At 65.6% G+C, this 56324-nt stretch carries 51 protein-coding genes, 1 tRNA gene, 1 pseudogene and 1 riboswitch (1 of these 54 running past the window's edge); of the genes and pseudogenes, 46 read left to right on the top strand and 7 right to left on the bottom strand.

Translation table 11 applies throughout. The features are described 5' to 3' along the window. The 4 genes in view from rluD to ACYVGK_RS05130 are tightly spaced (each overlapping or abutting the next) and all read left to right on the top strand, a layout consistent with a single transcriptional unit that may run on beyond the window. Positions 1 to 689 carry the 3' portion of a 23S rRNA pseudouridine(1911/1915/1917) synthase RluD gene (rluD, locus tag ACYVGK_RS05115; protein ID WP_460732154.1) on the top strand. The gene continues 289 nt to the left of window position 1, outside the view, so only the last 689 of its 978 coding nucleotides appear in the window; its start codon lies off the left edge, out of view; the stop codon is at positions 687 to 689. Continuing rightward, on the top strand, positions 689 to 1504 hold the full coding sequence (pgeF, locus tag ACYVGK_RS05120; RefSeq protein WP_460732155.1) for a peptidoglycan editing factor PgeF: 816 nt from the start codon (positions 689 to 691) through the stop codon (positions 1502 to 1504). The genes rluD and pgeF overlap by 1 nt, the downstream gene beginning before the upstream one ends. Then, positions 1483 to 2037: a DUF4166 domain-containing protein gene (locus tag ACYVGK_RS05125; protein WP_460732156.1), complete on the top strand. Its 555-nt coding sequence runs from the start codon at positions 1483 to 1485 to the stop codon at positions 2035 to 2037. The genes pgeF and ACYVGK_RS05125 overlap by 22 nt, the downstream gene beginning before the upstream one ends. Then, positions 2027 to 2440 carry a thiol-disulfide oxidoreductase DCC family protein gene (locus ACYVGK_RS05130; protein WP_460732157.1) on the top strand — a complete coding sequence of 138 codons (414 nt, stop codon included), beginning with the start codon at positions 2027 to 2029 and terminating at the stop codon, positions 2438 to 2440. The genes ACYVGK_RS05125 and ACYVGK_RS05130 overlap by 11 nt, the downstream gene beginning before the upstream one ends. On the opposite strand, the gene otsA is transcribed toward ACYVGK_RS05130, so the two are convergent. From otsA to otsB, 3 genes are read right to left on the bottom strand one after another with little or no spacing between them, the layout of a single operon-like run. Next, positions 2441 to 3805 (bottom strand): alpha,alpha-trehalose-phosphate synthase (UDP-forming), encoded by a 1365-nt coding sequence (gene otsA, locus ACYVGK_RS05135; protein WP_460732158.1) that lies wholly within the window; start codon positions 3803 to 3805, stop codon positions 2441 to 2443. A gap of 13 nt (positions 3806 to 3818) precedes the next feature. After that, positions 3819 to 5594: a glycoside hydrolase family 15 protein gene (locus tag ACYVGK_RS05140; protein ID WP_460732159.1), complete on the bottom strand. Its 1776-nt coding sequence runs from the start codon at positions 5592 to 5594 to the stop codon at positions 3819 to 3821. 10 nt (positions 5595 to 5604) lie between these two features. Beyond that, on the bottom strand, positions 5605 to 6384 hold the full coding sequence (gene otsB / locus ACYVGK_RS05145; RefSeq protein ID WP_460732160.1) for a trehalose-phosphatase: 780 nt from the start codon (positions 6382 to 6384) through the stop codon (positions 5605 to 5607). A 207-nt stretch (positions 6385 to 6591) separates the two neighbouring features. On the opposite strand from otsB, the gene clpB reads away from it, so the two are divergent. The 13 genes and pseudogenes from clpB to ACYVGK_RS05210 all read left to right on the top strand — a co-directional run bounded on the left by clpB (position 6592) and on the right by ACYVGK_RS05210 (position 23035). Continuing rightward, complete coding sequence (gene clpB, locus ACYVGK_RS05150; RefSeq protein ID WP_460732161.1) at positions 6592 to 9177, top strand: ATP-dependent chaperone ClpB; 2586 nt, start codon at positions 6592 to 6594, stop codon at positions 9175 to 9177. A gap of 80 nt (positions 9178 to 9257) precedes the next feature. Further along, positions 9258 to 11561, top strand: coding sequence for an EAL domain-containing protein (locus ACYVGK_RS05155; protein ID WP_460732162.1), 2304 nt, complete (start codon positions 9258 to 9260; stop codon positions 11559 to 11561). Between the two features lie 48 nt (positions 11562 to 11609). Continuing rightward, positions 11610 to 11853, top strand: a riboswitch (cobalamin riboswitch). Between the two features lie 114 nt (positions 11854 to 11967). Further along, positions 11968 to 13851: a TonB-dependent vitamin B12 receptor gene (gene btuB, locus ACYVGK_RS05160; protein WP_460732163.1), complete on the top strand. Its 1884-nt coding sequence runs from the start codon at positions 11968 to 11970 to the stop codon at positions 13849 to 13851. Positions 13852 to 13948: 97 nt separating this feature from the next. Further along, entirely contained in the window at positions 13949 to 14524 is a 576-nt protein-coding gene (locus ACYVGK_RS05165; RefSeq protein WP_460732164.1) for a hypothetical protein, read from the top strand. A 23-nt stretch (positions 14525 to 14547) separates the two neighbouring features. Next, positions 14548 to 15147, top strand: coding sequence for a cob(I)yrinic acid a,c-diamide adenosyltransferase (gene cobO, locus ACYVGK_RS05170; RefSeq protein WP_460732450.1), 600 nt, complete (start codon positions 14548 to 14550; stop codon positions 15145 to 15147). Between the two features lie 89 nt (positions 15148 to 15236). Beyond that, the gene (locus ACYVGK_RS05175; protein ID WP_460732165.1) at positions 15237 to 16532 is read left to right on the top strand and encodes a cobyrinate a,c-diamide synthase; all 1296 of its coding nucleotides are present in this window, start codon (positions 15237 to 15239) and stop codon (positions 16530 to 16532) included. 14 nt (positions 16533 to 16546) lie between these two features. Continuing rightward, positions 16547 to 17458, top strand: a complete 912-nt coding sequence (gene cbiB / locus ACYVGK_RS05180; RefSeq protein ID WP_460732451.1) for an adenosylcobinamide-phosphate synthase CbiB — start codon at positions 16547 to 16549, stop codon at positions 17456 to 17458. After that, positions 17451 to 18425, top strand: a pseudogene (cobD, locus tag ACYVGK_RS05185) (threonine-phosphate decarboxylase CobD); the annotation flags it as partial. The gene cbiB and the pseudogene cobD, both read left to right, overlap by 8 nt. 252 nt (positions 18426 to 18677) lie before the next feature. After that, on the top strand, positions 18678 to 20135 hold the full coding sequence (locus tag ACYVGK_RS05190; protein WP_460732452.1) for a cobyric acid synthase: 1458 nt from the start codon (positions 18678 to 18680) through the stop codon (positions 20133 to 20135). Beyond that, the gene (gene cobU / locus ACYVGK_RS05195) at positions 20123 to 20644 is read left to right on the top strand and encodes a bifunctional adenosylcobinamide kinase/adenosylcobinamide-phosphate guanylyltransferase (RefSeq protein WP_460732166.1); all 522 of its coding nucleotides are present in this window, start codon (positions 20123 to 20125) and stop codon (positions 20642 to 20644) included. Before ACYVGK_RS05190 ends, cobU begins: the two co-directional genes overlap by 13 nt. Then, entirely contained in the window at positions 20641 to 21702 is a 1062-nt protein-coding gene (gene cobT / locus ACYVGK_RS05200) for a nicotinate-nucleotide--dimethylbenzimidazole phosphoribosyltransferase (protein WP_460732167.1), read from the top strand. The genes cobU and cobT overlap by 4 nt, the downstream gene beginning before the upstream one ends. A gap of 23 nt (positions 21703 to 21725) precedes the next feature. Further along, a complete protein-coding gene (locus tag ACYVGK_RS05205) occupies positions 21726 to 22292 on the top strand; it encodes a histidine phosphatase family protein (RefSeq protein ID WP_460732168.1) in 567 nt (188 codons plus the stop codon). Next, the gene (locus tag ACYVGK_RS05210; protein ID WP_460732169.1) at positions 22289 to 23035 is read left to right on the top strand and encodes an adenosylcobinamide-GDP ribazoletransferase; all 747 of its coding nucleotides are present in this window, start codon (positions 22289 to 22291) and stop codon (positions 23033 to 23035) included. Before ACYVGK_RS05205 ends, ACYVGK_RS05210 begins: the two co-directional genes overlap by 4 nt. A gap of 3 nt (positions 23036 to 23038) precedes the next feature. On the opposite strand, the gene ybaL is transcribed toward ACYVGK_RS05210, so the two are convergent. Further along, positions 23039 to 24718, bottom strand: a complete 1680-nt coding sequence (gene ybaL / locus ACYVGK_RS05215) for a YbaL family putative K(+) efflux transporter (RefSeq protein WP_460732171.1) — start codon at positions 24716 to 24718, stop codon at positions 23039 to 23041. A gap of 159 nt (positions 24719 to 24877) precedes the next feature. Here ybaL and ACYVGK_RS05220 point away from each other — a divergent pair, with 159 nt between their 5' ends. The 4 genes from ACYVGK_RS05220 (at position 24878) to ACYVGK_RS05235 (ending at position 29746) form a co-directional block, all read left to right on the top strand. Beyond that, positions 24878 to 26731, top strand: coding sequence for an ABC-F family ATP-binding cassette domain-containing protein (locus ACYVGK_RS05220; RefSeq protein ID WP_460732173.1), 1854 nt, complete (start codon positions 24878 to 24880; stop codon positions 26729 to 26731). A 254-nt stretch (positions 26732 to 26985) separates the two neighbouring features. Further along, on the top strand, positions 26986 to 27159 hold the full coding sequence (locus ACYVGK_RS05225; protein WP_460732175.1) for a hypothetical protein: 174 nt from the start codon (positions 26986 to 26988) through the stop codon (positions 27157 to 27159). Positions 27160 to 27338: 179 nt separating this feature from the next. Then, positions 27339 to 29342 (top strand): hypothetical protein, encoded by a 2004-nt coding sequence (locus ACYVGK_RS05230; protein WP_460732176.1) that lies wholly within the window; start codon positions 27339 to 27341, stop codon positions 29340 to 29342. A gap of 98 nt (positions 29343 to 29440) precedes the next feature. Further along, the gene (locus ACYVGK_RS05235; RefSeq protein WP_460732178.1) at positions 29441 to 29746 is read left to right on the top strand and encodes an FmdB family zinc ribbon protein; all 306 of its coding nucleotides are present in this window, start codon (positions 29441 to 29443) and stop codon (positions 29744 to 29746) included. A gap of 77 nt (positions 29747 to 29823) precedes the next feature. Here the strand turns inward: ACYVGK_RS05235 and ACYVGK_RS05240 are convergent, their stop codons facing one another. Then, positions 29824 to 30720: a DUF3011 domain-containing protein gene (locus ACYVGK_RS05240; RefSeq protein ID WP_460732180.1), complete on the bottom strand. Its 897-nt coding sequence runs from the start codon at positions 30718 to 30720 to the stop codon at positions 29824 to 29826. A gap of 230 nt (positions 30721 to 30950) precedes the next feature. On the opposite strand from ACYVGK_RS05240, the gene aspS reads away from it, so the two are divergent. The 25 genes from aspS (at position 30951) to ACYVGK_RS05365 (ending at position 53292) form a co-directional block, all read left to right on the top strand. After that, complete coding sequence (aspS, locus tag ACYVGK_RS05245; RefSeq protein ID WP_460732181.1) at positions 30951 to 32726, top strand: aspartate--tRNA ligase; 1776 nt, start codon at positions 30951 to 30953, stop codon at positions 32724 to 32726. A gap of 5 nt (positions 32727 to 32731) precedes the next feature. Continuing rightward, positions 32732 to 33007 carry a DNA primase gene (locus ACYVGK_RS05250; protein WP_460732182.1) on the top strand — a complete coding sequence of 92 codons (276 nt, stop codon included), beginning with the start codon at positions 32732 to 32734 and terminating at the stop codon, positions 33005 to 33007. A 2-nt stretch (positions 33008 to 33009) separates the two neighbouring features. Beyond that, positions 33010 to 33525, top strand: a complete 516-nt coding sequence (locus ACYVGK_RS05255) for a GNAT family N-acetyltransferase (protein ID WP_460732183.1) — start codon at positions 33010 to 33012, stop codon at positions 33523 to 33525. 41 nt (positions 33526 to 33566) lie between these two features. Then, positions 33567 to 34175: an alpha/beta fold hydrolase gene (locus tag ACYVGK_RS05260; RefSeq protein ID WP_460732184.1), complete on the top strand. Its 609-nt coding sequence runs from the start codon at positions 33567 to 33569 to the stop codon at positions 34173 to 34175. 87 nt (positions 34176 to 34262) lie between these two features. Next, complete coding sequence (locus tag ACYVGK_RS05265; protein WP_460732185.1) at positions 34263 to 34994, top strand: YebC/PmpR family DNA-binding transcriptional regulator; 732 nt, start codon at positions 34263 to 34265, stop codon at positions 34992 to 34994. A 110-nt stretch (positions 34995 to 35104) separates the two neighbouring features. Beyond that, positions 35105 to 35626: a crossover junction endodeoxyribonuclease RuvC gene (gene ruvC, locus ACYVGK_RS05270; RefSeq protein ID WP_460732186.1), complete on the top strand. Its 522-nt coding sequence runs from the start codon at positions 35105 to 35107 to the stop codon at positions 35624 to 35626. Between the two features lie 100 nt (positions 35627 to 35726). Then, positions 35727 to 36263, top strand: a complete 537-nt coding sequence (locus ACYVGK_RS05275; RefSeq protein WP_460732187.1) for a phospholipid scramblase-related protein — start codon at positions 35727 to 35729, stop codon at positions 36261 to 36263. A gap of 133 nt (positions 36264 to 36396) precedes the next feature. Next, complete coding sequence (gene ruvA, locus ACYVGK_RS05280; RefSeq protein ID WP_460732188.1) at positions 36397 to 36987, top strand: Holliday junction branch migration protein RuvA; 591 nt, start codon at positions 36397 to 36399, stop codon at positions 36985 to 36987. A 38-nt stretch (positions 36988 to 37025) separates the two neighbouring features. After that, on the top strand, positions 37026 to 38945 hold the full coding sequence (locus tag ACYVGK_RS05285) for a potassium transporter Kup (RefSeq protein WP_460732189.1): 1920 nt from the start codon (positions 37026 to 37028) through the stop codon (positions 38943 to 38945). Positions 38946 to 39132: 187 nt separating this feature from the next. Next, positions 39133 to 40452, top strand: a complete 1320-nt coding sequence (locus ACYVGK_RS05290) for an ABC transporter ATP-binding protein (RefSeq protein ID WP_460732453.1) — start codon at positions 39133 to 39135, stop codon at positions 40450 to 40452. Continuing rightward, a complete protein-coding gene (locus tag ACYVGK_RS05295; protein ID WP_460732190.1) occupies positions 40449 to 41234 on the top strand; it encodes a hypothetical protein in 786 nt (261 codons plus the stop codon). Before ACYVGK_RS05290 ends, ACYVGK_RS05295 begins: the two co-directional genes overlap by 4 nt. A 3-nt stretch (positions 41235 to 41237) precedes the next feature. After that, positions 41238 to 42647: a glycosyltransferase gene (locus ACYVGK_RS05300; protein ID WP_460732191.1), complete on the top strand. Its 1410-nt coding sequence runs from the start codon at positions 41238 to 41240 to the stop codon at positions 42645 to 42647. Further along, the gene (locus tag ACYVGK_RS05305; RefSeq protein ID WP_460732192.1) at positions 42644 to 43570 is read left to right on the top strand and encodes a Gfo/Idh/MocA family protein; all 927 of its coding nucleotides are present in this window, start codon (positions 42644 to 42646) and stop codon (positions 43568 to 43570) included. The genes ACYVGK_RS05300 and ACYVGK_RS05305 overlap by 4 nt, the downstream gene beginning before the upstream one ends. Then, a complete protein-coding gene (locus ACYVGK_RS05310; RefSeq protein WP_460732193.1) occupies positions 43560 to 44687 on the top strand; it encodes a DegT/DnrJ/EryC1/StrS family aminotransferase in 1128 nt (375 codons plus the stop codon). The genes ACYVGK_RS05305 and ACYVGK_RS05310 overlap by 11 nt, the downstream gene beginning before the upstream one ends. A 67-nt stretch (positions 44688 to 44754) precedes the next feature. After that, positions 44755 to 45798, top strand: a complete 1044-nt coding sequence (gene ruvB, locus ACYVGK_RS05315) for a Holliday junction branch migration DNA helicase RuvB (protein WP_460732194.1) — start codon at positions 44755 to 44757, stop codon at positions 45796 to 45798. A gap of 149 nt (positions 45799 to 45947) precedes the next feature. Continuing rightward, positions 45948 to 46355 carry a tol-pal system-associated acyl-CoA thioesterase gene (gene ybgC / locus ACYVGK_RS05320; protein WP_460732196.1) on the top strand — a complete coding sequence of 136 codons (408 nt, stop codon included), beginning with the start codon at positions 45948 to 45950 and terminating at the stop codon, positions 46353 to 46355. Then, positions 46352 to 47146 carry a protein TolQ gene (gene tolQ / locus ACYVGK_RS05325; protein ID WP_460732198.1) on the top strand — a complete coding sequence of 265 codons (795 nt, stop codon included), beginning with the start codon at positions 46352 to 46354 and terminating at the stop codon, positions 47144 to 47146. The genes ybgC and tolQ overlap by 4 nt, the downstream gene beginning before the upstream one ends. 67 nt (positions 47147 to 47213) lie before the next feature. Beyond that, positions 47214 to 47654, top strand: a complete 441-nt coding sequence (tolR, locus tag ACYVGK_RS05330) for a protein TolR (protein ID WP_460732200.1) — start codon at positions 47214 to 47216, stop codon at positions 47652 to 47654. Next, positions 47651 to 48559, top strand: a complete 909-nt coding sequence (locus ACYVGK_RS05335; protein WP_460732201.1) for a cell envelope integrity protein TolA — start codon at positions 47651 to 47653, stop codon at positions 48557 to 48559. The genes tolR and ACYVGK_RS05335 overlap by 4 nt, the downstream gene beginning before the upstream one ends. Before the next feature lie 142 nt (positions 48560 to 48701). After that, on the top strand, positions 48702 to 50021 hold the full coding sequence (gene tolB / locus ACYVGK_RS05340; protein ID WP_460732203.1) for a Tol-Pal system beta propeller repeat protein TolB: 1320 nt from the start codon (positions 48702 to 48704) through the stop codon (positions 50019 to 50021). 164 nt (positions 50022 to 50185) lie between these two features. Further along, positions 50186 to 50701, top strand: coding sequence for a peptidoglycan-associated lipoprotein Pal (gene pal, locus ACYVGK_RS05345; RefSeq protein ID WP_460732205.1), 516 nt, complete (start codon positions 50186 to 50188; stop codon positions 50699 to 50701). An 85-nt stretch (positions 50702 to 50786) separates the two neighbouring features. Then, positions 50787 to 51635: a tol-pal system protein YbgF gene (gene ybgF, locus ACYVGK_RS05350; RefSeq protein ID WP_460732206.1), complete on the top strand. Its 849-nt coding sequence runs from the start codon at positions 50787 to 50789 to the stop codon at positions 51633 to 51635. Positions 51636 to 51695: 60 nt separating this feature from the next. Next, complete coding sequence (queE, locus tag ACYVGK_RS05355; RefSeq protein WP_460732207.1) at positions 51696 to 52370, top strand: 7-carboxy-7-deazaguanine synthase QueE; 675 nt, start codon at positions 51696 to 51698, stop codon at positions 52368 to 52370. Positions 52371 to 52418: 48 nt separating this feature from the next. Further along, entirely contained in the window at positions 52419 to 53117 is a 699-nt protein-coding gene (queC, locus tag ACYVGK_RS05360; RefSeq protein ID WP_460732208.1) for a 7-cyano-7-deazaguanine synthase QueC, read from the top strand. A 99-nt stretch (positions 53118 to 53216) separates the two neighbouring features. After that, a tRNA-Lys gene (locus ACYVGK_RS05365) sits at positions 53217 to 53292 on the top strand. Between the two features lie 431 nt (positions 53293 to 53723). Here ACYVGK_RS05365 and recQ read toward each other — a convergent pair. Then, complete coding sequence (gene recQ / locus ACYVGK_RS05370; protein WP_460732209.1) at positions 53724 to 55526, bottom strand: DNA helicase RecQ; 1803 nt, start codon at positions 55524 to 55526, stop codon at positions 53724 to 53726. Positions 55527 to 55724: 198 nt separating this feature from the next. Continuing rightward, complete coding sequence (locus ACYVGK_RS05375) at positions 55725 to 56273, bottom strand: Dps family protein (protein ID WP_460732210.1); 549 nt, start codon at positions 56271 to 56273, stop codon at positions 55725 to 55727. Between the last annotated feature and the right edge of the window lie 51 nt (positions 56274 to 56324).

A 56324-nucleotide genomic window follows, 5' to 3' on the forward strand; every position in this document is an offset into this window, starting at 1 on the left:
ACAAGCCGGCCGGTCTGGTCGTGCACCCGGGCGCGGGCAATCCGGCCGGCACGCTGGTCAACGCGCTGCTGCATCGCGACCCGGCCCTCAACGCGTTGCCGCGCGCCGGCATCGTCCATCGCCTCGACAAGGACACCTCCGGCGTGATGGTGATTGCACGCACGCTGCCGGCGCACACTGCGCTGATCGAGCAGCTGTCCTCGCGCGAAGTGCATCGCCAGTACCTGGCCGTCGTGGTGGGCGCGCTGGTTTCCGGCGGTACCGCGAATGCACCGATCGATCGCCATCCGCGCGACCGCATCCGCATGGCTGTGCGCGATGACGGCAAGGATGCGGTCACGCACTTCCGCCTGCGCGAACGCTTCCGCGCCCACACGCTGCTCGAGTGCCGCCTGGAAACCGGTCGCACGCACCAGATCCGCGTGCATATGGCCCATCTCAAGCACCCCATCATCGGCGATCCGCTCTACGGCGGCCCGCTCAAGTTGCCCAAGGGCGCAACGCCGGAGCTGATCGAGGGCCTGCGCGGCTTCCGTCGCCAGGCGCTGCATGCCGAAGTGCTCGAGTTCGCGCACCCGGTGACGGGCGAGCCAGTGCGCTGCAGCGCACCGATGCCTGACGACATGCGCGCGCTGGTCAAGGCGCTGCACGATGACACCGCGGCTGCGAAGGCCGCGGGTCGACAGTAATGACGAAGCCGGCTTCGACCAGCTCGCTCCTGTTCGCGAACTGGCCTGCACCTGGAACGGTGCATGCATTCACGACCTTGCGGCAGGGCGAGGGCGCCTCGCAGCCGCCGTTCGACCGCTTCAATCTGGGCACAAATTCCGGCGACGACCCGGATGCGGTCCAGCACAACCGGACCTTGCTGATCCAGAACGCGGGTCTGCCCGCCGCGCCGCATTGGCTGCGGCAGGTGCATGGCACGGGCGTGTGGCGTTTCGACGAAAGCACCGCGCGCCAGGTCAGCGGAACCGAATCAGGGGATGACGAAGGACGCGCCGCGATTCCCTGCGGCGATGCCTCGGTTACATCGACGCCGGGCGTGGTGCTCGCCATCCTGACCGCCGATTGCCTGCCGGTACTGCTGTGCGCGAAGGACGGCAGCGAAATCGGCGCCGCGCACGCGGGTTGGCGCGGACTGGCCGCGGGCGTGCTCGAGCACACCGTCGCGGCGATGGACTCGGCGCCAGGCGAACTGATCGCTTGGCTGGGACCGGCCGCCGGGCCGCAGCAGTACGAAATCGGGGCGGAGGTTTACGAGGCCTTCGTGGTGCCCGACCGGCGCGCGGATGCGGCTTTCGTGCCGACGCGTCCTGGTCACTGGCGTGTCGATCTGTACGCGCTCGCGCGAATGCGCCTGCAGACGGCGGGCGTCGCGGCGGCGGACATTCATGGCGGCGATCTCTGCACGATCTCCGATCCGCAGCGCTTCTATTCGCATCGCCGCGATCAGCGCACCGGACGCATGGCGTCGTTGATATGGATGGACCCAGCGCGTTGAACGCCCCGCAGCAACGCCTGCTATTTCCGGCGCTGCTCGGTGCAGCCTTCGAAACGTTGCCGCCACGGGTACGCGCGCTGCATCTGCACGCCGGTCCGCAGCGGTGGCTGGGCGAAGTGAGCGTCGAACGCGGGCGCGGTTGGCTCTCGCGCCTGTGCGCCTGGGCGACGCATTTGCCGCCCGCGGGCAGCGGGCCGATTGCGGTGGACATCGATGCCAGCCCTACCGCGGAGCGATGGATCCGCCATGTCGCGGGGCATGCCATGCCGTCGCACTTGTGGGCCCGCGATGACCTGTTGTGCGAGCGCCTGGGGCTGGTGACGTTCGGCTTCCGTCTGCAGGTGGCGGACGAAGCCATAGTTTGGAACGTGGCGCACGTGCGCGTTTTCGGTATCGCCTTGCCGGCGCGCTGGTTCCGCGAGGTCGGTGCGCGCGAATTCCAGCAGGCGGACCGCTACTGTTTCGACGTCGTCGCGGCATTGCCGATCGCTGGACTGCTGGTGCGCTATCGAGGATGGCTCGATGTCTGCTGACCAGGATTCGCGTGCGGTCATCGTCTTCGATGGTGTATGCGTGCTGTGCAACGGCTGGGTGCAGTTTCTGCTGCGACACGATCGACAAGGCCGCTATCGCTTCGCCGCCATGCAGAAGATCAATGGTCGTGCATTGCTGGTCCGTCACGGCCTGAACCCGGACGATCCCGTCTCGTTCCTGCTGGTGGAGAACGGCAAGGCCTGGAGCGATACCGAGGCGATCGTTCGGGTCGTCAGTGGGCTGGGCGGTCTGTGGCGAGTGGCGATGCTGCTGCACGCGATGCCACAGTCGTTGCGCGATCGCGTCTATCGCTGGTTGGCACGCAACCGCTATCGCTGGTTCGGTCGCAACGAGACCTGCCTGCTGCCACCGGCCGGCCTCGCCGACCGTTTCCTCGACTGATCAGGCGGCACGCAACGTGGCGAGGAAGTGCTGTCGCCACGCAGTAATGTCGTGCTGCCGCAGCCGACCTATCATCGCCTGCCAGCGTTCGCGTCGCTCTTCCAGCGGCATGGCGACGGCACGCGCGACTGCATCGGCGACGCCATCGAGATCGTAGGGATTCACCAGCAGCGCATGCGTCAGTTCGCGAGCGGCGCCGGCGAAACTCGACAGCACCAGCACGCCAGGGTCCTCGCTGTCCTGGGCGGCGACGAATTCCTTCGCGACCAGGTTCATGCCGTCGCGCAGCGGCGTGACCAGTCCTACCCGAGCGAGGCGATAGAAGCCGGTGAGCGAGGCGTGTGGGTAGTTGCGGTTGACGTAGCGCACCGGTGTCCAGTCCGCATCGGCGTGGGTGCCGTTGATGTGGCCGGCGAGTTGTTCCAGTTCCTGGCGCAGCGTGCGGTATTCGGGCACTTCGCCGCGCGAGACCGGCGCGATCTGCAAGTAGGTCATGCGGCCGCGCTGCTCAGGATGGCGTAGCAGGTAGCGCTCGAAGGCGCGGAAGCGCTCCGGCAATCCCTTGGAATAATCCAGTCGGTCCACGCCGATTGCGAGCGCGCGACCCGACAGGCTCGCGGCGAGCCGCTTCACGCTGGCCTTGCCGACGGCTTTGGCCGCCAGCGTGCTGATGCGTGCGGTGTCGATGCTGATCGGAAAGGCGCCGGCGCGCAGCGGGCGACCTTCGGCGGTCTCGAGCATGCCGTGTTCGACCACACGGCCGCGGCCGAACAGACGCACGTAATCCTGGAAGCGCTCGAGGTCGCGTTCGGTCTGGAAGCCGACCAGATCATAGGCCGACAGACTCTCGAAGAGCCTGCGATGGTCGGGCAGAGCCGCCAACAGATCCGATGAGGGCATGGGTACGTGCAGGAAAAACCCAAGCCGGCACCGCGCGCCGCGTTCGCGCAGCAATTGTGCGAGCGGAATCAGGTGGTAATCGTGCACCCACACCACGTCGTCGTCCTGCAGCAATGGCGCGAGGCGTTCGGCGAACAGCGCATTGACGCGCTGGTAGCCCGCATAGGTCTCGCGGCTGTAGTCGACCAAGTCCATGCGGAAATGCAGCAGCGGCCACAAGGTGCGATTGGCGAAGCCGTTGTAGTAGTCGTCGCGGTCCTGTTCGGAGAGATCGATCGTGATGTAACGGATATTGCCGACGTCCTGCGCATGCATGCGGCCGGATTCCGCGGCGACGTGGCCGCTCCAGCCGAACCAGAGCCCTCCCGATTCCTCGATCGCGGCTTTCAACGCTATTGCGAGGCCGCCCGCACGCGCTTCGCCCGGGAGCGCGATCCGGTTGGACACCATGACCAGCCGGCTCATCGCCGTTTCCCGTTCACACCGAATCCCGCCACGGGCGCGACAGCCGCATTGCCGCAATGATCAAGCCGACGTGCGAATAAGTCTGCGGGAAGTTGCCCCAGGCTTCGCCGTCGAAGGCAAGGTCCTCCGACAACAGGCCGAGCGGATTGCGTCGCGCCAGCAACCGTTCGAACATGCCGCGCGCTTCTTCCTTGCGCCCAATCGCGGCCAGCGCATCGATGTACCAGAACGTGCAGATGGTGAAGCTCGTTTCCGGCACGCCGAAGTCGTCGGGCGCGGTGTAGCGGTAGAGCGCATCGCCATGCTTGAGTTCGCGTCCGATCGCTTCGACGGTGGCGATGAAGCGCGGGTCGTCCGGCGCGATGAAGCCGAGGTCGGCCAGCAGCAGTAGCGAGGCATCCAATCGATGTCCGCCGAACACGTCGACGAAGTGTCCGCGCTCGTGATCCAACGCCGCATCCATGATGCGTGCGTGCATTTGATCGGCACGCGCGCGCCAGTGTGCGGCGCGCTCGGGCAGATGCAGGTGCAACGCGATCTTCGCCAGTCGGTCACAGGCGGCCCAGCACATCGCCGACGAATAGGTGTGGGTTTCGGCGCGACCGCGGAATTCCCACAAGCCCGCGTCGGGTTGCTCGTACAACTCGTATGCGCGCTCGCCGACCGGTTCGAGCCGCGCGAAAGTCATGGCGTCACCCGGCGTATTCAATCGCTGATCGAAGAACAACTGGGTGGCCGCGAGCACCACGCTGCCGTATACGTCGTGCTGCTTCTGCAGCCAGGCCAGATTGCCGCGCCGGACCGGGCCCATGCCGCGATAGCCCGCCAGCGACGGCACTTCCTCTTCGGTGAGTTCGGTCTCGAAGCCGATGCCGTACAGCGGCTGCAGCGCACCGGATTCGAATGTGGCGAGGTTGGACAGGTAGCCCAGATAGTTTTCCATCGTCCGGGTCGCGCCGAGCCGGTTGAGCGCACGGACCACGAACGCGGCGTCGCGCAGCCAGCAGTAGCGATAATCCCAGTTGCGCACCGTGTGGGCCGCCTCCGGGATCGACGTAGTCACCGCGGCGATGATCGCGCCGGTGTCCTCGTACTGGCACAGCTTGAGCGTGATCGCGCTGCGGATCACCGCGTCCTGCCATTCGAGCGGAATCGACAGATAACGCGACCATTCGCGCCAATAGTTGAGGGTGCGTTCTTCCGCCAGGCGCACGTACGGGCCCACGGCTTCGCTCAGTATTTCGTCCGGGCCGAGCACCAGGTGCATGTCGCGATCCAGCACGAACGGCAGCGCGTCGCGGATCATCCGCACGGGCACGTCGCTGGTCAGGCGCAGGGTGAAGCCGGGCAGCAGGTAGCGCACGTGGTTGCTGCCCCAGGTGATCTCCGGAATGCGCGCGCCGTAATCCGCCAGTGGCCGCAGCAGTATCCGGATGCGTGGGCTGCCCGACAGCCGGCGCAGGCGACGAATCAGCATCACCGGACGGAAGAAGCGTTCGTAATGACGCCAACGTGGTGCGAAGTCCGTGATCTCCACGGCGCCGCCATTGTTGTCGTGCAGTACCGTACGCAGCACAGCGGTGTTGGTGACGTAGTGCTGCTCGGACCCCGCGTAATCCTGCAGCTCGATGGTGTAGTCGCCACCTGCGCCGATTTTCGGCGAGAGCAGGCTGCAGAACACCGGATCGCCATCGAAGGATGGTATGCATCCCCAAACGATGCGGGCGCGATCATCGAGCAGGGCCGCGATGCTGCCGTTGCCGATGATGCCCAGGTCGAGGGTGGACAAGGGTGATCCTTCAATGCGAATCGATCGTGGATGACGCCATATCGGCGGCAAGCTGCGATGCCGCGGAGTGCAGCCAGGCGCGCACGGCAGTCGGGTCGTGCAGGCCGTGGGTCGCCGCAGTGTTCCCACGCGTGCCTACGAGCACGCTGATGCCATGACGCGAATTCACCAGATCGAAGCCGTGTTCGTCGGTGAGGTCGTCGCCGATGAACACCGGGACACGCTTATGGAACGCAGTCGTTTCCATCAATGTGCCGATGGCATCGCCCTTGTCATGCCCGTCGGGGCGCAGCTCGAGCACGTCGCGCCCCGGTTGCAGGCGATAGCCCGGCAGGTCGATCAATGCCGAACTCGCGAACTCGTGCAGCGGCTCTTCGGCTGCGGCCGCATTGCGCCAGTGCAGGGCTATGGTGACGCCCTTGTCCTCGATCAGGGCCCCTGGGTACTTCGCCGCCAGATCGCGCGCAGCGGCGAGAACGGAGGCGAATTGCTGCGGGGGCGCGTGTGTGTAACCGCCGTCGGGCCGCTGCAATCCATGCAGGCCGATTGCGGGCAGTTCCAACGGATCGAACAGGGCACCGAGCGCTTCTACACGGCGCCCGCTGACCAGTGCGAGTGCGCCGCCGAGCGCCGCGTGCAGACGCCGCAGGTCGTCGATGAGTTCGGCAGGCACGCGCACGCCATCGGGCGATGGTGCGATGTCCAGCAGCGTGCCATCGACATCGAGGAAGAGGGCCCAGTCGTGCGTGGGCGTCGGGGGAGTGGGCAAGCGGGTGGGGTCTGCGCTCATGCCCGCGATTGTGATGAGTCAGATGTAAGCGTCAGGTGGATGCAGGGAGTCCGGTCCCGCCGCCGGAGCGTCATCCCCGCACTCCGGGGGCCGCAGGAAGCTTGAACCGACTGGGCCCGTGCCTGGGCAGACGCTTGAAACAGCCCGCCGCGCCCGCATTTCCGGAGCATTGCGGCGTGGCCGCCACCGACTTCCGAGGTTCCCGTCATGCGAATGGACAAGCTCACTTCGCGTTTCCAGCAGGCTCTGAGCGACGCGCAGTCGCTGGCCGTGGGACGCGACAACAGCGTCATCGAACCGACGCACCTGATGACTGCGTTGCTCGAGCAGAGTGGTGGCAGCACGCGCCCGTTGCTGGCACAGGCCGGCGTCAACGTCCCGCTATTGCGCGAACGTCTGGGCGAAGCGCTGGAGAAGCTGCCCAAGGTAACCGGCCAGGCCGGCAGCGTCAGTGTTGGAAATGATCTGTCGCGCCTGCTCAACGTCACCGACAAATTCGCGCAGCAGCGTGGCGACGCGTTCATCGCCACCGAGTTGTTCGTGCTCGCAGCGCTCGACGACAGCGGCGAACTCGGTCGTTCGCTGAAGGCCGCCGGCGCGAGCAAGCAGAGGCTCGAAGCCGCGATCGACAAGATTCGCGGCGGCGAGACCGTGCAATCGGAGAATGCCGAAGATCAGCGCCAGGCGCTGGACAAGTACACCATCGATCTTACGGCGCGCGCAGAGAGTGGCAAGCTCGATCCGGTAGTCGGTCGCGACGAGGAAATCCGCCGCACTATCCAGGTGTTGCAGCGCCGCACCAAGAACAACCCGGTGCTGATCGGTGAGCCCGGCGTGGGCAAGACCGCGATTGTCGAAGGCCTGGCGCAGCGCATCATCAACGGCGAGGTGCCCGAGGGCCTGCGTGGCAAGCGCGTGCTCTCGCTCGACATGGGCGCGCTGATCGCGGGCGCAAAATTCCGCGGCGAATTCGAGGAGCGCCTGAAGGCGGTGCTCAACGACCTGGCCAAGAACGAAGGTCAGGTGATCCTGTTCATCGACGAACTGCACACCATGGTCGGCGCCGGCAAGGCCGAAGGCGCGATGGATGCGGGCAACATGCTCAAGCCGGCGCTCGCGCGCGGCGAGCTGCATTGCATCGGTGCGACCACGCTGGACGAATACCGCAAGTACGTCGAGAAGGATGCCGCGCTGGAGCGCCGCTTCCAGAAGGTCTTCGTCGGCGAACCGAGCGTGGAAGACACGATCGCGATCCTGCGCGGCCTGAAGGAGAAGTACGCCGTGCACCACGGCGTTGAGATCACCGATCCGGCGATCGTCGCCGCGGCCACGCTCTCGCACCGCTACATCGCCGACCGCCAGCTGCCCGACAAGGCCATCGACCTGATGGACGAGGCGGCTTCGCGCATCCGCATGGAGATCGATTCCAAACCGGAAGAACTCGATCGAAAGGAGCGTCGCCTGATCCAGCTCAAGATCCAGCGCGAGGCGCTGAAGAAGGAGAAGGACGAGGCCTCGAAGCAGCGCCTCGCCGATCTCGAGGACGAGATCGCGCGACTCGAGCGCGAGTTCAACGATCTGGAAGAAGTGTGGAAGGCCGAGAAGGCCACGCTGCAGGGCGCGACGAAGATCAAGGAGCAGATCGAAGCCGCCAAGCTCGAGCTGGAAGCCGCGCAGCGCAAGCAGGACTTCGCGACGATGAGCGAGATCCAGTACGGCAAGCTGCCGGAACTGGAGAAGCAGCTGAAGGCCGCGCAGGAAGCCGAAACCAAGGGCTTCACCCTGTTGCAGGACAAGGTCACCGCGGAGGAAATCGCCGAGGTCGTCTCGCGCTGGACCGGCATCCCGGTCAGCAAGATGCTCGAAGGCGAGCGCGAGAAGCTGCTGAAGATGGAAGACGTCCTGCACGGGCGCGTGGTCGGTCAGGACGAGGCGATCAAGGTCGTCTCCGATGCGGTGCGCCGTTCACGCGCGGGCCTCAGCGACCCTCACCGTCCGTCGGGCTCGTTCCTGTTCCTCGGTCCGACCGGTGTCGGCAAGACGGAGCTCTCCAAGGCACTGGCCGAATTCCTGTTCGACAGCGGCGATGCAATGGTTCGCATCGACATGAGCGAGTTCATGGAGAAGCATTCGGTGAGCCGCCTGGTCGGCGCGCCTCCGGGCTATGTCGGTTACGAGGAGGGCGGTTATCTGACCGAAGCCGTGCGTCGTCGCCCTTACAGCGTGATCCTGCTCGATGAAGTCGAGAAGGCGCACCCGGATGTTTTCAACATTCTGCTGCAGGTGCTCGACGACGGCCGTCTCACCGATGGTCAGGGCCGCACGGTCGACTTCCGCAATACCGTGATCATCATGACCTCGAACCTGGGCAGCCAAATGATCCAGGAGCTTGGCGGCGACGACAGTCCCGAGAGTTATACCCAGATGAAGGCCGCCGTGATGGGCGTGGTGCAGGCACACTTCCGTCCCGAGTTCATCAACCGACTCGACGACATCGTCGTATTCCATCCGCTCGACAAGGCGCAGATTCGCGAGATCGCGAAGATCCAGCTGCGCGGCCTCGAAAAGCGGCTGGCCGAACGTGGCCTGAAACTTGCTTTGTCTGACAACGCGTTGTCCCTCCTGGGCAACGTCGGCTTCGACCCCGTGTACGGCGCGCGACCGCTCAAGCGCGCGGTCCAGCAGCAGCTGGAAAACCCGCTGGCCCAGCGCATCCTGGCCGGCGAGTTCGCCAGCGGCGACACCGTGAACGTCGACGCGGCGGGTGGCCAGCTGGTGTTCCACAAGGGTTAGTCCCGCGTGAATCGGGCTCGCGGCTGGTCGCGGGCCCGGATCAGGCATTCCGCGCGTGGCGGTTGTGCCAAGATGCGCGAATGACTCTCCCCTTGGCCGCCGAACGCGCAGCTACGCGGTGGCCCGCCAGTCGTGGCGGCCGGATTCTGCTGCTGGGCGCGATCGGCGTACTGCTGCAGCAGGTTGCGGTTTCGTATACGGCGCACCTGTTCGGCGTCACCGAATCCGCCTCGCTGATCCATCTGCATGTCGGGTGGCTGCTTGCGGTGATGATGCTGGAACGCGATCGCATCGTGCAGGGCGGTGTTTACGGTGTCGTGTTCCTAGGTTGGGTCGGCCGCGCCATCGCGATGGACTACGACATGTCCGTGTGGCTGCCGATGGGCGCCGCGGCTTATTTCCTCGGTTGGCTGTGGATGATGCAGTGCGCGAGCTGGATGGGATGGCCCCAGCCGCAGCGGCACATGCGTGTCAGCAAGCGCGATCTGGCCCGCTTCGCCGGCATCGGTCTGGTGCTGTGTCCGCTGGGCCTGGCAGCAAGCGTGCTGCTGGTCGAATTCTTCGTCAGCCGGCCGGAGCAGTTGTCGGATGCCGCACAGGTCCTGTTCGCGAAGTATTTCGGCATCGCCGTGCTGACGTTCCCCCTGGTCATGGCGTGGTGCGAACGGCATACGCCGCGCCCGCGGCCACTGCGCTGGCAGGACGCGTTGCTGCCGGGCCTGCTGATGCTGGCACTGGTGGCCAGCATCCTGCTGAGTACACGCATCGAATCCGCGTTCGCCGCATTGCGTGGCCAGGGCGGCGTGGTGCTGATGGATTACCGGTTTGCCTTGTTCGCCCTGCTGGGCTGGTGCGCGCTGCGACTGCGGCCACGCAACTCGATGGTGCTGCTGGCGCTGACGATGTTGGTGCTGGTCCAGGCACTGGCGGTCACGGCCACACGCAACGAGACGCCGGCCGGCTTCGTCAATCTGCTGCATCTGGCATTCGAACTCGGCGTGCTGCTGATGGCGATGCTGTACTTCATCGTCTTCGAACGCGACAGCCGCGAAGCCGCGCTGCGCCTGGTCGAGGAAACCCTGCGCGACACCGCAACGGGACTGCCCAACCTCGCGGCGCTGCGGCGTGAAATCGTGCAGCGGCGCCTGGGGCCGGGTGAAGTCGGCTTCCTGGTGCTCGATCACGCGGACGACCTGGTCGCCGGCTTCGGCCTGGACATGCAGTCGCAGGTCATGAACACCGTCGCCGCGCGGCTGGCCGGCATCAATCGCAGTTACCTCGTGGGCATGGGGCAGTTTGCGCTGTTGCCGGACGAGAGCGCGCAGCAGGAACAGGCCGATCCGGATCCCTGGGCGGACACCATCGCCGCGATCGAGACGATCGAAGTGGACAGCGGCGGCCAACGCTTTGCACTGTCCCCGTACCTGGGCGTTGCGCGTCGCAGCGAATCCAGCCTGGAGGCGGCCGAAGCCGCACTGCTGCGCGCATCGCAACTGGCATTCGAGGCACGCAATCGCAACGAGGTGCACCCGCTGCGCGATGAGGATGCGTCCTCGCCACAATCCGGCGCGCTGCGCGAGCGCCTGCACGTGGCCAACGACGCCCTGGCCTGCCTGCGCAACCGCCGCGTGGAACTGCACTTCCAGCCGATCCGGCCTCTGGACCCGGCGCACCCGGTCTGCCAGGAGCCCGAGTACGCGGTGGGCGAGGTGTTGTGCCGACTGCGCGGTACCGATGGCCGTCTGATGATGCCCGATGAATTTCTCGGGCCGATCGAGGCGATGGGACGCAACGTCGAACTCGATCTGGTCGTGATCACCGAGCTGTTCGAACTGCTGCGCGCCTATCCGCACGCACTGCCGAAGATCCGCCGGATTGCGATCAACCTAACCGGTCAGAGCCTGGCGTCGCTTGGCTTCAAACGTCAGTTCGAGGCGTTGCTGGCCGATTCGCCGCTGCCGCTGTCGGCGCTGTGCTTCGAGATCACCGAGAACGCGGTGATCTCGGCCGAAGCGCATACGCGCAGTTTCCTCGATGATCTGCACGATCGCGGTTGCCGCATGGCGATCGACGATTTCGGCAAGGGCATGCAAAGCTTCGCCCGGCTCAAGGAGCTGCCCGTCGACATCATCAAGATCGATGGCGCCTTCATCTGCCATGTCGCCGAGCGCGGCCGCGACTACGCCCTGGTCGAGGCGTCGATGTCGATCGCACGCGCCTTCAATGCCGAGACCGTCGCCGAGTTCGTCGAGAACCAGGCAACCGTCGATTGCCTACGTGAACTCGGTGTGGGCTGGATGCAGGGCTATCTGCACGCCCGACCGCGGCCGCTGGCGGAATTCCTAGCCTCGGCCTCCGCTCCTGCCGCAGCGGCAGCGCGCTGATTCCGCTTGGCCATGTCGCCGATCCGGCCCGGGGCGGGCGCTTTTGCTAGACTGCGCGCCGCCTGAGGTGACCCCCGGTAATGCCGGCGGGTTGAAACGGGAATCCGGTGCGCCCCGTGTCTGGTCGACACGGCGAGCAATTCCGGAGCTGCCCCCGCAACGGTAAGTGTTGAGCCAGGATGGCTCGGGATCGGCGAATGCCACTGTGCCCAAGGCACGGGAAGGCGCCGCTCCCGGACGCGATAAGCGTCCGCGCACGAGCCCGGAGACCGGCCACAGGCTTGACCCGACATGCGGTGGGCTATGTCGCGGGGCCACGCATTGCGTTGGCATCTCGCGCACTCCTTGCCGCCTGTCTTCGTTCCCGTCATCACCGCGCGGGCCGGCGCGGCTTTAGGAGTTTTTCATGCAACCCCGCAATTCCCTTTCCCTGCGCCGTTCGCTGCTGGCGACGAGCCTGCTGTGCGCGATCGCCCCGGCGTTCGCCGACGAGCCGGCGAAGCCGACCGAGCTTGACGATGTGATCGTCACCGCCACGCGCACCGCGCAGACGCAGGACGCGACGCTGGCCGCGGTCGACGTGATCACCCGCGCCGACATCGAGCGCCTGCAGCCGCAGTCGTTGCCGGAGCTCCTGCGTGGCTCGCCGGGCCTGACGATTTCCAACAACGGCGGCGCCGGCAAGGCCAGCTCCGTGTTTCTGCGCGGCACCGAATCCGATCACGTGCTCGTACTGGTCGATGGCGTGCGCATCGGTTCGGCCACGCTGGGCACCGCGGCGCTGCAGGGCATTCCGGTCGACCAGATCGAGCGCGTCGAGATCGTGCGTGGTCCGTTCTCCAGCCTGTACGGCGCCGATGCGCTGGGTGGCGTGATCCAGATCTTTACCCGTCGTCCACACCAGGCCTTCGAACCCAATGCCAGCGCGGCGATCGGCAGCTTCCGCACCTCGCGCGGTAGCGCCGGTCTTGCGGGCCGCAGCGAGGGCGAGCAGAGCGGCTGGTATTCGGTGCAGGCGGCGTACGAAACCACCGATGGCATCAATGCCTATCGCGACAATCCGGCCAATCCGTACGACGCACCAAACCCGGATCGCGATGGCTACCGCAACCGCTCGCTGTCCGTGGCTGCGGGCCAACGCTTCAGCCAGGCTTGGGACATCGAAGGTCGTGCGTTGCGCACCGAAGGCCGCAACGAATACGACGGTGGCTTCAGCAACATGGACAAGACCGTGCAGCAGGTGGTCGGTACGCGCGTGCACTATGCGCCGACCGAAACCATCAAGTTCACGCTGGGCCTGGGCCGCGCCGACGACAAGAGCGACAACTTCTTCGACGACACCAAGCGCGGCAGCTTCAACTCGCAGCGCAACAGCGGTTCGCTGCAGGCTGACTTCGGCTTTGGCGATGACCTGCTGACGGTCGGCTACGACTGGCGCCAGGATGAAGTCGACAGCACCACGACCTACGAGCGTGACAGCCGCTTGAACCGCGCCGTGTTCGCGCAGTGGCAGGGCCACTATGGCGCGCAGTCGGTGCAGGTCGGTCTGCGTCACGACGACGACAGCCAGTTCGGCGGCGAGACCACCGGCAGCGCGCTGTGGGGCTGGGATTTCACCGATACGCTGCGCCTGACGGCCAGCTACGGCACCGCGTACAAGGCGCCGACGTTCAACGAGTTGTACTACCCCGGCTTCGGTAATCCGAACCTGAGCGCGGAGAAGGCGCGCAGCTTCGAACTCGGCCTGCGCGGCAAGCAGGGCTGGGGCATCTGGGCGGTCAATGTCTTCGAGACCCGCGCCGACGACCTGATCGCCTATGACCCAACGCTGGTCGACGCGACCCATCCGTTCGGCCAGCCGAACAATGTCGACGAAGCGCGCATCCGCGGCGTCGAAGCGACCGTGGACACCGAGATCGCCGGCTGGACCGTGCATGGCGCGGCGACCCTGCTGGATCCGCGCGACGATAGTAACGACGGCTACGACGCCAATGTATTGGCGCGCCGCGCGCGCACCAGCGGTCGCATCGACGTGGATCGCACCTTCGGCCATATCAGCCTCGGTACCACCGTCAATGGCAGCGGCTACCGCTATGACGATCCGGCCAATTTCACCCGCATGGGCGGCTACGGCACCACCGACCTGCGCGTGGCGTTTACGTTCACGCCGGCGTGGACGCTGCAGCTAAACGCCAACAACGTCTTCGACAAGCGTTACGAGACGGCGGCGTTCTACAACCAGCCTGGTCGCAACTACCTGCTGAGCCTGCGTTACCGTCCGGCGAAGTAAGCCGACGAAGCAAGTCGATGCCGGCCCGTCGTTCCACACGAATGACGGGCCCGGCATTACCGCAATTCTCCGACGTCACAGCCATGAGGCATCCGCGATGAAGCAGCTGAGCAAAACCGCAAACACTGGCCTGTTCGTCGCCCTCATGGCGATGATGCTGGCCACGCGTTTCCACCACTTCGGTACGGCGCTGCACTTGCCGGATGCCTCGATGGCGATTTTCTTCGCGGGTGGTCTGTACCTGCGCAAGCACTGGCAATTCGCCGCGTTCGCGGTGCTGGCCGGTGTCATCGACTGGGCGGCAATCTCGCTCGCGGGGGTCAGCGACTTCTGCGTCACCCCGGCCTATTCGTTCCTGCTGCCGGCATATGCGGTGCTGTGGTACGGCGCGCGTCTTTGCGCGGATCGCGTGCAGCTGACCTGGTCCTCGGCGGTTATCACGCTGGGAGTCGCACTGGTCTGCGCTTCGCTGTCGTTCGCCATCTCCAATGGCTCGTTCTACTGGATCGGTGGCCGCAACCCCGACACCAGCTTCGCCGGCTGGACCGCTAGCTTGCTGCAGTGGGGTCCGTCGTTCGTGCGCGTCACGATGGCCTACCTGGTCGGCGCGGCCGTCGTGCATGCGCTGGTCGTCCGCGTTCTGGCCGGCCGCGAAGCCGGCGCGCGCGCGTGAGCGAAGCCGAAGGCCATGACGCGATGGGCGCGGAAGCGCGCCATCGCGAGCGCATGCAGCGCAAGAAGGAGCTGGTCGATCGCAAGATCGCCCGCGCCACCATCGACCGTGGCGTGCTGGTGATCAACACCGGCAACGGCAAGGGCAAGAGCTCGTCCGGCTTCGGCATGCTCGCGCGCTCGCTCGGCCACGGTTTCCATTGCGGCGTCGTGCAGTTCATTAAGGGCAGCTTCTCGACCGGTGAGGAAGCGTTCTTCCGGATGTTTCCGGAAGAGTGCGACTACCGCGTGATGGGCGAGGGCTTCACCTGGGAAACCCAGGACAAGGCCCGCGATATCGCCGCGGCGTCCTCGGCCTGGGCCGAAGCAAAGCGGATGCTCGCCGATCCGGACTACGACTTCGTCCTGCTCGATGAACTCAACATCGCGCTCGCCCATCGCTATATCGATCTCGATGACGTCATCGCCGCGGTTACGACGCGGCCGCCGAAGCAGCATGTCGTGATCACCGGTCGCGGCGCGCCGGACGCGCTGGTCGACGTCGCCGATACTGTCACCGAGATGCGCGTGGTGAAGCACGCCTTCCAGGCCGGCATCAAGGCGCAGCACGGCATCGAGTTGTAAGCCATGATCCCGGCATGCCAGCGCGTACACGCAGGTCATGCACGGGGTGCGAAACCATCGTCCGTTGAGCCACAAGCGAGCACGTGCCGATGACAACGTCCCGAGATTGCCCCGCATTGCTGGTGTCCGCGCCCGCGTCGGGGCAGGGCAAGACCAGCGTCACCGCAGCGCTCGCGCGCTGGCATTCGCGCCAGGGCCGGCGGGTGCGGGTATTCAAGACCGGACCGGACTTCCTCGACCCGATGGTGCTGGAGCGCGCCAGCGGTTCGCCGGCCTATCAGCTCGACTTGTGGATGAACGGCGAAGCGGATGTGCGTGCGCGCCTGTTCGAGGCGGCTGCCAACGCGGACCTGATCCTGGTCGAAGGGGTGATGGGTTTGTTCGATGGCGCGCCGTCCAGTGCCGACCTCGCTACCCGCCTGGGTCTGCCGGTACTCGCGGTGATCGACGGCAGCGCCATGGCGCAGACCTTCGGCGCCGTGGCGACCGGCTTGGCGCGTTATCGCGACGACTTACGCGTGCATGGCGTCGCTGCCAATCGCATCGGTAGCGCCTATCACGCGCAATTGCTGGCGCAGAGCCTGCCGCCGGACCTGCGCTGGTTGGGGGCATTGCCGCGCGAAGAACAGCTGGCCTTGCCGGAGCGGCATCTGGGATTGGTTTCGGCAGGCGAACTGGGCGATCTCGATGCGCGTCTCGACGCGCTGGCAGACGCCTGGCATGCGCATGCGGATTCGGAGTTGCCGCCGCCGGTTACGTTCGCTTCCTGCAAGGAAACCCATGTCGTGCAGCGCTTGCGCGGCGTGCGGATCGCGGTTGCGCGCGATGCGGCGTTCTGCTTCCTGTACCCGGCCAACCTCGATCTGCTGCGCGCGGCGGGCGCGGAATTGCGCTTCTTCTCGCCCTTGGCCGGCGATGCATTGCCCGAGTGCGACGCGGTGTGGCTGCCGGGCGGTTATCCCGAACTGCACCTGCCGAGGCTGTCGCAACGTCATGACCTGCACGCCGCGCTGCATGCGCATCGCGACGCCGGCAAGCCGCTGCTGGCGGAGTGCGGCGGCATGCTCTACGCGCTCGATGCGTTGGCCGATCGCGACGGCGCACAGCTGCCGATGGCGGGACTGCTGCCCGGCCGCGCAGCATTGCAGCCGCGGCTGTCCGCCATCGGCCTGCAGGCCGTCGAACTGCCAGAAGGCGCGCTACGTGGCCATACCTTTCACTACGCGCAGGCGGAGATCGCCGCTACGGCGCTCGCGCACGCGACCAATCCGAATGGCGCGCCCAGTCGCGAAGCCGTGTACCGCGATCGCCGCATGACCGCGAGCTTCGTGCACTTCTATTTTCCTTCGCAGCCGGATGCCGCGATGCGGTTGTTCCTGCCGTGAAGACTGCGCTCGCCATGCTGGCGGCGGTGCTGCTGGACGCGATGTTGGGTGAGCCCCGTCACGCGCATCCGCTGGTCGCGTTCGGTCGCTGGGCGCGTGCGATCGAACGCCGTGTGTATGTGGATCGGCGTGGCAACGGATTGCGCGCATGGGCGCTCGCGGTCCTGCCCTGGGTGGCATTGAGTTGGCTGGTTATCCGTTTGGCGACGGTGCATTCGTCATGGCTCGCGCTGCTGTTCGAAGCCGTGCTGCTGTACCTCACATTGGGTCTGCGCAGCCTGGCCGAGCACGCGCTGCCAGTAGCCGACGCACTGGAACGCAACGAGCTCGCGACCGCGCGCGCCGCGGTCGGCCGCATGGTTAGTCGCGACACGCACGCGTTGGACGCTACCCAGGTCAGTGCTGCGGCGACCGAATCGGTGCTGGAAAACGGCAACGATGCCGTGTTCGGCGCGCTGTTCTGGTTCGCGCTGCTGGGAGCGCCTGGGGCGGTGCTCTATCGTCTGGCCAACACGCTCGATGCGATGTGGGGCTACCGCAATGCCCGTTATGAAAACTTCGGCAAGGCGGCCGCGCGCATCGACGATGTACTGAATCTGGTTCCGGCGCGGCTGACTGCGCTGAGTTATGCGTTATTCGGCCGCACCGCGCGCGCATTGCGCTGCTGGCGTGCACAGGCGGCGCACTGGGACAGCCCGAATGCCGGTCCGGTGATGGCGGCGGGCGCAGGCGCGCTAGGCGTGAGGCTTGGCGGCGCAGCGCCTTACGACGGCGTCTGGGAAGGCCGCCCCGACCTGGGCGAAGGTGCGGCACCGGACGCGACGAGCATCCGTGCGGCCATGTCGCTGGTTCGGCGTAGCGTCGGGCTGTGGCTGGCCGTGATGTGCCTTGGCGCCTGGACTGCGGTGGAGTGGTCGCATGCTTGAGCACGGTGGCCGTCTGCAACGCGCGGCGCGCCACTACGGCATCGCGCCCGAGCAGTGGCTCGATCTGTCGACGGGCATCAGTCCCTTCGCCTGGCCGGTGCCGTCAATCGCGGCGAACGCCTGGCATCGCCTGCCCGAGGACGACGATGGTCTGCTCGATATCGCGCGCGAGTACTACGCTGCAGTGCAGTTGCTGCCGGTAGCGGGCTCGCAGGCCGCGATCCAGGCGCTGCCGCGACTGCGCGCGACCTCTCGCGTCGGCGTGATCGCGCCAGGGTATGCGGAGCACGCGCACGCCTGGCGCGAGGCAGGTCATGCAGTCGAAGCCATGCCGGCCGACGAATTGCTCGCGAATGCCGCACGCTTCGATGTGGTCGTGCTGATCCATCCGAACAATCCGGGTGGTGAAAGCTTTACCAGCGACGCCCTCCTGCAGTTGCATGCGCAGCTTGCCGCGCGCGGCGGCTGGCTGATCGTCGACGAAGCTTTCATCGACGCGGCGCCCGGATACAGCGTCGCGAGTTTCAGCGATCGCGAAGGGCTGATCGTCCTGCGCTCGGTCGGAAAATTCTTCGGCCTAGCAGGTGCGCGCGCAGGTTTCGTCTGCGCGGCGCCGGACCTGCTGGCGGCATTGCGGGAGCGGTTGGGTCCGTGGACGCTCAGCGGTCCCACGCGCCACGTGTTGAAACTGGCCTTGGCCGATCGCGAATGGCAGCGACAGCAGCGCGAGCGGTTGCAGGCCACCAGCATCCGACTGACAACACTGCTATCCCGGCACAGGCTGACGCCAAGCGCAGGCTGTGCCTTTTTCCAATGGCGACGCGATGATCGTGCCGTTGCGCTGCACGAAGCCCTGGCCCGGCGCGGCATCCTCACACGTCTGTTCGAATTCCCCGCAAGCCTGCGCTTCGGTCTCCCTGGCGACGAAGCGGCATTCGCACGGCTGGATTCGGCGCTGCGCGAGATAGAGCCCCTCTCCCTTCGGGAGAGGGGGTGGGGAGAGGGTTCGGCGAAGTGGGATCGTTCGCGCGCTGGGAACAGCACCGCGCTCGAGTGCTGTGAACGTGCAGCATCCGGAACTGCTCCCGCTTCGCCGAACCCTCATCCGCCCTTCCCTCAACGGGCTATCGCCCGTTTCGACCTTCTCCCGAAGGGAGAAGGAAATGCAAAAGCCAGTGCAGCTCGAGAGCGAGAAGCAGACGCGAAAGCCCGCGTGCTAATGGTGCAAGGCTGCACCTCCGATGCCGGTAAGAGCACGCTCGTGGCCGCGTTGTGTCGCTGGCTGCATCGCCGCGGTGTGGCTGTCGCGCCGTTCAAGCCACAGAACATGGCGCTCAACTCCGCGGTCACCGTCGATGGCGGCGAGATCGGTCGCGCGCAGGCGCTGCAGGCGCAGGCCTGTGGCCTGGCGCCGCACACCGACTTCAACCCGGTGCTACTCAAGCCCAACACCGACACCGGCGCACAAGTGATCGTGCACGGCCGTGCCGTCGGCAACATGGATGCCGTCGGCTACCACGACTACAAGCGCGTCGCCTTCGATGCGGTGTTGCAGTCGCATGCGCGCCTCGTCCAGCAGTACGCCGCGCTGGTCGTGGAGGGCGCCGGCAGTCCGGCCGAGATCAACCTGCGCGATCGCGACATCGCCAACATGGGCTATGCCGAGGCGGTGGACTGTCCGGTGATCCTGATCGCCGACATCGACCGCGGCGGCGTGTTCGCGCACCTGGTCGGCACGCTGGCGCTGCTGTCGGAAAGCGAACGCGCGCGCGTGGCCGGATTCGTCATCAACCGTTTTCGCGGCGATATCGCCTTGCTGCAGTCCGGCCTGGACTGGCTGGAGCGCGAAACCGGCAAGCCGGTGCTTGGCGTGCTGCCGTATCTGCACGGCCTGCACGTGGATGCGGAAGACGCATTGCCGATCGCACGCGAAGCGAACGCCAATGCGCGTCTTCGCGTCGCGGTGCCGGCGCTCCCTCGGATCAGCAATCACACCGACTTTGATGCATTGCGTGCGCATCCGCTGGTCGATCTGCGTTTTGTCGGCCCCGGTGAAACGCCTCCGCCCTGCGATCTGATCGTGCTGCCAGGCTCCAAGTCCACGCGCGCCGATCTGGCCTGGTTGCGCGCGCAGGGCTGGGACGCGGCGATCGCGCGGCATCTGCGCTACGGCGGCAAGCTCATCGGCATCTGCGGCGGCTTCCAGATGCTGGGTCGTGCCGTGCACGATCCATTGGGCATCGAAGGCGAAAGCGGAACGAGTCCGGGGCTCGGTCTGCTCGACTTCGAGACCACGCTGGAGCCGGAGAAGCAGCTACGCAACGTGCGTGGCCGTTTCGCCTTTGCCGATGCCGCCGTGCACGGCTATGAGATCCACTGCGGCGTGAGCACTGGCCCGGCGTTGGAATCGCCCGCCTTTGGTCTGGACGACGGGCGCAGCGATGGCGCCGTATCGGCGGATGCGCAGATTCTCGGCACGTACTTGCATGGCCTGTTCGACGGGCCCACGGCCCTGGGCGCCTTGCTGCGCTGGACCGGTCTCGATTCGAGCGAGATCGTCGATCTCTCCGCATTGCGCGAAGCCAGTCTGGAACGGCTCGCCGATGCGGTCGACGCGCATCTCGATACTCACGCGCTGTCGGCGCTGCTGGAGGAACCTGCGACATGCACAGCCTGATCCTCGGCGGCGCCCGTTCCGGCAAGAGCGCATTGGCCGAACGCCTCGCGCGCGATTCGGTTCGCGATGTCGTCTATGTCGCGACCGCACAGGCGCGCGACGGAGAAATGGCGGCACGCATCGCGCACCATCGCGCACAGCGCCCGGCGCACTGGCAATGCGTCGAGGAGCCCCTGGCACTGGCCGACGTGCTCCGCGCGCAAGCGCGTGCCGATCGCTGTGTGCTGGTCGATTGCCTCACCTTGTGGCTCAGCAATCTGCTCGGCGATCCCGATCCGGATCGCTTCGCGCGCGAGCGCGACGCGCTGCTGCAGGCATTGCCCGATCTGCCCGGCGACATCGTCTTCGTAAGCAATGAAGTCGGGCTCGGCGTCGTACCGCTGGGTGAGCTGAGTCGTCGCTTCGTCGATGAAGCCGGCCGCCTGCACCAGGCATTGGGCGCCCATTGCGGGCGCGTGGTTTTCGTTGCGGCAGGTTTGCCGCTGGTACTCAAAGGAACTCTTGCATGACGATCGAATGGCTTACCGAACCCTGTTCTGTACCAGCGGCATCGTTCGCGGACGCCGCGCGTGCACGTCAGGCCGTGCTCACGAAGCCGTCCGGATCGCTGGGTGCGCTCGAGGCACTTGCGATCCGTCTGGCTGCGTTGCAACACCGCGAGCGGCCGCGCGTGGATGAAGTCTGGATCAGCGTATTCGCGGGCGACCACGGCGTAGCCGCGGAAGGCGTGTCGGCATTCCCGCAACTGGTTACCGGCGAGATGGTGCGCAATTTCGCCACCGGCGGCGCCGCGATCAGCGTGCTCGCGCGTGAGCTGGGCGCGCGCCTGGAAGTGGTGAATCTCGGCACCGTTAACGATCCCGGCGACATTCCGGGCGTGCGCCGCGCCATCGTTGCGCCGTCCACGGCCAACTTCTGCATCGAAGCGGCGATGAGCGATGCGCAGTTCGCCCAGGCGCTCGCAGCTGGTCGCGCCAGTGTGCAGGCGGCGGTCGCGGCCGGTGCGCAGTTGTTCATCGGTGGTGAAATGGGCATCGCCAATACCACCGCGGCAACGGCCTTGGCGAGCGCACTGCTGCAGCAGGCACCGGCCACGCTGGCGGGCGCGGGCACCGGGCTTGATGCGGCGGGTATCGCGCACAAGGTCGCGGTGATCGAGCGTGCACTCGCGCTGCATGCGCACCAGCAGGATCCGCTCGCGCAGCTGCGCTGCCTGGGCGGCTTCGAGATCGCCGCGCTGGCCGGTGCCTATGTGGCCGCCGCGCAGGCGGGCCTGCCCGTGCTGGTCGACGGTTTCATCACCACCTCCGCGGCGCTGGCCGCCGTTCGCATCAACCCCGGCGTGCGCGACTGGCTGCTGTTCTCGCATTGCTCACACGAACACGGCCATGCCGGCCTGTTGCAGGCGCTGGATGCAGCGCCGCTGCTGGACATCGGCATGCGCCTGGGCGAAGCCAGCGGCGCGGCGGTGTGCGTGCCGCTGCTGCGTACGGCGTGCGCCTTGCACAACGGCATGGCCACGTTCGCGCAGGCCGGCGTGTCGACGTCGGACGCGGTGCCCGCCTGATCTGCAATCTGGAGGAGCACGCGATGCAGACCATCGACCTACTGCGTCACGGCGACACCGGGCAGAGCGGCTTCCGCGGTCAGCTCGACGATGCCTTGTCCGTCTCTGGCTGGGAGCAGATGCGTTCGGCCGTCGCGGAAGGGCAATGGGATGTCGTCGTGTCTTCGCCGCTACAGCGGTGTGCAGCCTTCGCGCAGGAATTGGCGGCGCAGCGCGCCATTCCGTTGCAACGGGATGCGCGTCTGTCGGAATACCACTTCGGTGATTGGCAGGCGGTGCCGCTGGAGCGGATCGCGCAACACGAGGCCGCGGCATTGGAGAAATTCTGGTCGGATCCGGTCGCGCATCCGCCGCCGGGTGCGGAGTCGATGGGGACCTTCGCGGCCCGGATAAGCACCGCGCTGGGGGCCATCGCGCGGATGCCTCAGCAGCGCGTACTGGTGATTACCCACGGAGGCGTGATTCGCTTGCTGCATTGCCTTGGTCGGGGATTGGAGCTGCGGAAAATGAGCAGCGTCGAAGTGCCGCACGCGTCGATTCACCGGTTGCCGTCGTTGCAGGCGGCAGCCGTCATGAGCGAGTCGCCATGATGCGCGGCCTGCTGGTGGCCACGGGCTTCCTGACCCGTATTCCGGTGCCGGTGCGCGTGTTCGACGATGAGCGTGCCAAGACGCAGTCGCTGGCCTGGTATCCGTTGGTCGGACTTTTGCTGGGAGTTGGACTGGCCGCGTTCGCATGGTGCCTGCAAGGTGCACCTGCATTGCTGGCTGCGGCGCTGGTGCTGCTCGCGTGGGTCGCGGTGACCGGCGCATTGCATCTGGACGGACTCGCCGACAGCGCGGATGCGTGGATCGGGGGCTTGGGCGATCCGGCACGCACCCTGGAGATCATGAAGGACCCGCGCAGCGGTCCGGCCGGTGTCGTCGCATTGGTTTTGGTGCTGCTGCTGAAGTTCGCCGCGCTCGCCAGCCTGCCGGTGAGCGCGATCACGTTGCTGCCGCTGGCGCCGCTGCTGGCGCGCGCGATGCTCACGCTGGCCTTCGTCACGACGCCATACGTGCGCCAGGGCGGTCTCGGATCGGCCCTGGTGGCCGCGCCACGCGTCGCATGCTGGCTGAGCGTGCTTGCCGCCGGCGGGATCTGCATCGTGACCGGATGGATCGGTGTAATCGCGCTGCTGACGGCACTGCTGGTGTTCGCGCTCTGGCGCCGCGCCTGCCTGCGACGCATCGGTGGTACGACCGGCGACACCGCAGGTGCGCTGGCAGAACTGGTCGAAGCCGCGGTGCTGGTCGCGATTGCGCTGGCTTCGACTTCGGCTCTGTTCCGATAACGCCTAGGTCGTCGCCGGCGGCAGATGCCTTTCGCCGCGGTAGGGAGGCGTCGCCATCACCATCTCGGCGAAGCTGTGCGCGAGTTCGCGCTCGGCCATGACCGCAGCATCCGCGCCGTGTGCGAGCAGATGCTTGACCTCGTTGTCGCTGTGGCCGCGCGCGACGATGCTCAGGGTCGGATTCACCTTGCGCAGCGTGGCGATGATTTCACCGGCCTCCAGCGCATTGGGAATCGCCAGCAGCGCCATGTGCGCGCGTTCCGGCGCGGCTTCGCGCAGCACATTCTCGTTGACCGCGTTGCCGCGGACCGCGGGCAGGCCGTCGGCACGCGCGCGGTCGACCAAGGCATCCTCGCCATCGATCACCACCAGTGGCACGCCGTGTTCGCGCAGCACGCGCGCCAGCTCGCGGCCGACGCGGCCATAGCCCACCAGCAGCACGTGGTTGCGGATGCCGGACGGCACGGGGGCGATCCTGTCGGCTTCCGCGCGCGCGCGTCGCGCCTCGGCCGCGTTGCGGCGATCCAGCCATGCCATCGGCACCGGGTTGAAGATGATCGACAGCAGCGCGCCTGCAAGGATCAGGTCCTGGCCGTCCTGCGGTAGCACCTTCAGCTGCACGCCTAGGCCCGCGAGGATGAAAGAGAATTCGCCGATCTGCGACAGGCTGAAGGCGAGGAGCAGGGCGGTGGCGTTCGGCTTGCGCAGCAGTCGCGCCACGCCCCAGGCCGCCAGGCCGTTGCCGACTACCACGATCGCGAATGTCGCCATCACTTCGAGCGGACGTTCGACCAGGATCGCCGGGTTGAACAGCATGCCCACCGACACGAAGAACAACACTGCGAAGGCGTCGCGCAGCGGCAACGTTTCGGTTGCCGCCTGATGGCTGAATTCGGACTCGTTGAGCAGCAGGCCTGCGAAGAAGGCACCCAGCGCGAAGGACACGCCAAACAGTTCGGCCGACCCGAAGGCCACGCCTAAAGCGATCGCAAGCACGCACAGTGTGAACAATTCGCGCGAGCCGGTGCCGGCGACGCGCTCCAGGATCCAGGGCACCACGCGCCGGCCGACCAGCAGCATCAACGCAATGAAGGCGCCGACCTTGAACAGGGTCTTGACCAGGGCCGCCAGCACCGAAGCCTGATCGCCGGCTTCGCCCTTGAGCATGCCGACCAGCGCCGGCAGCAGGACGAGCACGAGCACCATCACCAGATCCTCGACGATCAGCCAACCCACCGCGATGCGGCCGCGGCCGGTGTCGAGCAGGCGCCGTTCCTCCAGCGCGCGCAGCACCACCACGGTACTGGCGACCGACAAGGCCAGACCGAATACGAGACCCGCGCCGTTGTCCCAGCCGAACCAGCGCGCCAGGCCCCAGCCCAGCATTGATACGAACACGATCTGCGCGATCGCACCGGGCACGGCGATCGACTTCACCTCGAGCAGGTCGCGCAACGAGAAGTGCAAGCCGACCCCGAACATCAGCAGGATCACGCCGATTTCGGCCAGCTGCGGGGCCAGGGTCTGGTCGCCGACGAAGCCCGGCGTGAACGGCCCGGCGACGATGCCGGCGACGAGGTACCCCACCAACGGCGACATCCGCAGCCGTTGCGCGAGCGCGCCAAAGACGAAGGCCAGGCCGAAGCCGGCGACGAGGATGGCGATGAGGGAGGTGTGGTGCATTCGACCTCGGTATCCGGTGGGGCTGCTACCTCATGGGGGTGTTCGGGGGCCGCATCCAGCGCGCGGCGGGCAACGGACCGATCCCGCAAAGGCTCGTCGAAGGCGGACGAAAGGGCTGATCCGCGGGATTCACCGAGCCGTCCCCGTACAATACCGCCCATGATTGCCTTCCGTGATTTCGCCCTGCGCCGGGGCGAACGCCTCCTTTTGTCCAACGTCGACCTGGCCCTGCACGCCGGCTGGCGCCTGGGCGTTATCGGCCGCAATGGCACCGGCAAGTCCTCGCTGTTCGCGGCGATCCAGGGCGAAGTCGAGGCCGACCGCGGCGACATCGACGTACCCGCGCGCGTTCGCATCGCCAGCGTCGCGCAGGAAACCCCGGCGCTGGACGACCCCGCTCTCGACTTCGTCCTGTCCGGCGATGCCGCTGTGCACGCCGTGCTGCGCGCCGAGCGCGAAGCGATGGAGCGCGAGGATTGGGAAGCCGTCGCCGAAGCGCACCACAAGCTGGAAGAGCTCGGCGGCTACGACGCCACAGCACGCGCCGGCAAGCTGCTGCACGGCCTGGGCTTCACCCCCGACACCCACGAACGTGCGGTGAAGGAATTCTCCGGCGGCTGGCGCGTGCGCCTGAACCTGGCGCGCGCGCTGATGACGCCGTCGGACCTGCTACTGCTCGACGAACCGACCAACCACCTCGACCTCGACGCGGTGCTGTGGCTCGAACAGTGGCTGTTGAAGTATCCCGGCACGCTGCTGCTGATTTCGCACGACCGCGAATTCCTGGATGAGGTCACGACGCACACGCTGCACCTGCACGACGGCAAGGCGAAGTTGTACACCGGCGACTACACCGCCTTCGAGCGCCAGCGCGCCGAACACCTGCGCCTGCAGCAGATCACCCACGAGAAGGTGCAGGCCGAGCGCGCGCACCTGCAGAGCTTCATCGACCGCTTCAGCGCCAGCGCCGCAAAGGCAAAGCAGGCGCAGTCGCGGGTCAAGCGTCTGGCCAAGATGGCCAATACCGAGGCGGTGCGTGCCGAGCGCGCGCTGCGCATCGAATTCCCGGCGCCGGTGAAATTGCCGCACGCGCTGCTGCGCCTGATGCACGCCGATTGCGGCTATGGCGAGCACACCGTGCTGGATCAGGTGAGCTTCATCCTCGAAGCCGGCGATCGCGTCGCTCTGCTCGGACCCAACGGTGCCGGCAAGTCCACGCTAGTGAAGTCGCTGGTGGGGGAGATCGCGCTGCTCGATGGCGAGCGCGGCGGCCATCCGGACCTGCGCATCGGCTACTTCGCCCAGCACACCGTGGAGTCACTGCGCGAAGGCACCAGCCCGATCGATCACCTCGGTGACATCGCACCGGGCGTGTCGACGCAGCAGCTGCGCGACTTCCTGGGTAAGTGGAATTTCCCCGGCGACCGCGCGTTCGAATCGGTCGACAAGTTCTCCGGCGGCGAACGTGCGCGCCTCGCGCTGGCGCTGATCGCCTGGCGCCAGCCCAACGTGCTGCTGCTCGACGAACCGACCAACCACCTCGACCTCGACATGCGCGAGGCCCTGGCCGAAGCGCTGGCGACGTTCGATGGCGCGATCGTGCTGGTCTCGCACGATCGCCACCTGATCGGCCTGGTCTGCGAAACGTTCTGGCGCGTCGCCGATGGCGTGGCGCAGCCGTTCGACGGCGACCTCGACGCCTACGCGGTCTGGCTGCGCACACGTGAGGCCGGTGACGCGAAGCCGAAGGCGTCTGCGAAGGCCGCGCCGGCTCCGGCCATCGCCGCGACCAGCAAGAAAAAGCCGCCAAACCCGCACAAGCTGGCCCAGGCCGAGGCCCGCGTGGCCGAGCTGGAATCGAAGCTGCACGCGATCGACATGGATCTCGCCGATCCGGATGTCTATGCCGACGGCGGTACCAATGCCAACGAACTGTCGATCCGTCGTGATGCGTTGTCGGCCGAGCTGGCCGCGGCGGAAGAGGCGTTGCTGGCCCTGTACGAAACTGCTTGATGACTAGGGCTTTGTAGAGCGGAGCTTGCTCCGCTGCTTTTCCGGAAAATGGGGAGCGCAAAAGCGGAGCAAGCTCCGCTCTACAACGAAAGAAGAAGCGAAGGCAGCGGAGCAAGCTCCGCTCTACAAAGAAAAAGCTGTCGAACTTCGCGGACGACGGCGACGGCGTCGCGGCGCGTCTGAACGGCCTTCACGGAAGCGCCACCCCCTGCGTTCCAGCATCAGCGATGCGTCCGGAACCGGGAGTTCATCACATGACTTTCGCGCTCTATCTAATCGGTTTTGCGATATTCATCGCCGGCGTTGCATGGGGACTGAGCGTGCTCGGCGTGCCGCAGCTGTACATCATGATCGGAGTCGTGGTGCTGCTGGGTATCGGCATCTTCACCGGTGCCACGCGCACGCGCAGCAAGGATCCGCCGCAGTAGGCAGCCTCCGTCGCAGGCCGTAAGCCGGCGTTGCTGGCGGGCGATGCGAGGTCGCCGGATTCCGCCACTTCGAGAGATGGGCAGGCGCCAGGTTGCCTGATGTCCGCACGCATTCCGTAGCCAGGCATTCCGACTATCATCCTTGCTGATTTGCGCAGACCGACGTTTGGGGACAGGGGATGAGTTTGAAGAAGGGAATTGCAGTGGCCCTCGTGCTGGCCGCGGGTACTGCGGCGGCGTTTCTTTTCAGATCGGAGCTGGTGGACGCCCGCGCGGAACGGCAATTGCGGCGCCAGGAATCAGCAGTCCCTCCCGCGACAACCACGACGGTCACGCGCCCGGCGCCGATCGCAGCAGGACTCACCATCGATGGTGCGGTGATCGACAGCGCGCCGATGGCAGGCACGCTCACCTTGCGCGTGGGCAATACGGTCTCCACGCAGGCGATCACGATCTCGCCGGGCTACAGCGTGGTAGTGAGCGGTGCCCAAGGCGCAGACATGGTTTCGCTGGAGATCGCGACTCAGAGTTATCGCTTTGCATCGGTCCTGGGTAGCTACGCCAAGCTGAAGCGACAGGCCGGTAGCGACGGACACCTGACGGCGACCGAATCCGATCGGGTCCGCGTATCGCCATTCAGTACATCGATGTACTTCTTCATCCTGCGAGAGCTTGGACATCTGCCAGTGTCCGACACCGAGCACGAGCAGGTGATCCGTTCGCTGTCGGGTGACGACCTTGCAACCGCTGCAGCAAGCCTGGATGACCTGGCGCACGGGCGAGCTGCACTGCCGGCAGGCTTTGCCAACGGTTATGCACTGCTGCAGAACCGGCAGGCCTTCCGTGCCTTCATTAATCAGCAGGCCAGCTACAGCCGGCTCAACTACCTCGCATCCGCGCCATCGGCGCCGATACGTCCGGCGCAACTGGGGCGGAACATGGTGCTGCTGGGAGCGATTCCGTTTCGCGAAGTCGCCATGTTCAATCCCGGCGTGCGGGTGCTCAGCCAGGTGACGGCATTGGATTGGACCTCATATGCCGCTACGGCGCGCAGGAATCCCAGGTTTACGGCCAGCTTTCTCGCCAATGGCAACTTCCTGCTGACGGCGCAGGGAAATGCATCCACGGATGTGTGGGGCAATGACGAGCTTGAACACCGCCAATTGCTGCGCGAAACCTACCGCCAGCTTTTCCTCGGCGAACGCTACAGCCTATGGGCGGTTGTAACCGAATGGGCCGCAACCTATCCGAACTCTCCGTCGCGGCCTTTGACTTACGGCAGTGATGTCCAGATGTATGCGGTCTCCAGCATCGACGGCGTGCTTCCGTTCCGGGACGGAGAACTCTCCGGTGGGCGCAGCCTGCCCGTGTTCTGCAAGGAGGAGACCCTGCCGTCTAAGCTGAATGCTTGCGAGGAAGCGTTGCACCATTTCGACGCGAATGGCACCGGCTACAGCCAGAACGTAGGTTGGAAGATCGATGCCAATGGCCAGCGCGTGTCAGCAACTGGAAACCAGGGGTTCTGGTGGAGCAGTGGTCGACGTGGACCATTGGAAATGACCTACCCGGGCTTTGCCGCGACGTTCTGGCGCATCGATCGCGCCAATGAGGCTGCCGATACGTTGGTTTATGTGGCTCGTTCTCGGGAGGGAGCGAACAGCCTGAGCATTACCGGTCTGACGACATCGATAAAAGCCACTCTCCCGAACGGCTTTGCCGAGCTGGAGCCGATCGGAACCTGGCGCTATGGAAGTTTCGATCTCTACAAACCGGCGTATGCCTACCCCGAATCGGAGCAGCCCATCGACGTGGTCTTTGTGCGCAAGGCCGATGGCACGACCGATCGGAACGATCTCGTCAACGCGGACCCGCCAGAGGGCCCTTATCAACAAGTGCTCCGTTACGGCTGGCAGTGGTCTGGCGGATCCCTGTACGAAACGCGCTACCGCGCGAATGTCGGGACCGGCCAGCCTGGCGTAATCGGCTTCAGCAGCTGCGATCAGGCGCGTCTCCTCGGTGCGACGGCATGCGCGCCTCAGCAGATCCGCTATTTCCGGCCACTCGCGAAAGTGGGTAGCCGCTTGTATGGCCTGCAGGAGGTCTACCAGATGCTGCCGGTCACCTACCAGCCGCCCTATAACTGGACCCGGGCGGTAGTCCCCAACTACTACCAAAGACAGTGAGGGCGTAGCCCGGTCGACCGGGCTGCGGTACGACCACGCTTGGATTCGAGCCGTACCGCCCTCAGACTATTGGATCTATTCGTAGTCCCCGTTCCGCCATGCCGATCTACGCCTTCGAGTGCGCCGCCTGCGGCCACAGCTTCGACCGCCTCCAGCGGATGTCCGACCCGGATCCCAGTGAATGTCCTGCCTGCGCAGAGCCGCAGGTGCGCCGCCAGCTGACCGCGCCGCAGTTCCGCCTGGCCGGTGGCGGCTGGTACGAAACCGACTTCAAGAAGGATGGGGACAAGAAGCGCAATCTCGCCGGTGACGGCGCGGGCGCGACTTCGGCCAGCAAGCCAGCCGAATCGAAGCCGGCCGAGTCGAAGCCGGCGGAGAAGAAGGCCGAAACCAAGCCGGCCTGATCCGCTCGGATTCCAGAACGTAAAAACGGCGGCCGCGCTGGTGCGGGCCGCCGTTTTCGTTTGCCTTTGGAACCAGGTCAGTTGCCGAATCGGCCGCGGCAACCGCCGTTGACCCAGATCCGGTTATTACCCGCCACGCCCCAGGTCCGGCCCTCGACGCAGGCATTGTTGGACAGTTGCTGGATCAGGCGCGGCCGGCCCTGGCCCGGCGGCCAGTTGCAGGTGGTGTAGTGGCCGTCCTGGCTGGCGCAGGTGACGGTATAGCCATTGTTGTCGCCCTCCCAGCCGCCGCCCGCCGGACCGAACTCGGCGCGACAGCCCGACCACACGCTTATCTGACCGTTGCGGCTGTTCCAGTTCTGACCTTCGCGGCAGCGGGTGTCCGAAATCTGGCGCACGACCTGCGAGGGGCCACGCCAGGGAGTCGGGCAATTGGCGACGCGGTTGTTGGCACTTTCGCAGCGGATCGTGCCGACTTCGCCGCCCCGGCCTTGCGTGAATTCACCGCGGCAGCCGCCCCACACGGTCACTTCTCCGCGACGCGAGGACCAGTTGTAGCCCTCCCGGCAATCGGTCTTGGACAGCTGGCGGACCAACTGCGACTGACCCCGCCATGGGGTGGGGCAGACGCGATTGCGGCCGTCGGCGCTTTCGCAGCGGATCGTGCCGCCGGGGCCCGGTCCGGGGCCGTTCCAGCCGCCGCCCAGCGACTGGGCGATGTCGCGCTTGATGTCGTTGAAGCGCCAGTTCGAGCGGTTCACCTGGTCCAGATAGAAGCGTAGCTGGTCGTCGGCGATGCGGCGGCCGCCGGACTGCTCCATGTATTCCTGGCTGATGACCCGGACCTGATCCTGCTGGGACAGGGTGCGCAGGTCCTCGGGGGCGTAGGCCCGGGTCTGGTACTGCGCCATGGCCGGCGTGGAGAGTGCTAACAGGCACAACGCCGCGAGCAGCGGCTTGAACAACGTCTTCATGTCTTTCCCCTTCTGGATAATGGAATCCTGCGGCGGCCACCCGCCGCTTCCGTTTTCAAAGCTCGTCACAAAGCCCGCGGCAGCAAGTTATAGGCCGCTGCCGTTAATATGTCGTCTTTCCGGCCCTGGGCCGGAGGCCGTCTCCCGGCCCAAGGCAGGCACCGCGCGATGCGTGGCGTCTGCAGATGCTTCCGGCTGCGGCCGGATCGAACGTACCTCCCGGAGTTTTCATGCGTACCCACTTCTGCGGCCTCGTCGACGAGGCCCTGATCGGCCAGACCGTGACCCTGTGCGGCTGGGCCGACGTTGCCCGCAACCTTGGCGGCTTGTGCTTCATCGATCTTCGCGACCATGAAGGCATCGTGCAGATCGTCGCTGAACCCGACGCCAACATTTCGGGCAATGCCGAAGTGCTCTCAGCTGCTGCTCATGTCGGCTACGAGGACTGCCTGCGCATTACCGGCGTCGTACGCAAGCGCGAGTCGGTCAACACCAAGATCCGCACCGGCCTGGTCGAGGTGGTTGCGACCAAGATCGAACTGCTCAACAAGGCCGAGCCGCTGCCGTTCCACGCCCACGAGAATCCGGGCGAGGACATCCGCCTCAAGTACCGCTACCTCGACCTGCGCACTGCGGACATGCAGCGCAAGATGCGCACCCGCACGAAGCTGGTCGCGGCACTGCGCCGCTACCTCGACGAGCGCGGCTTCCAGGATCTGGAAACGCCCATCCTGACGAAGGCGACGCCGGAAGGCGCGCGCGACTTCCTCGTCCCGGCGCGCATGCATCCGGGTGAGTTCTACGCGCTGCCGCAGTCGCCGCAGCTGTTCAAGCAGATCCTGATGATGGCGGGCTTCGATCGCTACTATCAGATCGCGCGCTGCTTCCGCGACGAAGCGCTGCGTGCCGACCGTCAGCTCGAATTCACCCAGCTCGACATGGAATTCGCGTGGGTTTCCGAGCGCGACGTGCAGGACACCGTCGAGGACATGATCCGCTTCGTGTTCCGCGACGTGATGAATGTCGAGCTGGACGCGCAGTTCCCGCGCATGACCTATGCCGAAGCGATGCGTCGCTACGGTTCGGACAAGCCTGACCTGCGCATCGCGCTGGAGCTGGTCGACGTCGCTGAGCTGGTGAAGAACAGCGAATTCGCGGTGTTCACCGCGGCCGCCAATGATCCGGATGGTCGCGTCGCTGCGCTGCGCATCCCCGGTGGTGCGGCGCTATCGCGCAAGCAGATCGACGAATACGGCGCGCACGCGGCCAAGTACGGTGCCAAGGGTCTGGCGTACGTGAAGATCGACGAGGCCGGTGCGGTCAACTCGCCGATCAGCAAGTTCTTCAGCGAAGACGCCTTCGCCGCGCTGCTCAAGCACGTCGGTGCCGGTAACGGCGACATCGTGTTCTTCGGTGCCGGTGCCTACAACAAGGTCAGCGACTTCATGGGCGCGGTGCGCCTGAAGGCCGGCAAGGACTTCAGCCTCATCGAAAACGCCTGGCGCCCGCTGTGGGTAACCGACTTCCCGATGTTCGAATGGGACGACGAGGAAAAGCGCTACGTCGCCCTGCATCACCCGTTCACCGCGCCGGCCGTGGATTCGATCGCGGATCTGCGCGCCAATGCGAAGACCGCGGTGTCGCGCGGCTACGACATGGTGCTCAACGGCAACGAGATCGGCGGCGGTTCGATCCGTATCCACAATTCGCAGATGCAGTCGGCGGTGTTCGAACTGCTCGGTATCGGCGCGGAAGAGGCGGAAGGCAAGTTCGGCTTCCTGCTCGACGCGCTCAAGTACGGCGCGCCGCCGCACGGCGGCATCGCGTTCGGCATCGACCGCATCGCGGCGCTGATGGCCGGCACGGAATCGATCCGTGACGTCATCGCGTTCCCCAAGACCACGACCGCACAGTGCCTGATGACCGGCGCGCCTTCGCCGGTGCCGGATGCGCAGCTGGCGGAAGTGCATGTACAGATTCGTCCCAAGGCTGCTTCGAAGGAATAACCGGAATGACTGAAACCGCATTTGCTCTTGAGTGGGAAAAGCTCGCCAATGAAGGCACCGACGCCGGCGTCGTGACCGAACGCGCCCGCGTGTTCGGCGGCTGGCTGGTGCGCGTCGGCAGCGCGCCGAACGCCATGGCCCTGACGTTCGTTCCGGACGGCGAAGGCCGCTGGGACGGTGAGGACTTCGGCGAGGACGACTACGAGTACGAGGAAGAGGAAGAATCGGACGACGAAGAGTCGGACGAGGAAGAGGAAGAGTCCGAAGAGGACGAAGCCTGACCATGCTGATCCGCCGCGCCCAGCCTACCGATGCCGCCGTGCTCGCGGAGCTGGGCGCGCGCACCTTCATCGACGCCTTCGCCCACCTGTATTCGCAGGAGGATCTGCAGGCGTTCCTCGATGAATCGCATTCGGTCGAGTCCTACGCCAAGCTGCTGGCCAGCCCGCTGTATGCGATCTGGCTGGCGGTGGAAGGCGACAAGCCGCTGGGCTACGCATTGGCCGGTCCCTGTGGCCTGCCGCACGAAGAGGCGAAGCCCGAAGACGGTGAACTCAAGCGCCTCTACGTGAGCGACAAGGCGCAGGGCGGCGGTATCGGCGCGAAGCTGTTCGAAGAGGCCCTGGACTGGCTCGAACGCGACGGCCCGCGCACGCTGTGGATCAGCGTGTGGTCGGAAAACTACGGTGCGCAGCGCTTCTACGGGCGCTACGGTTTCACCAAGGCGGGCGAGTACGAATTTATCGTTGGCCAGCAGCGCGACCATGAATTCATGTACCGGCGTGTCCCAGCCGGTTAAAACATCGGGCAATGCGCCGGAGTGCGCCCCTTGATTCGCCCATGACCGAACGCGTCGTCCTCATTCACGGCATCTGGATGCCCGGTACCGTGATGGCCTGGCAGGCCGCGCGCCTGCGCGAAGCCGGATTCGCCTGCGAAACCTTCAATTACTACGGTGTGACCCGGGGCCCCGCCGAAGCCATGCAACGGCTGGCCGACCTCCTCGCGCGCGGCCCGGGGCACGTGCTGGCGCACAGCCTTGGCGGCATGGTGGCGCTGCAGACCTTGCGCGACCGTCCCGAACTGCCCGTGCAGCGGGTGGTGTGCCTCGGCTCACCGCTGCGCGGCAGTGGCGCGGTACACGGGATGCGCCAGAAGCCATGGGCGGCGGCAACACTGGGCCTTGCCGCCGAGCTGCTCGAACGCGGCTTCGACCGCTGGCAGGGGCCGGCGCAGGTCGGCGTCATCGCCGGGACCGTGCCGCACGGCCTGGGCCATGTGTTCGGCACCTTCGATGGCGAGCACGACGGCTCGGTCGCCGTGGCCGAAACCCGGCTGCCGGGCCTGACCGACCATGCCGTCATCCCCGCCAGCCATAGCGGGATGCTGTTTTCGCCGGAGGCCGCGCGGCTGGCGATCCATTTCTTCCGCGAGGGGCGGTTCCGCTGAATGCGGCGATCGCATTCCCGACCAGTACCCTCCCGCCTGATCTTGTAAAATTGCCGCCCTCGTCACAAGTCACGGCACGGAACACCCATGGGTAGAGGCCCCTCCATCGAAGCCCGCAAGAACGCGGTCGACGCTCAGCGCGGCAAGATCTTCACCAAGATCATCCGCGAGATCAGCGTCGCAGCGCGCGCCGGCGGCGGCGATCCGTCGGGCAATCCGCGCCTGCGTTCGGCCGTGGACAAGGCGCTGGGGGTCAACATGTCCAAGGACGTGATCGAACGCGCCATCAAGAAGGCCACCGGTGAGCTGGAAGGCGTCGTCTATGAGGAAATCCGCTACGAAGGTTATGCACCGGGCGGTGTCGCAGTAATCGTCGACTGCCTCACCGACAACAAGGTGCGCACCGTGGCCGATGTGCGTCATGCCTTCGGCAAGTTCGGCGGCAACCTCGGCACCGATGGCTCGGTGTCCTTCATGTTCAAGAAGCTCGGCGTGCTCTCGTACGCACCTGGCGCAAACGAGGAAACGATCACCGAAGCGGCGATCGAAGCCGGCGCCGACGACATCGTCGTGTATCCCGAAGACAGCGCAATCGACGTCATTACTTCGCCCGATGCCTTCAATGACGTGAAGGCGGCGATGGAAGCCGCCGGCCTCGTGCCCGATCTCGCCGAAGTCACCCTGCGCGCCGACAATGACATCGCCGTCAGCGGCGAGACCGCGCAGCAGGTCGTCAAGCTCCTGCGCTGGCTCGAAGACATGGATGACGTACAGAACGTCTATTCCAACGCCGACCTGGGCGAGGATGCCTACGCCTGACCGGCGTAAGCTGCTGACGTGACCCGAATCTTGGTAACCCTTCGTCTTCGCGCGCCGTGCGCGCTACGCTCAGGGCTGTCGGTGTTCGCCGACACCGGAGCAGGTCGCTCGTGACCCGGATTCTCGGTATAGATCCCGGCTCGCAACGTACCGGCGTCGGCATTGTCGACGCCGATGCGACCGGCCGTGCGCGTTATGTGTTCCACACGCCGCTGGTGCTGCTGGGCGAGGGCGAGTTCTCCCTGCGCCTCAAACGCCTGCTGGATGGTCTCGCTGAAATCATCGAGACCTACAAGCCGGACGAAGTGGCGATCGAAAAGGTCTTCATGGGCAAGAGCGCCGATGCGGCATTGAAGCTGGGCCATGCGCGCGGCGCGGCGATGTGTGCCGCGGTGATGCGCGACCTGCCGGTGCACGAATACGCGGCCAAGGAGATCAAGCTGGCCGTGGTCGGGCAGGGCGGTGCCGACAAAGTGCAGGTCCAGCACATGGTCGGGGTCATGTTGAATCTGCAGGGCAAACTGCAGGCCGACGCCGCCGACGCGCTCGCCGTCGCGATCACGCACGCCCACGTACGCGCGACCGCGCAGCGGCTGGGTGTCAGCGTCCGCCAGGCCTGGGCCAAGCGGTGACGCGCGTTACCCATTTTTTTCACCAACTTCCCTACTCCGAGAAGATCTCATGCATCCGGTCCTGAGTCAGAATACTTTCCTGATCAAAGAACATGTCGGCATGTTCAAGGCTGCCAACAACTACGACGTGTTCGATCCGTCGAATGGCACCAAGCTGATGGAGTGCCGAGAACCGGATCTGGGCATCTTCACCAAGCTGTTCCGTTTCACCGACTACAAGCGCATGACGCCGTTCAACGTCGTCATCTCCGCGCCGGACGGCAAGAAGGTACTCAGTGTGCGGCGCGGCGTTTCGCTGTTCCTGTCGAAGGTGGAAGTGCTGGACGGGAACGGCCGTGTCGTAGGCGGCTTCAAGCAGAAGCTCTTCTCGATCGGTGGCGCGTTTTCGGTGCTCGACGCGCGCGGCAACGTCGTCTGCACGCTGAAAGGCAAGTGGACGAGCTGGGAGTTCAAGTTTCTCAAGGGCGAGAAGGAAATCGCGCGGGTCAGCAAGAAATGGGCGGGGCTGGGCAAGGAGCTGTTCACCAGTGCCGACAACTATGTGCTGTCGATCGACGACGGCGTTTCCGCCACCGACGACGTGCGCATCCTGATAACGGCGGCGGTGATGTGCATCGACATGGTGCTGAAGGAGTAGGCGCCTTTCTCGGCGCTTCCATTCACGATCCTGTTCAGGTCGGAACCTTCGCGATGATCCTACTAACGAAAGAGCAGCGTCGCCTTCCGCGTATTTCGCGGAAGCGACGCGTCGGTATCGAAGGAGATGCCGCATGATCGGCCGCCTGAAGGGCATCCTCGTGCACAAACAGCCGCCGTGGTTGGTCATAGACGTCAACGGCGTCGGCTACGAGCTCGAAGCGCCGATGAGCACGTTCTACGACCTGCCCGATGTCGGGCGCGAAGTGTCGTTGTTCACCCATTACGCGCAGAAGGAAGACAGCGTCTCGCTGTACGGCTTCCTGCGCGAAGGCGAGCGCCGCCTGTTCCGCGACGTGCAGAGAGTCAGCGGCATCGGCGCGAAGATCGCGCTGGCGGTGCTGTCGGGCGTGAGCGTCGACGAGTTCGCGCGCCTGGTGCAGACCGGCGATATCACGGCGCTCACGCGCATCCCCGGCATTGGCAAGAAGACCGCCGAACGCATGGTCGTGGAGCTCCGCGATCGTGCGGCGGATCTCGCCGGCGTCGGCGCGACCTTGAACACGTCGGGTGCACCTGCCGACCCGCAATCCGAAGCCGTCATCGCCCTGCAGGCGCTGGGCTACAAACCTGCCGAAGCTTCACGCATGGCCGCAGCTGCAGTCGCCGCCGGCGATGACGCCGCCACCATCATCCGCAAAGCGCTAAAGTCCGCGCTTCGCTGACGCCTTCATCAACTTAGCGTCATCAACAGGGAAGGCCCATGGCCGTTACCAGCAACACCAATACCCAAGCGCACGGCCATAACGGTCATGGCAATGTGAGCTTGTTCGGACTGATCATCGGCGCGATCGGCGTCGTCTTCGGCGATATCGGTACCAGCCCGCTGTACACGATCAAGGAAGCCTTCATTCCTCATTACGGGCTCACGCCCGATCACGCCACGGTGCTGGGCGTGTTGTCGCTGATCTTCTGGGCGCTGGTGATAGTGGTCACGGCGAAGTACGTCTCGATCATCATGCGCGCCGACAACGATGGCGAGGGCGGCATCATGGCGTTGATGGCTTTGGCCCAGCGCACTCTGCCCAAGGATTCGCGCTCTGCCTACGCGGTCGGCATCCTCGGCATCTTCGGTGCATCGCTGTTCTTCGGCGATGGCGTGATCACGCCGGCGGTGTCGGTGTTGTCGGCGCTGGAAGGCATCGAGGTGGCGGCACCGCAATTCCATAACTGGATCGTGCCGCTTGCGGTGGCCATCCTGCTGTTGCTGTTCATGACCCAGCGTTACGGCACTGAAAAGGTCGGAAAGGTGTTCGGTCCGATCACGGTGGTGTGGTTCGCCGTGCTGGCCGCGCTGGGCCTGCACAACATCGGCCATAACCCGGAAGTGCTCAACGCATTCAATCCGATGTGGGCGGTGCGCTTTTTCGGCGACCACGGCTGGCACGGCATCTTCATCCTCGGCGCGGTGGTGCTGGCGGTGACCGGTGGCGAGGCGCTGTACGCCGACATGGGTCACTTCGGCGCCAAGCCCATCCGCCTGGCCTGGTACTTCTTCGTATTGCCCGCGCTGATGCTGAATTACCTCGGCCAGGGCGCGCTGGTGCTGGAAAACCCGCTGGCGGTGAAGAATCCGTTCTACATCGGCGTGCCGTCCTGGGCGATGTATCCGATGATCGCGCTCGCCACGGCAGCGACGGTGATCGCCTCGCAGGCGGTTATCACCGGCGCTTATTCGGTCGCGCGCCAGGCCATGCAGCTGGGCTACATCCCGCGCATGGCTATCAAGCACACCTCCAAGGAAACCATCGGCCAGATCTACGTCCCCGGCATCAACTGGACGCTGATGGTGATGGTGATCGCGCTGGTGCTGACCTTCCGCACCTCCACCGCGCTGGCGTCGGCCTACGGCGTGTCGGTGTCGGGCACGATGTTGATCGATACCTTGCTGCTGGCGCTGGTCGCGCGCGCGACCTGGCCCAAGGCGCGACGCTGGGTGTTGCCGCTATGCGTGCTGTTCGCGGTGATCGAAATCGCCTTCCTGATCGCCAACGGCGTGAAGTTCCTGGATGGCGCCTGGGTGCCAGTGGTGCTGGCGATCCTGGTTTTCACGGTGCTACGCACCTGGCGTCGCGGTCGCGAACTGCTGCACGCGGAGATCCGAAAGGAAGGCATCCAGCTCGATGTCTTCCTGCCGGGCCTGATGCTGGCGCCGCCCGCTCGCGTACCGGGTACGGCCGTGTTCCTGACAGCGCAGACCGGCGTCGTGCCGCACGCGTTGCTGCACAACCTCAAGCACAACAAGGTGCTGCATGAGCGCAACGTCTTCCTGACGGTGGAGACGATGAACGTCCCGTTCGCACCGAAGGAAAAGCGGCTGAGGATCGAATCGATCGGCGGCGAGGACTTCTACCGCGTCGTCATCAAGTTCGGCTTCATGGAAACACCGGACGTGCCGCTGGCATTGATGCGCAGCTGCGACAAGGGTGGTATCCATTTCGATCCGATGGACACCACGTACTTCGCCAGCCGCGAAACCGTGATCGCGAGTCGTCATCGTGGCATGCCTGTGTGGCGCGACAAGCTGTTCGCGGTCATGCACCGCAACGCGGCGCCGGCGACGGGCTTCTTCCGGATTCCGGGCAACCGCCTGGTGGAGCTGGGCGCGCAGATAGAAATCTGAGTGCCGCATCATTCGCAGCATCGCGTCAGGGGGATGCGGTGCTGCGCGAAAGGAGCCGGTGAGGCTCCCAAAATGCTCAAGGGGAGCAATGTCGGATATCGAGGCGAGCATGAGCGAGTGCGCGACTGCAACCACCGCAGTCGCGGCGGCAGCTTCGGTTGCCGGCAGGCTGGACACTGGCCGCGCGCTGATCGAATGCCGCGATCTCGGCAAGTGCTACCGCATCTATGCCCGTCCGCTCGATCGCCTGCTCGAAGGACTGGGTCGACTCCGGCCGCGTACTTTGGGTTCAAACCAGACTCGCTGCACTGAGTTCTGGGCCCTGCGCGGCGTCGACCTGGAGCTCGCGCGCGGCGAAACTCTTGGTGTCATCGGCCGAAACGGTTCGGGCAAGTCGACCTTGCTGCAGATGATCGCCGGCACACTGACGCCGACGGTCGGCGCCTGCTCCGTGCGCGGTCGCGTTGCGGCGCTCCTTGAGCTCGGAGCCGGCTTCAATCCCGAATTCACCGGGCGGGAAAATGTACGGCTCAATGCCAGCTTGCACGGCTTTAGCACGGCCGAGCTCGATGCGCGGATGGACGACATCCTGCGCTTCGCGGAGATCGGCGATTTCATCGACAGGCCGGTCAAGACCTATTCCAGCGGCATGTATGTCCGACTGGCGTTCGCGGTGGCGATCAGCATCGAGCCCGATATCCTCATCGTCGACGAGGCGCTCTCGGTTGGCGATGCCGCGTTCCAGGCCAAGTGCATGCTGCGGATTCGCCAGCTGCAGGAACGCGGGGTGACCCTGCTGTTCGTCAGTCATGACGTGGGCGCGGTTCGGGCCCTGTGCCGGCGCGCTTTGTATCTGGATGGCGGCAATGTGGTTGCGCTGGGCTCATCCGACGAGGTCGTCGATCGCTATATTCGCGACACCCACACTTTGCAGGACGTCGAAGCCGCGGCGGCCACGATCGCGCCGAAGGTCAGCGCTGACGTCACTGACGTAGTTCCCGTGCTGCGCGAAAGGGTTGCCGGTTTTGAAGCAGGACTGCGCTCGAACCGGCACGGTACCGGCGGCGCGCGGGTGCGCCTGGTCGAACTGCTCGATCTGGACGGAGAGCCGCTGGAAACCGCGGAATTCGATCAGGCGGTTCGCATCCGGATTGCGGTGCAGGCGCACGAGTCCGCCGCCATTTCGGTCAACTACAAGATTCGCGACCGCTACCTCGTCTCGGTGGCTGGGGCCGACTTCCTTATCAGCGGCGAGCCTTTGCTGCATGTCGAAGCAGGCGGGTGGTACCTGATCGAATACGAAGCCCGATTGCCCCTGATGGCGGGCGACTACAGCTTGCGCGTGTCGCTGACGATACCCATCGCGCAGCATGCGCAGGCCGTATTCCTTGACGTGATCGAACTGACTCACCCGTTCAAGGTGCTGCCGTCCCGACGCGGTCATATCTACACCCAGGTCTATCTGCCCGGTCGGATCGAGGTCGCGCGCCTGGAGGCCGGGGCATGAACGGCGCGGTCGCGAATCCGCCGAAGTGGGCACTGGTCATCGGCCATCCCGGCCACGAGCTGCGTGTGCTCGGTTGGCTGCGCCGTGAACGCCCGGTCGTGGCTGTGCTCACCGACGGTTCCGGCCATGGCAGTAGTGGTCGCATCGCGCAGACCACGGAAATCCTGCAGGCGTGCGGGGTTGCGATCGGCGAAGTACACGGCCAGACCAGCGATCGCGAGATCTATGCGGCGATCCTCAGCGGCGATGCCGCGCCATTTCTCGCTTTCGCCACGCGTTTGGCCGAATGGTTGTGCGAGCACGCGATCGACTGCGTGGCCAGCGATGGCATCGAGGGCTACAACCCGACGCACGATTTGTGCGCGGCACTGACCGCGCGCGCCGCCAGGCTGGCGACGGCACGGCGCGGCCAGCGGGTTCGCCATTACACCTTTCCGCTGGTCGGTCCGGCCGTGCCCAGCGAAGTGCCGCCGCAGGCGCTGCGCATCGTGCTCGACGAGGGGCAGCTGACGGATAAGCTCGCGCTGTCGCGCCGCTATGCGGCGAGCGCCGGCGGCACTCTCGTGGAGGAGGTGGAAGAGATGATCGCGCGACTCGGCTGCGATGCCTTCCGCGAGGAAATGTTGCTGCCTACCGAGGTCGGTGATGACTTCGCTGCTTTCGACGCGGCGCTGCCGTTCTATGAGAGCCATGGCGAGCGTCAGGTCGCTGCCGGGCACTATCGAGATGTAATTCGTTTTCGGCAGCACATCAAGCCGCTGCTGTACGCGCTGGAGAACTGACAAATGCCTGCCCCGGCCCGTTCGCTTCGCATCCTGATCACCAACAACACCGTCGCCACGCGCGCCGGTTCTGAGCTGTATGTCCGTGACCTGGCGCTCGAACTGTTGCGACGCGGACACCGCCCGGCGGTGTACAGCACGGTATTGGGTGACGTCGCCGAATTGCTGCACCAGGCCACCGTGCCGGTAGTGGATGACCTGGGCGCACTTGGATTCGTTCCGGACGTGATCCACGGCCAGCACCACGTGGAAGCGATGACGGCTGCGCTTCATTTCCCCGACGTGCCAGTGGTGTTTTTCTGCCACGGCTGGTTACCTTGGGAAGAAATGCCGCCGGTGTTTCCCACCGTTCGTCGTCATGTTGCGGTGGACGAACTGTGCGCGGAACGCCTGCTAACCACGCCTGGGATTGATCCGGAGCGCGTGCGCGTTCTGTACAACGGCGTCGACCTGGAGCGCTTTCGTTCGCGCTCGCCGCTTCCCGAGCGGCCGAAGCGCGCACTGATATTCAGCAACTACGCAGTCGGCGATGACTTCAGCGCGGTGATCCGGGCGGCGTGCGAACGCGCCGGCATCGCACAGGTGGATGTCGTCGGCGCGGGTTCCGGTCATGCCAGCGTTGCCCCCGAAGCGTTGCTTGGCGAGTACGACGTCGTGTTCGCGAAGGCGCGCTGTGCGCTCGAGGCTATGGCGGTGGGGTGCGCGACCGTCGTCGCCGATCGGCCAGGTCTGGCGGGAATGGTCACGACGGCCGAGTTCGAACGCCTGCGTCGCCTCAACTTCGGCGTGCGCGCCATGCAGGCGGCGCCGGTCACCGAGGACGGCGTGCTGGCGGCGCTCGCAGCCTACGATCCTGCGGATGCAGCGGCGGTATCGACACGTGTGCGCAGTGAAGCCGGATTCGACTCCCTGGTCGATTCGGTGGAGGCGCTCTACCACGAAGTTGTCGATGAAGCTGTCGCACCCGACTGGGCCGCGCAGTCGCGGGCCGCGGCCGGCTACGTCCGCTTGTTGTCCCCGCGGCTGAAGTCCGTGCACCTGGCGAGTCAGCGCGCTCACAATGCTGAAACGAATAGTGCGGTGCTGGCCGCGCAATTGCAGTTGACGCAGATCGAGCTCGCTTCCGTCCAGGCACGCGATGCGGAACTCGTCGGCGAGCGCACGGCCTTGGCCGACCAGCTTCGGCAGGTGCAGGCCCAGCTCGAGATCGCGCGCGCTTCGGCAGAAGCACGCGATGCGGCCATGGCTGCCGAACGCATGGCATTGATTGAACAGCTGCAGCAGGCGCACGCCCAGCTGGTGACTACGCACCTCCAGCTGCATGCGCTCAATGAGTCTCAGGCTGAACTGCATCGTTCACGCGCCTGGCGCGCGCTCACTGCGTATCGGACGTTGAGGGCTCGACTGCTATGAGTCGATGCACGCGTGCGCAAGCCATACCGGTCGCCATCGTCGGATTCGGGCGCATGGGGCGCCTGCACGCCCGCACGCTGCAGCGGCTGGACGAGTTTTGCCTGATCGCGGTGATCGATCCGGATCCGGATTGCGCCGCCGTAGCCGCGGCGCTCGGGGTGCGTTGGTACGCATCGGTGGCTGAGATGGTGGATGTCGTCGAGCTCGCGGTCGTCGCGGTCCCTTCAACGCGGCACGCCGACATCGTGGGACAGCTGGTTCGCCGTGGCCTCCACTGCATGGTGGAAAAGCCGGTCGGTGTCGATGGCCATCAGGTCGAGGCGATGGCCGCTGCCGCCGCTGCCGCTGGGGTGCGTGTATTCGCTGGTTTCAGTGAACGCTTCAATCCGGTCCTTCGCTCGATCCATACGACCGCAACGGGCGCGCCGGCGACCATCCGCGTGTGCAGGTTCTCTTCGCACGCGTTGCAACGCGATTTCGATACCGACGTCAGCCTCGATCTGTTCTCACATGATCTTGATTGGCTGTCGCGGTTGCTGGGCGCAGACCCCGAGCACCTGCAGGTGGAGGAAAGTCGCCTATACCAGGGACGGATCGAGGAGCTTCATTGCCGCATGTTCTATCCGAGCGGGGTGCAAGTGGAGTTGTCGGCCAGTCGTATCGCCCTGCAGGCCGAGCGATCAGTCACATGGCAGGACCACGCGGGCGCGACCCGGCTGTTCTGCCTCGATGCCTGCCAGGACGAAGCAGGGGACGATGCCCTGACCGCACAGGCGCGGGCGCTGGCAGGGGCATTGCGCGGCGAACGTACGGGTATCGCGGATCTGGATGATGCCCGTCGCGTGCACCGATTGCTCCAGCGCCTTTCCAGCGGGTTGCAGCAGTCGCGCAATCCCCAGTCGATGGCATGCAATGTCGCCTGAGTTGCCCTTCTTCGACGCCAGTGCACTGCATGCACCGCTACTGCAGGAGTTGCAGGAAGCGGCTGCGCGGGTGCATGGCCATGGACGCTACATAGGTGGTCCCGAGGTCGCCGAGCTTGAGGCGCGATTGGGCGACGAAGTCGGTGCTCATTGCGTCACGTGTAGTTCGGGCACCATGGCGTTGTGTATGGCCTTGATGGCGCTGGGAGTCGGCGCAGGCGACGAGGTCATCGTGCCCGCGTATACGTTCGCGGCGCCGGTCGAGGCAGTACTGCTGCTTGGCGCCATCCCGGTGCTGGCAGACATCGAGGCTGACACCTGCATTTTGTCGGCAACCGCTGCGACCGCGGCGATTACCCCGCGCACCCGCGCGATCATTGCGGTTTCGCTATACGGCCAGCCCGCCGACTTCGATGCCTTGCAGGAGCTCGCCCATCGCCATGGCATCGCGCTGATTGAAGATGCCGCGCAGAGCTATGGCGCGAGCCTGCACGGGGTGCCCAGCGGCCGCTTCGGTGACGTCGCCTGCACCAGTTTCTTCCCGACCAAGCCTCTGGGCGGCTGCGGCGATGGCGGCGCGATCTTCACCCGGGATGCCACGCTTGCCGCGGTGTTGCGCGAGATCCGCGATCACGGTCAGTCCGTCAAGTACGTGCATGTGCGACTGGGGTTGAATGGTCGTCTGGACACGCTGTCGTGCGCGGCGCTGCTCGTGAAGCACGCGTACTTCCAGCGCGACCTGGCCAGACGCCGCGAACTCGCGGCGCGATACGACCTCCTGCTGCCATCGGGCCTGCCACGCCTCCGTCAACGTGCCGGCGTCCTCAGCGCCTGGGCGCTTTACGCGATCCGGAGTCCGCAGCGCGACCGGCTGCGTGACGCGCTTGCCGCTGCAGGTGTTCAAACTGCGGTGCACTATCCATTGCCGTTGCACCGTCAGCCGGCTTTCGCCACGGCATGCCGTTGGCTGGATCTCCACGAGTCCGAGCGCGCTGCCCGCGAGCTGTTGTGTCTCCCCCTCCATGCGGGACTTGCCGATGCGGAGCAGGATCGCGTGATTGACGCTCTGGCGGAGGCGGTAGGCCTCCTCGGCGCCGACGCGTTGGCGAATGCCTGAACCCGGGCCGCAGCAGCCGGGTCGTGATTCCCTGCCATAATCGCGGCCGCATACCCCCGGATCCGCGATGAACGACCAACGCATCATCACCGCCGGCGCTACTCGCGAGGATGAGGCGATCGAAGCCTCGATCCGCCCCAAGCGCCTGGACGAATACCTCGGCCAGGCGCCGGTGCGCGAGCAGATGCAGATCTACATCGAGGCGGCCAAGCGGCGCGGCGAGGCGTTGGATCACGTGCTGATCTTCGGCCCGCCCGGCCTAGGCAAGACCACGCTGAGCCACGTCATCGCCAACGAGCTGGGCGTCAACCTGCGCCAGACCTCCGGGCCGGTGATCGAGAAGGCCGGCGACCTGGCCGCGCTGCTCACCAACCTGCAGCCGCATGACGTGCTGTTCGTCGACGAGATCCACCGGCTTTCCCCGGTCGTCGAGGAAGTGCTGTACCCGGCGATGGAGGACTACCAGATCGACATCATGATCGGGGAGGGCCCGGCGGCTCGTTCGATCAAGCTCGATCTGCCGCCCTTCACCCTGATTGGCGCGACCACGCGTGCCGGCCTTCTGACCGCACCGCTACGCGACCGCTTCGGTATCGTCCAGCGCCTGGAGTTCTACAGCGCCGAAGAACTGACCCGCATCGTGCGTCGCTCGGCGCAGATCCTCGGGATCACCTGTGGCGCCGAGGGTGCTGCGGAAATCGCCAAGCGCTCGCGTGGCACGCCGCGTATCGCCAATCGTTTGCTGCGCCGCGTGCGTGACTACGCACAGGTGAAAGCGGATGGGGCGATCACGAGTGAAGTTGCCGATGCGGCGATGAAGATGCTCAAGGTCGATCCGGAAGGTTTCGACGACCTCGACCGCCGCCTGCTGACCGCGATCATCGATGCTTTCGACGGTGGTCCGGTCGGCGTGGAATCGCTGGCAGCGGCGCTCAGCGAGGAACGCGGCACGCTCGAGGACGTGATCGAGCCGTATCTGATCCAGCAGGGCTTCCTGGTGCGTACCGCACGCGGGCGCATGGCGACGCCGAAGGCGTACCGACACATGGGATTCAAGCCCAAGACGGGCGCCCCGGATCTTTTCGCCGAACGTGCCGGCAACGGGGAATGACGAATCGGAAGGCAAGCGCCTGTGCGCTTTCGTATCGTGGAATGAGCGGTATGCACGTGAGCGAGATCGCGCCATCGCGCAGAATGCGCGCCCTTGCAGGAAACCGTATTTCACGTTTCGTGATGTCCGTACCCGGGAATTCTTAACGCATGTTCAGCCATCCGGTCCGCATTTACTGGGAAGATACCGATGCCGGCGGCGTCGTGTACCACGCGCAATACCTGGCCTTTCTCGAGCGTGCACGCAGCGAATGGATGCGCACGCAGGGCTACGGACAGGAATTGCTGCGACAGGAGCACGGCCTGATGTTTGCGGTGCGCGCGATGCAGCTCGATTTCCTCAAGCCCGCACGGCTGGACGATGCGCTGGAGGTGACCTCTGCTTTGCAGGAGTGTCGCCGCGCCAGCCTGGTCTTCGCCCAGGAGATCCGCCGTGGTGAGGAGCGTCTGCTCACTGCCACAGTCCGAGTCGCCGCACTGGGCACGGACTTCCGCCCAACCCCCATTCCGCAACCGTTGTACGACGAACTGAACGCACTGGTGGAGAAAGCAGCATGACCCCCGCAACCTTCATGGCGATGCAAGCCACCGTCGAAGCCCTGCCCGAAGACGCGCCGGCGCAGGCCACCGCGATTGCCGATACGGCTGCGCAGGGCGCGGCGGCGGCGAACTCGAATCTCGATCTGCTGCGCCTCGTGATCGACGCCAGTCTGCCGGTGCAGCTGATCATGGGCCTGCTGATCGTGGCTTCGCTCGTATCGTGGGTGATCATCTTCCGCAAGCGCGGCGTCATCGCACGCGCGCACAAGGAAGCCGTCGGCTTCGAGGAAAAGTTTTGGTCGGGTGCCGAGCTCACCAAGCTCTACGCCGGCGCCACCCAGCACCGCACCCCGGTCGTGGGCATGGAAGCGATCTTCGAAGCCGGTTTCCGCGAATTCGGTCGTCTTCGCCAGCGCAAGGGCGTCGATTCGCGCGTGCAGCTGGAAGGCGCGCAGCGCGCCATGCGCGCCACCGGTTCGCGTGAGATCGATGGCCTGGAACACAACCTCGAATTGCTCGCGAATATCGGTTCCACCGCGCCGTACATCGGCCTGGTCGGCACGGTATTCGGCATCATGGTGACCATGCACGGCCTGCTCGCCAGCGGCGCGCAGGTCGGCATCAAGGACGTGGCGCCGGGCATTTCCGAAGCCCTGCTAGCGACCGCGATGGGCCTGTTCGTGGCCATCCCCGCCGTGTGGGCCTACAACCGCTTCGCCAACGGCGTGGAGCGCCTGGCCGTGCGGTACGACGCATTCGCTGAGGAGTTCTCTTCGATCCTGCAGCGTCAGGCGCACGCCGACGAGTAACTCCTTTGTCCGGCATCGTGCGTTGGATTGCATGCTGGACAGCCGTTGAACGAATACGAGAGTTGCCATGTCCGTCCTCTCCATGCGCCGCCATCGCAAGCGCAAGCTCAAGGCCGAGATCAACGTCGTGCCCTACATCGACGTGATGCTGGTGTTGCTGGTGATCTTCATGGTCACCGCACCGCTGCTTACGCTGGGCGTGGACGTCGATCTGCCCCAGACCAACGCGAAGTCGGTCAACGCCAAGAACGATCCGATCGTCGTGAGCGTGTATCCCGACGGCAGCTATGCGCTGGCGGTGAAGGCCGGCAAGAACGAGGCGATGACGGCGCAATCGCTGGAAGCGCGCGTGCGCGCGATCGTCAGCCAGAACAAGGATGCGTCCATCTTCGTCGCCGCGCAGGGCGAGGGGAAATACCAGGACGTGATGAACGTGATGGAGCTGTTGCAGCGCGCCAAGGTCAAGAAGATCGGCCTGATGAGCGATCCGAAGAGCAGCCGTAAATGAGAGAAACTCCTGCCGATACTGCGCAGGCTTTCGTTCTCGCCGTGCTGCTGCACCTGGCGTTGTTCGCCGTGCTGTTCATCGGTCTGTGGTGGACGCGCAGCGCGACACCCGCCGCGGCAGGAGCGATGTCCGCCGAACTCATGGATGTGAGCCAGCTGTCCTCCGCGATGCGCCAGACGCTGCAGCGCAAGCCCGAGCCGCTGCCGGTGGAGGAACCTGAGCCGCTGCCGGAACCGATTCCCGAGCCGGTCGAGCCGCAGCCTAAGGCGCAGGACTTCATTCCCGTTCCCGATGAGACCAATCAGGAAGCGGTCACCGAGCAGCCGACGCCGACGCCTTCGGAAGAGAAGAAGGTGCAGGAAGCCAAGCAGCGCCAGGAACAGGTCGATCTCACTCAGCAGGAGCGGCAGCAGCAGGCGCAGGAAAAGCAGCGCCTGACCGAGATGGAGATCCAGCGCCAGAAGCAGCTGGAAGACATCCGCCGCCGTCGTGCCTCCGCCTCCCGCGAGGCCACGCTGGCCGAGCAGCGGCTGGAACAACTGGCCAATGCCCGCTCGCGCAGCGCCGCCGAAGCCGCAGCCGAAAACGATGCCCAGGCCAGCGGCGCCAATGGCACCGACAACGGGCTTCAGGCGCGCTACAAGGCCGCTTTGATGGCGGCGATCCTTGCCAAATGGACGCGTCCGGATTCCGTGCCGCTCGGTTCCACCTGCCGTTTGAACATCCGGCAGCTGCCGGGCGGGCAGGTGATGGGCGTCGAAGTGACTGAGCCATGCGCCTACGACGAACAGGGTCGGCGTTCTATCGAAGCCGCCGTGTTGAAGGCCCAGCCGCTGCCTTATGCCGGATTCGAGGCCGTGTTCAACCGCAATCTGAACCTCAATTTCCGGGCCGAGGAACGCTAGGTAAGACCTGTAACCGGGTTGTGCCTACTTTTCGGGCTTGAGGCGGCGTTAACCAAACAGTTGTTAAGAATACGAACCTGAACAAGACCGCATCAGCGGTCCGCCCCTGCAGCCCCCCCATCACCAAGTTTTCGGAGCGCTGATGAATCGATCCTCGTCGTACCTGACCTTGCGTTGGCTGACCGCGCTGCTGTCCCTTCTGTTTCCGCTTGCGGCCAGCGCCCAACAGGGCCTCGAAATCGACATCGTGGGCGGCAACGCCTCCGCGGTGCCCATCGCCGTGATCCCGATGCAGGGCCCGGCGACGCTGCAGACCGATGTCGCCAAGGTCGTCGCCGCGGATCTCAACCGATCGGGCTCGTTCCGTAGCCTCGCTGATCGCGACATCGTCGAGCGCCCCTCGCGCGGCGCCGAAATCAACTTCCCGACGTGGGCCGCGCTCAACCAGGACTACATCCTCGTTGGACGCGTGCTCGATGCCGCTGACGGCAGCTATCGCATCGAATACGAACTCTTCGACGTCGCCCGCAAGGAGCGGTTGTTTGGCTTCGCCAAGAATGCGCGCGGTACGGCGATGCGCGATGTCGCGCACCAGATCGCTGACGCCGTGTACGAGAAGGTGACTGGTATCCGCGGCGCCTTCTATACCCGCATCGCCTATGTCACTGCGGTCGGCACCGGCAGAGCCACGCGCTATGCGCTGATGGTGGCCGACAGCGACGGCTTCAACCCGCAGACTGTGGTGCGCTCTTCCGAGCCGCTGCTGTCGCCGTCGTGGAGTCCGGATGGCGGCAAGCTTGCCTATGTCAGCTACGAAGGCGGTAATTCCTCGATCTACCTGCAGACGATCGCCTCTGGTGCCCGCGAGCTGATCGCCAAGTTCCGTGGCATCAATGGCGCTCCGTCGTTCTCGCCGGATGGACGCAAGCTTGCGCTCACCCTGTCGAAGACCGGCAATCCGGAGATCTATGTGATGGACCTGGGCAGCCGTGCGCTGACCCAGATCACCAACCACTTCGCCATCGATACGTCGGCGGTGTGGAGTAGCGATGGCAGCACGCTTTATTTCACCTCCGACCGCGGCGGCAAGCCGCAGATCTACCAGGTGCCGGCAACCGGCGGTGGCGCTACCCGCGTCACCTTCCAGGGCAGCTACAACGCGGACCCGACGGTCTCCAGCGATGGCAAGAAGCTGGCCACTACGCAGCAGTCGGGCGGCGGATACCGGATCGCGATGATGGACAAGAGCGTGGGTGGTTCCTGGAGCAATCTGTCGCCAGGCTCCCTTGACGAATCGCCGAGCTTCGCGCCGAACGGGATGATGATTCTCTATGCGGCGCGCGAAGGTCGCCGTGATGTGCTGTATGCCGTCTCCTCGGATGCCCGCGTACGCCAGCGCCTGGTTCTTGCCGATGGCGACGTGCGCGAGCCGGCCTGGGGTCCGTATCGCCCCAGCAACTGACTCACGAAGGCGGTTTGTGCGGATTCGGGCGCAAACCTCCAACGCGTAACGCCGGTCACGCCCCCTGTTCAGGTTGACTGGTAGGCTAGTCAAGTTTCCGTCGCTCGTTCCGATGCTCGCGACACCCCCGTAACCGCTGCACCGCTCCCAGACGAGGAATAACCATGAATAACACCACTCGTATTCTTGTTGCCGCACTGCTGTGCACCACTGCCGTCGCCTGCTCGAAGAAGGTGAAGGAAGTGCCGCCGGCCGAACCCACTGTTGTCGAACAGCCGCCGGTCACCCAGCCGCCGGTTGCGAAGACCGGTTTCGGTCCGGAAGACCTCGACACCGATGCCTGCCTGCGTCAGCGTGTCGTGTACTTCGACTTCGACCAGGACGCGCTGAAGCCGGAGTTCCAGGCCATCGTCGCCTGCCACGCCAAGTACCTGCAGGACCGTCCGTCCTCGCGCATCACCCTGGAAGGCAATGCCGACGAGCGCGGCAGCCGTGAGTACAACCAGGGCCTCGGCGAGCGCCGTGGCAATGCCGTGTCGTCGGCCGTCCAGGCTAATGGCGGCTCGGGCGGCCAGCTCACCGTGGTCAGCTACGGCGAAGAGCGTCCGACCTGCACCGACTCGACCGAAGATTGCTGGGCCAAGAATCGCCGCGTCGAAATCGTCTACACCGCGAAGTAAGCAGTAAAACGGCGCATCCTCCCTCGCAAGGCGGGGGAGGGTGTCTCGGGGTTTGAACTTTCCCGCATCACTAGGTCAAACCTTCATGCGCACAAGATTCCTGCTCCCTGTGTTCATGGTCGCCTGCGCCGTCTCGGCGCCCGCCGTGGCCCAACGTACCAGCCTGGCCGATCGCGTGGCTGCCCTCGAGGCGCGCGCCGCCAACAACCAGGCCAACGTCGACCTGCTCAACCAGCTGACCCAGCTGCGGTCCGAAGTGCAGGCCCTGCGCGCCCAGGTCGAAGAGCTGCAACAGCAGAATCAGCAGCTGCAGTCCACCGCGAAGGCGCAGTACCTCGATATCGACGACCGCCTCAATCGTCTGGAAACGACGGGTGGTGCGGCGGCGAAGCCGGCCATGCCCGCGACCCCGACGACTCCCGCCACGAAGCCGGCTGCCCCGACGACGCCTGCCACCAAACCCGCCGCAGCCGCGTCAGGCCCGTCCGACAAGGGGCCCACGGTCTATGGCGACAAGGGCGCGATCGCCCAGGGAGCCGGTGAACGTACGGCTTACGACGCCGCGTTCAATGCGCTCAAGGCCGGCCAGTACGTGCAGTCGGCGGAGCTCTTCCAGAATTTCCTCGCGCAGTATCCGAATGGCAGCTATACGCCCAATGCCCTGTATTGGCTGGGCGAGAGCTACTACGTGACCCAGAACTACCAGCTTGCGCAGGAACAGTTCCAGACCCTGCTGGATCGCTATCCGACCCACGACAAGGCCTCCGGAGCCCTGCTCAAGGTGGGACTCGCGCAGTACGGCGCGCGCCAGCTCGAGGCCGCCGAGCGCACGCTGACCGAGGTGACGCGCCGCTATCCCGGCACCGACGCCGCGCGCACGGCCGCCGATCGCCTGAGCGCCCTGCATCTTGGACAGATGGCACCTTCGCGATAAATCCCCGCGATTTGAGGCGTCGCGGCCGGGCCGTCCGCCCGCGCACGGTACAATGTCGCCATGAACGCCGTTCCGACCGAGGCGGCCGCCTCCGCGGAACGCCTCAAGATCACCGAAATATTCCTCTCCCTGCAGGGTGAGGCCCGCCACGCCGGCTGGCCGACCGTCTTCGTGCGCCTGACCGGCTGTCCGCTGCGCTGCCAGTACTGCGACACCGCCTATGCCTTCCACGGTGGCGAGTGGTGGAGCATCGACGACATCCTGGCCGAAGTAGCCAAACACGGCGCGCGCCACGTCTGCGTCACCGGCGGCGAGCCGCTGTCGCAGAAGCGCTGCATCGGTCTGCTGGAGCGTCTGTGCGACGCGGGCTATGAGGTTTCGCTGGAGACTTCTGGCGCGATCGATATCAGCGAAGTCGATCAGCGTGTGTCGCGCGTGCTCGACATCAAGACCCCGGGTTCGCAGGAAGTCCATCGCAACCTGTGGTCCAACCTGGCGCAGCTCACGCCGCACGACCAGATCAAGTTCGTGATCTGTTCGCGCGAGGACTACGAGTGGGCGAAGTCCATCCTCGAAGAGCATCGCCTGACGCAGATCTGCGAAGTGCTGTTCTCGCCCAGCTACACGCAGGTGTCGCCGCGTGAACTGGCCGACTGGATCGTCGCCGACCACCTGCAGGTGCGTTTCCAGATGCAGCTGCACAAGATCCTGTGGAATGACGAACGCGGGCGTTGAGCGTCCGGCGTCGTTTCGAATCTCCGCTTCAAAATCGTTCCCTACTCCATGAAAAAAGCCGTCGTCCTCGTTTCCGGAGGCATGGACTCCGCCGTCGTCATCGCCATCGCGCGCGAGCAGGGCTTTGCCGTGCACGCCTTGAGCGTGCGTTACGGGCAGCGCCATACCTCCGAGCTCGACGCCGCCGATCGTGTCTCCCGCACGCTCGGTGCGGTGGCGCACAAGACCGTTAACGTCGACCTGCGCAGCATCGGCGGTTCGGCGCTGACCGACGAGCACATCGCGGTGCCCACCGACGCCGATGGCCATGCCGTGGGCGCGAATGCACCGTCGGGCGTCATTCCCGTCACCTACGTACCGGCGCGCAACACGATCATGTTGTCGGTGGCATTGGGCTGGGCCGAAGTGCTGGGCGCGAACGACATCTTCTGCGGCGTTAACGCGGTCGACTATTCCGGGTATCCCGATTGCCGTCCCGAATTCATCGCGGCGTTCCAGAGCCTCGCGAACCTCGCCACTAAGGCGGGCGTGGAGGGCGCAGGGCTGCAAGTGCACGCGCCGCTGCAGTTCCTCAGCAAGGCCGACATCGTGCGTGAAGGCCTGCGTCTGGGCGTGGACTTCAGCGAAACCGTGTCGTGTTACCAGGCCGATGCCGAAGGCCGTGCCTGTGGGCACTGCGACGCCTGTCGCCTGCGCGCTGAAGGTTTCGCGGCGGCGGGCGTGGCCGATCCCACCCGTTACGCCTGAATTCCGGGGCTCCGGACGGGTCTGCAGAAAACCGCGCGCCTGCGCTAGAATGCGCACCCCGGCGCAAGGCCGGGAGCGGCAGAGCCGCTTGGAATACCTGGGTCGTTAGCTCAGTCGGTAGAGCATCGGACTTTTAATCCGCTGGTCGTCGGTTCGATTCCGACACGACCCACCATTCCAGTTGTTGCCGAATGCATCGGCGCGCGGCGGCGCGGTAACACGGTCGTAGCCATGGGCTGTGGCGGCGCGGTTCGATTCCGACACGACCCACCATTCCAGTTGTTGCCGAATGCATCGGCGCGCGGCGGCGCGGTAACACCGTCGTAGCCATGGGCTGTGGCGGCGCGGTTCGATTCCGACACGACCCACCATTCCAGTTGTTGCCGAATGCATCGGCGCGCGGCGGCGCGGTAACACGGTCGTAGCCATGGGCTGTGGCGGCGCGGTTCGATTCCGACACGACCCACCATTCCAGTTGTTGTCGAATGTACCGGCGCGCGGCGGCGCGGTAACGCCGTCGTAGCCACGAGCTGTGGCGGCGCGGTTCGATTCCGACAAGACCCACCATTCCAGTTGCTGTCGAATGTATCGGCGCGCGGCGGCGGTTCAGGCCGCGTCGAACAACTGCTGCAACACGTCTTCGCCGTAGCGATCCAGCTTGCTCGCGCCGATGCCGGGAATGCGGGCGAGCTCATCCAGGTCCTCTGGCCCATGTGTGGCAATCGCCCGCAGCGTGCTGTCATGGAAGATCACGTAGGCCGGCACGTTCTGTTCGCGTGCGGTATTGGCGCGCCAGATGCGAAGCGCGTTGAAGCGCACCAATGCGTCCGGCGACAGATCGAAATCCTGCTCGGAGTTAGCCGCGTTGCGATCGCGCTTGCGCCGCGTCGGCGCCTGTTCGACGCGGAAATGTAGGCTCAACTCCCCGCGCAGCACCGGCCCCGCGGCTTCGGTGAGATGCAGCGCGCCGTGTGCGTCGGCTTCCAGTAGCGCATTGGCGACGAGCTGGCGGAATACGCTGCGCCAGCGGCGCTCGTCCAGGTCGCTGCCGATCGACCAGGTGCTGAGCTTGTCGTGACCGAACTGCTGCACGCGTTCGGTGCTGACGCCGCGCAGGATGTCGATGACATGCGCCGCGCCGAAGCGCTGGCCGCTGCGATACACGCACGACAAGGCCTTGCGCGCCGCAACCGTGCCGTCCCAGCTTTGCGGCGGATCGAGGCAGTTGTCGCAATTGCCGCAGGCACCGGCGTGCGCTTCGCCGAACCAACCGAGCAAGGATTGACGCCGGCACGCCGTGGATTCGCAGAAGCCGAGCAGCGCATCCAGCTTGCGCAACTCCAGGCGCTTGCGCTCCTCGCCGGCCTCGGATTGCTGGATCAGCTGGCGCAGGTTGATCGTGTCGCCCAGGCCATAGCAGAGCCAGGCTTCGGCGGGTTCGCCATCGCGGCCGGCGCGGCCGGTTTCCTGGTAATAGCCCTCGACCGATTTGGGCAGGTCGACATGCGCGACGAAGCGCACGTCCGGTTTGTCGATGCCCATGCCGAAGGCGATCGTCGCCACCATCACGATGCCGTCTTCCTGCAGGAAACGGCGCTGGTTGGTGGCGCGTATCTCCGCGTTCATGCCGGCGTGGTAGGGCAGGGCGTCGAAGCCGAGTTCGCGCAGTTGTTCGGCGACGCTGTCCACGCGCTTGCGCGAGAACGCGTAGACGATGCCGCTCTGGCCGCGATGCGCATGCAGGAAGTCGCGCAGCTGGCGCACCGCATTGTCCTTCTGCACCACGCGGTAGCGGATATTGGGCCGATCGAACGAACTGACGAAGCGGTGCGCGTCTTCCAACGCCAGGCGCTCGGCGATTTCCTGCCGGGTCGGCTCGTCCGCGGTGGCGGTCAGCGCGATGCGCGGAATCTGCGGCCAGCGTTCGTGCAGGACGGTGAGCTGGCGGTATTCGGGGCGGAAGTCGTGGCCCCACTGCGACACGCAGTGCGCCTCGTCGATGGCGAACAGCGCGATGCGGGCGCGATCGAGCAGGGACAGGAAGCGCGGCGTGAGCAGGCGTTCGGGTGCGACGTAGAGCAGGTCGAGTTCGCCGGCGAGCAGCTGGCGTTCGACGGTGGCGGCTTCGGTCGCGTCCAGCGAGGAGTTCAGGTAGGCCGCGTTGACGCCCACCTGGCGCAGCGCTTCCACCTGGTCCTGCATCAGCGCGATCAGCGGCGAGACCACGATGCCGCAGCCCTCGCGCAACAGGGCCGGCAGCTGGTAGCACAGCGACTTGCCGCCGCCCGTGGGCATCAGGACCAGGGCGTCCTCGCCACAGGTGACCCGCTCGACGATCTGCGCCTGCTCGCCACGGAATTCACGGTGGCCAAAAATGCGGCGGAGCAGGTCTAGGGCGGCGTCGGACATGCCGTCATTTTACGTGGCCGGATGGCCCAGCCCATCGGGCATTGCCACTGTCGACGCTGGGAATTTTCCGAATCTGCTTCGATCCGGGCAATGAGGCCCCGCACTCCCGCGGGGCCTCGGGATGGACGCGTCGTGGATTGCTGCAGCTTTTCCGCTTCGGGCTGAAGCGCCGGGCGGGCCGGCACTACGAACGCGCGGCTACTGCAACAGCGACCGCAGCATCCACGCATTCTTCTCGTGCACCTGCAGCCGCTGGGTCATCAGGTCCACGGTCGGATCGTCGCCGCCCTCATCCGCGATCTTGAGCACCTTGCGTGCGGTGCGCGCCACCGCCTCGTTGCCTGCGACCAGCTGACGAACCATTTCGTGCCAGTCGGCGGTATCGGTCAGGCCCGGTTCCTCGGGAATCGAGGTCAGGCGGATGAACTCGGCGTACGAGCCCGGCGCATTGAAGCCCAGGGCGCGGATGCGCTCGGCGGTCTCGTCCAGCGCGAGCCACTGCTCGTTGTACTGGCCCTCGAACATCACGTGCAGGCTGTTGAACATCGGCCCGGTGACGTTCCAGTGGAAATTGTGGGTCTTCAGGTACAGGGTGAAGCTGTCGGAGAGGAATCGCGACAGGCCCTCCGCGATCTTCTTGCGATCGCCCCCGCTGATCCCGATATCGATCGCTGGTGCATTACCGCTTGCGCCGGACTGCGGCTTCGACTTGGTCGGTTCGGACTTCGACGGCTTGCTCTTGGCCATGCTGGACTCCCTGTGGGTGGACGCTTGCGGCGACAATAGGCCCGCAACCGC

This window comes from Lysobacter tyrosinilyticus (genome assembly GCF_054779815.1).

Bases quoted from the DNA above. Each gene is read 5' to 3' on its own strand.
- pgeF (WP_460732155.1), top strand. From the start codon at position 689: ATGACGAAGCCGGCTTCGACCAGCTCGCTCCTGTTCGCGAACTGGCCT.
- ACYVGK_RS05125 (WP_460732156.1), top strand. From the start codon at position 1,483: ATGGATGGACCCAGCGCGTTGAACGCCCCGCAGCAACGCCTGCTATTT.
- ACYVGK_RS05130 (WP_460732157.1), top strand. From the start codon at position 2,027: ATGTCTGCTGACCAGGATTCGCGTGCGGTCATCGTCTTCGATGGTGTA.
- otsA (WP_460732158.1), bottom strand. From the start codon at position 3,805: ATGAGCCGGCTGGTCATGGTGTCCAACCGGATCGCGCTCCCGGGCGAA.
- otsB (WP_460732160.1), bottom strand. From the start codon at position 6,384: ATGAGCGCAGACCCCACCCGCTTGCCCACTCCCCCGACGCCCACGCAC.
- clpB (WP_460732161.1), top strand. From the start codon at position 6,592: ATGCGAATGGACAAGCTCACTTCGCGTTTCCAGCAGGCTCTGAGCGAC.
- ACYVGK_RS05155 (WP_460732162.1), top strand. From the start codon at position 9,258: ATGACTCTCCCCTTGGCCGCCGAACGCGCAGCTACGCGGTGGCCCGCC.
- btuB (WP_460732163.1), top strand. From the start codon at position 11,968: ATGCAACCCCGCAATTCCCTTTCCCTGCGCCGTTCGCTGCTGGCGACG.
- ACYVGK_RS05165 (WP_460732164.1), top strand. From the start codon at position 13,949: ATGAAGCAGCTGAGCAAAACCGCAAACACTGGCCTGTTCGTCGCCCTC.
- cobO (WP_460732450.1), top strand. From the start codon at position 14,548: ATGGGCGCGGAAGCGCGCCATCGCGAGCGCATGCAGCGCAAGAAGGAG.
- ACYVGK_RS05175 (WP_460732165.1), top strand. From the start codon at position 15,237: ATGACAACGTCCCGAGATTGCCCCGCATTGCTGGTGTCCGCGCCCGCG.
- cbiB (WP_460732451.1), top strand. From the start codon at position 16,547: ATGCTGGCGGCGGTGCTGCTGGACGCGATGTTGGGTGAGCCCCGTCAC.
- ACYVGK_RS05190 (WP_460732452.1), top strand. From the start codon at position 18,678: ATGGTGCAAGGCTGCACCTCCGATGCCGGTAAGAGCACGCTCGTGGCC.
- cobU (WP_460732166.1), top strand. From the start codon at position 20,123: ATGCACAGCCTGATCCTCGGCGGCGCCCGTTCCGGCAAGAGCGCATTG.
- cobT (WP_460732167.1), top strand. From the start codon at position 20,641: ATGACGATCGAATGGCTTACCGAACCCTGTTCTGTACCAGCGGCATCG.
- ACYVGK_RS05205 (WP_460732168.1), top strand. From the start codon at position 21,726: ATGCAGACCATCGACCTACTGCGTCACGGCGACACCGGGCAGAGCGGC.
- ACYVGK_RS05210 (WP_460732169.1), top strand. From the start codon at position 22,289: ATGATGCGCGGCCTGCTGGTGGCCACGGGCTTCCTGACCCGTATTCCG.
- ybaL (WP_460732171.1), bottom strand. From the start codon at position 24,718: ATGCACCACACCTCCCTCATCGCCATCCTCGTCGCCGGCTTCGGCCTG.
- ACYVGK_RS05220 (WP_460732173.1), top strand. From the start codon at position 24,878: ATGATTGCCTTCCGTGATTTCGCCCTGCGCCGGGGCGAACGCCTCCTT.
- ACYVGK_RS05225 (WP_460732175.1), top strand. From the start codon at position 26,986: ATGACTTTCGCGCTCTATCTAATCGGTTTTGCGATATTCATCGCCGGC.
- ACYVGK_RS05230 (WP_460732176.1), top strand. From the start codon at position 27,339: ATGAGTTTGAAGAAGGGAATTGCAGTGGCCCTCGTGCTGGCCGCGGGT.
- ACYVGK_RS05235 (WP_460732178.1), top strand. From the start codon at position 29,441: ATGCCGATCTACGCCTTCGAGTGCGCCGCCTGCGGCCACAGCTTCGAC.
- ACYVGK_RS05240 (WP_460732180.1), bottom strand. From the start codon at position 30,720: ATGAAGACGTTGTTCAAGCCGCTGCTCGCGGCGTTGTGCCTGTTAGCA.
- aspS (WP_460732181.1), top strand. From the start codon at position 30,951: ATGCGTACCCACTTCTGCGGCCTCGTCGACGAGGCCCTGATCGGCCAG.
- ACYVGK_RS05250 (WP_460732182.1), top strand. From the start codon at position 32,732: ATGACTGAAACCGCATTTGCTCTTGAGTGGGAAAAGCTCGCCAATGAA.
- ACYVGK_RS05255 (WP_460732183.1), top strand. From the start codon at position 33,010: ATGCTGATCCGCCGCGCCCAGCCTACCGATGCCGCCGTGCTCGCGGAG.
- ACYVGK_RS05260 (WP_460732184.1), top strand. From the start codon at position 33,567: ATGACCGAACGCGTCGTCCTCATTCACGGCATCTGGATGCCCGGTACC.
- ACYVGK_RS05265 (WP_460732185.1), top strand. From the start codon at position 34,263: ATGGGTAGAGGCCCCTCCATCGAAGCCCGCAAGAACGCGGTCGACGCT.
- ACYVGK_RS05275 (WP_460732187.1), top strand. From the start codon at position 35,727: ATGTTCAAGGCTGCCAACAACTACGACGTGTTCGATCCGTCGAATGGC.
- ruvA (WP_460732188.1), top strand. From the start codon at position 36,397: ATGATCGGCCGCCTGAAGGGCATCCTCGTGCACAAACAGCCGCCGTGG.
- ACYVGK_RS05285 (WP_460732189.1), top strand. From the start codon at position 37,026: ATGGCCGTTACCAGCAACACCAATACCCAAGCGCACGGCCATAACGGT.
- ACYVGK_RS05295 (WP_460732190.1), top strand. From the start codon at position 40,449: ATGAACGGCGCGGTCGCGAATCCGCCGAAGTGGGCACTGGTCATCGGC.
- ACYVGK_RS05300 (WP_460732191.1), top strand. From the start codon at position 41,238: ATGCCTGCCCCGGCCCGTTCGCTTCGCATCCTGATCACCAACAACACC.
- ACYVGK_RS05305 (WP_460732192.1), top strand. From the start codon at position 42,644: ATGAGTCGATGCACGCGTGCGCAAGCCATACCGGTCGCCATCGTCGGA.
- ACYVGK_RS05310 (WP_460732193.1), top strand. From the start codon at position 43,560: ATGTCGCCTGAGTTGCCCTTCTTCGACGCCAGTGCACTGCATGCACCG.
- ruvB (WP_460732194.1), top strand. From the start codon at position 44,755: ATGAACGACCAACGCATCATCACCGCCGGCGCTACTCGCGAGGATGAG.
- ybgC (WP_460732196.1), top strand. From the start codon at position 45,948: ATGTTCAGCCATCCGGTCCGCATTTACTGGGAAGATACCGATGCCGGC.
- tolQ (WP_460732198.1), top strand. From the start codon at position 46,352: ATGACCCCCGCAACCTTCATGGCGATGCAAGCCACCGTCGAAGCCCTG.
- tolR (WP_460732200.1), top strand. From the start codon at position 47,214: ATGTCCGTCCTCTCCATGCGCCGCCATCGCAAGCGCAAGCTCAAGGCC.
- ACYVGK_RS05335 (WP_460732201.1), top strand. From the start codon at position 47,651: ATGAGAGAAACTCCTGCCGATACTGCGCAGGCTTTCGTTCTCGCCGTG.
- tolB (WP_460732203.1), top strand. From the start codon at position 48,702: ATGAATCGATCCTCGTCGTACCTGACCTTGCGTTGGCTGACCGCGCTG.
- pal (WP_460732205.1), top strand. From the start codon at position 50,186: ATGAATAACACCACTCGTATTCTTGTTGCCGCACTGCTGTGCACCACT.
- ybgF (WP_460732206.1), top strand. From the start codon at position 50,787: ATGCGCACAAGATTCCTGCTCCCTGTGTTCATGGTCGCCTGCGCCGTC.
- queE (WP_460732207.1), top strand. From the start codon at position 51,696: ATGAACGCCGTTCCGACCGAGGCGGCCGCCTCCGCGGAACGCCTCAAG.
- queC (WP_460732208.1), top strand. From the start codon at position 52,419: ATGAAAAAAGCCGTCGTCCTCGTTTCCGGAGGCATGGACTCCGCCGTC.
- recQ (WP_460732209.1), bottom strand. From the start codon at position 55,526: ATGTCCGACGCCGCCCTAGACCTGCTCCGCCGCATTTTTGGCCACCGT.
- ACYVGK_RS05375 (WP_460732210.1), bottom strand. From the start codon at position 56,273: ATGGCCAAGAGCAAGCCGTCGAAGTCCGAACCGACCAAGTCGAAGCCG.